Below are 56,605 nucleotides of genomic sequence, written 5' to 3' on the forward strand. Positions count from 1 at the left end.
GTTCATGTCCTTGCCAAGGGCGCGGATGGTGTCGGCGTGGCGGCGCGGCAGCCAGCTGTCGATGGTCGTGACCATCTGCTCCCAGTCGACGAGCAGGTAGAAGGCGACCACCGGCGTGACCACCAGCAGCGCGAACACGCCGATCACCGCCTGCCCGCCCGACCAGACGGACGACGCGAACGTCGCCAGCCATCGCGCCGCCTGGCCGACGAAATCGCTCAGCGACCGCTCGACGTTCGCCAGCGCCTCCGCGCCCCCGATATGCTCGATGAACGGCCCGCCGTACTCTTTCGCCAGCCCCTGCAGATACTGCGCCGTGCCCGGCAGGTTCTGGATCAGCGCGGCGAACTGGTTGACGACCACGGGCAGCAGCAGCACCAGCACCAGAATGAACGCCAGCACGAACAGCAGCAGAATGAGCACGGACGCCGCCAGCCGCCCCATGCCCAGGCGCTCCAGCCGGCTGGCAACGGGATCGAGGATATAGGCGAGCGCCATGCCGGCCACGAAGGGCAGCAGGATTCCGCGCAGCAGATAGAGCGCGACGAGAAGCACCACGAGCGCCACGAGCCAGAAGCGCAACTGCCGTTCGACGGGAGCGAAATCACCCATGTGCGACACCTCAAACAAAGCCCACGGCCACCCGCCAGGGTGCCGCAGTCTCAAGCGAAAGCCCAGAGCGGGTTGCGTAATTGCTGAATCGAGATCTGTTGCGCAACCCGCTCTAATTTCTATAGTTTCCCGCAACTTGCGTTTAATTTGATGCTCAAACGCAAACTGCTTTGGAGCCTGTCAGCCTCTATCCCGGCCCGCGTCCGGATCGTTCCACCGGTGCCATTCTATCGGCACCGCTCCATAGGCGCCATTCTATCAGTCAGCCATATGACGAAGCCACAACGCGAGATAGGCGCCGGCGGAGGCGAGCGTCAGCAGAACCACGGCGATGATCGCCGCCTCGAACACCCAGGGCGCGGACATGGCAAGGCTTCTCCCGAAGCCCGCGCCCTCGACGGCGCAATTGGCCAGCACCAGCGCCGCCAGCCCGATCTGCGCGCCGGTGTTGAGCTTGCTGATCCTGAGGGGGTGGATATCCACAGGCCGTGCCATCAGCCACGAAATCATGATCGCCATCAGGATCAGCACATCGCGCGAGACGACCAGAATCGCCAGCCAGCCGGGCAGCACCCCGGCAATCGAGAGCGAGACGTAGATGGAGACGAGCAACGCCTTGTCGGCGAAGGCGTCGAGATAGGCGCCCAGTTCGCTGCGCATGTTGTAGCGGCGAGCGATGAAGCCGTCGAGACCGTCCGACAGGCCGGCCGTCAGAAACAGCAGAAAGGCGCCGACCCAGGCCTCGGCGTTGATCATCACCACGATCGCCGGCACCAGCAGCAGGCGCAGAATGGTGATGAGGTTGGGAATCGTCATGCGGCGACTTTGCGGCGGCGACTTTGTGAAATGCGTTGGCGAAATGAGTTGACGGAATAGCTTGAATGAACCGGAGACCCCGCACCGGCGGGAAACGACGGCGGCCGCGCCGTCGTGGGTCGATACGCGGCCGCGTCGCACCAGCTATACCAGTTCGCGAGGCCCCGACAAGCGGTATCGCAGCCGGAAGGAGAGCGGAAGCCGGCGCCGCTGCCACCCTGCATGCGGGCTCTGTCGCGCCATCCGGCAAATGTGCTATCGCCCGCGTGCGTTATCCCCGGATGTATGATATCCGCGTTGAACCGGCCCATGCTGAACAGGCCCGTGCTGAACAGGCCCCTTGCAGGAACCTTGATTGATGTCGCGAACCGGACCCGAAGGACCGAACCGTAACGGACTGACCTATGCCGAGGCCGGCGTGGATATCGACGCCGGCAATGCCATGGTGGAGGCGATCAAGCCGCTCGTGCGCGCCACCCGCCGGCCGGGGGCGGACGGCCTGATCGGCGGATTCGGCGGCCTGTTCGACCTCAAGGCCGCCGGCTACACCGATCCCATCCTCGTCGCCGCCAACGACGGGGTAGGCACCAAGGTCAAGATCGCCATCGAGACCCGCCGCCACGACACCATCGGCATCGACCTCGTCGCCATGTGCGTCAACGACCTCGTGGTGCAGGGCGCGGAGCCGCTGTTCTTCCTCGATTATTACGCCACCGGCAAGCTTGATCCCAAGGAGGGCGCGCTCGTGGTGCAGGGCATCGTCGACGGCTGCCGCCAGGCGGGCTGCGCGCTGCTCGGCGGCGAGACGGCGGAGATGCCCGGCCTCTACGCCACCGGCGACTACGACCTCGCGGGTTTCGCCGTCGGCGCGGCCGAGCGCGGCAAGCTGCTGCCACGCGCGGACATCGCGCCGGGCGACGTCATCCTCGGGCTGCCGTCGTCCGGCTTGCATTCCAACGGCTTCTCGCTGGTGCGCCGCATCGTCGCGCTCTCCGGGCTCGACTGGAACGCCACCGCCCCCTTCGCCCCGGACAGGCCGCTCGGCGCGGCGCTGCTCGAACCCACCCGCATCTACGTGCGCCAGCTCATCGGCGCGCTGCGGCGCACGGACGCCGTCAAGGGCCTCGCCCACATCACCGGCGGCGGCTTCATCGACAACATCCCGCGCGTGCTGCCCGAGGGCACGGCGGCGCGGCTCGACCTTTCCGCCATCGTGCCGCCACCCGTGTTCGGCTGGCTGTCGCGCGTCGCCGGCGTGGAGGAGGCCGAGATGCTGCGCACCTTCAACTGCGGCATCGGCATGGTGGTCATCGTCGCCCCCGGTGACGTCGACACCGTCACCGGCGCGCTGATCGCCGAGGGCGAGACGCCGGTGACGATCGGCGAGGTCGTCGCCGCGCAAGAGGGCCCCCAGGCGGGAGCGCGCGTCGTCACCACCGGCAGGCTGCCGCTGTGAGCGGGCCGGCCGTGACGGCCGCCTCCGGCCGCCGCCGCACGGCGGTGCTGATTTCCGGGCGCGGCTCCAACATGGAAGTGCTGCTCGCCGCCGCGGCGCAGGCGGATTTCCCGGCCGAGATCGTGCTCGTCGCCGCCAACAGGCCGGATGCGGCGGGGCTCGCGACCGCCCGCGCGGCCGGCATAGCGACCGAGTTCGTCGATCACAAGCCGTTCGGCCGCGACCGGGAGGCCTTCGAGCGCGTCCTCGACGAACGGCTCGACGCCGCGGGCGTCGAGCTCGTGTGCCTCGCCGGTTTCATGCGCATCCTGACGCCGTGGTTCGTGCAACGGTGGCTCGGGCGGCTCATCAATATTCACCCGTCGCTGCTGCCGTCGTTTCCGGGCACCCACACCCACGAGCGGGCGCTCGCGGCGGGCGTGCGGCTGCACGGCTGCACGGTGCATTTCGTCGAGCCCGAGGTCGACGCCGGCCCCATCATTGCCCAGACCGCCGTTCCGGTACTGCCGGGCGACACGCCGGACGACCTCGCCCGGCGCGTGCTTATCCAGGAGCACCTCATCTATCCCCGCGCGCTGGCGCTGGTGGCGGCCGGCGCCGTGCGCTGGCGGGAGGGCCGCGTCGAATTCGCGGCCGGCGCGGACACAACCCCCGCCGACGCGGCATTCGCGGTGCCGGCCTGAAGACCCGGGCCGCCCCGGGCCCGGGCCGTTCCCGGCCTCCCTACTGCAGCTGGCGCGGCGCGGCGCTGATGATGACAGCGCTGTTCTGGCGGATTTCGAGCACGGCGAGCGCGCGGTCGTTGGTGCCGTTGGCGTTGAAGCGGAAGACGCCGTCGGCCCCGGCGAACCCGGCCCGGTTGGTCAGCACGCCGGTGGAGAACCGCTGCGAGCCCTGCGTGCGCACCAGCGCCGCCGCCAGCGACACGGCGTCGTACGTGAGGCTTGCGATGCGCACCGGCTCGGCGCCGAACCGCGCCCGGTAGCGCTGGGCGAAGGCGTTGAAGCCCACCGAATCGGGCGCGGCGAACCAGCCGCCCTGGAGGGCCGGCGCGGAAAGCACGCCCGGATCGTTCCACAGCGAGGTGCCGATGAGCTTCACGCGCCCGGTGTCGACGTTCGCCGCGCGCAGGGATTGCGCGATCGTCGGCAACGCGTCGGCGCTGTCGGGCAGGAACAGGGCATCGGCCTGCCCCGCCTGCGCAGCGATGCGCTGCACCGCCTGCTGGAGGTTCGAGCGGTCGGCCGCATAGTTCTCGACGGCGATGACCCGGCCGCCGGCCGCGGCCACCGTCCGCTGGAACGCGTCCTGCACCACCTTGCCGTAGGCGTTGTCGGGAATGAGCGCCGCGAACGAGCGGCGGCCGCGCTGGGCGGCGAACCGGACGATGCGGTCCACCTCCGTTTCCGGCAGGAAGCTCAGCAGGTAGACCCCCGGCTGGGCGACGCTGCTGTCCGTCGAGAAGGAGATCACCGGCGTGTTGGCGGGCCGCGCCACCGCGCCTGCTGCCCGCGTCGTGGCGGAGAACAGCGGCCCCAGCACCAGCTCCGCGCCGTCGTTCAGCGCCGCCCGCGCGGCGTTGCGCGCCCCGGCTTCGGTGCCCCGGTCGTCGCGCACCAGGATCTGCACGTCGGGCTGGCTGAACTCGCTGATGGCGAGCTCGGCCGCGTTGCGCAGCGACTGCGCCGTGGTGCCGGCGGCGCCCTGCGCCGAAAGCGGCAGCAGCAGCGCGACCTTGACGGAACCCGTGCCGATCACGCTGTCGGGCGCGGCTTGTCCGGAAGCGGCCCCCTCGGAACCGCCGAGGCCGAAAAACCCGCCCGAGCCCGAACACCCGGCGAGCAGCAGGCTGGCCAGCACCGCCGCCGCGAGCCCCCGCAGCCCCCGCGCCTTTCCGCCGCCCGCGCTTCTGCCCTTCATATTTCCGCCGCCTACTTCTGCGATGTCGGACGGCGCCTCCGCTCGTCCGGGCGATAGAGAAATACTGGACGGCAGACTGGGACTGGAAGCACAAGACACGGCACTCTCCCTGAACTGATGGCGGATCGCTGAACTGATGGCGGATCGATGGCAAGATTGCCCACATGAAAGCGATTGGCAAGACACAGCAGCAAGATACTGCAACCGGACGTGGCGCGCCGCCCTTTTTCCCGCCGGGCGGCACCGGCCCGGGCCTCGATATACTCAGCGGTTATATCCATTTATAGACGAATGCCCCGTGTGTCATGATCGAGAAGGATGGCCCGGTGCGGATCGACGCCGCGGGACCCGAGAGGACGATGCAACATGAGTGACGACAGGCGCGCCCCGGCGCGCGGTACCGGCCAAGGTATCGGCCAAGATGCGGTTCCCGCCGATGCCGGGCCGCTGTCCGCGCGTTCGGGCGCGTCGCGTTTCACGGCGTTCGGTCTTGCGGCGGAGGCGGAACCCGTCGCGCCGGGGCTGCATATCGTCGCAACGCCCATCGGCAACCTCAAGGACATCACCTTCCGGGCGCTCGGCACGCTCGCCGCCGCCGACGCCATCCTCGCCGAGGACACGCGGGTCACCAAGGTGCTGCTCGCCCACTATGGCATCACCACGCCGCTGATCGGCTATCACGAGCACAACGCCGAGCAGATGCGCCCCAAGGTGCTGGCACGGCTCAAGGCGGGCGAGGCGCTGGCGCTGGTGTCGGACGCCGGCACGCCGCTCGTCTCCGATCCCGGCTACCGGCTGGTGGAGGACGCGCTCGCCAACGATATCCGGGTCACGTCGAACCCCGGCCCGTCCGCCGTGCTGACCGCGCTCGTGGTCTCGGGCCTGCCGACCGACCGCTTCTTCTTCGAGGGCTTTCTGCCGGCCAAAAGCGGCCCCCGCCGCGCGCGGCTCGCTGTGCTCGCGGACATCCCGGCGACGCTGGTGTTCTTCGAATCGCCCCGCCGGCTCGCCGGCATGCTGGCGGACGCCGCCGCAGTGCTCGGCGAGCGTGGGGCGGCAGTGGCGCGCGAGCTCACCAAGCTTTACGAGGAAGTGCGCCGCGACAGCCTGTCGGAACTCGCCGGCAGCTATGCCGAGGAGGCGCCCAAGGGCGAGATCGTGGTGCTGATCGGCCCGCCGCCGGAGGGCGCGAAGGCGCTCGCGCAGGCCGATCTCGACACCCGCATCACCCACGCGCTGGCGCAGCACAGCGTCAAGGACGCGGCCGCCATCGTCTCGGCCGAGACCGGCATTCCGAAGCGCGAGGTCTATGCCCGCGCCCTGCAGCTCGGCACGGCGCAGAAGGCCGAGGACGAAGCGGACGCGTGATGGGGGACCGGCCAAAGGAACGGCAACAGGGCATGAGACGGGTCGCCGCCCACCATGCGGGCATCCGCGGCGAGCGGCTGGCGGCGTGGCTGCTGATGGTGAAGGGCTATCGCATCCTTGCCCGGCGCTATGCCGCCGCCGGCGGCGAGATCGACATCGTCGCCCGGCGCGGGCGCACGGTCGTCTTCGTGGAAGTGAAGGCGCGCGGCGTGCTGGACGATGCGCGCATCGCCATCACCGCCACCAAGGAACGCCGGATCGTGGGCGCGATCCGCCACTGGCTGGCGCGCAACGCATGGGCCATGCCGCTGACGCTGCGCTGCGACGCCGTCTTCATCGGCCGGCGCAGCTTTCCCCGGCATGTGGCAAACGTGATGACGCTGTATCTCGACTGACTTATGGCGCCATCGGCGCCGCTCACGCGTCGCGCGGGCTTTGCCAATTTGCGATTGCGGCCAGCGCAACGCTGCCGCATAAAAACGGATCGCCTCAAACAGCGGAGCATGGTGGCCATGAGCCTTGTCGTTGCCGTCCAGATGGACCCGATCGAGCATATCAACGTCGCGGGCGATTCCACCTTCGCCCTGCTGCTCGAAGCGGCGCGGCGCGGACACCGGCTGCTGTATTACACGCCGGATTCGCTCAGCCTGCGCGACGGCCGCGTCAGCGCGCAGGCCGGTCCGCTCGCGGTGCAGGACGTCGCCGCCCCCGATCACGCCAGCGTGGGCGCGCCCGCGCGCATCGATCTCGCGACGGTCGACATCGTGCTGCTGCGCCAGGATCCGCCCTTCGATCTCGCCTATATCACCACCACGCATCTCCTGGAACGCATCCACCCGAAAACCTTGGTGGTCAACGATCCTGCCCAGGTTCGCAACGCGCCCGAGAAGGTTTTCGTGACCGCTTTTCCCGAGTTGATGCCGCCCACGCTCATCACCCGCGACAAGGACGAAATCAACGATTTCCGCAAGGAGCACGGTGCCATCGTGATGAAGCCGCTCTATGGGCACGGCGGCGCATCGGTGTTCCAGGTGAACGAGCAGGACGGCAATTTCGGCTCGCTGTTCGACCTATTCTCGGTCACCTTCCGCGAGCCTTGGGTGGTGCAGAAATTCCTGGCCGAAGTGAAGTTCGGCGACAAGCGCATCATCCTCTCCGACGGCGAATACGCGGGGGCCGTCAACCGCGTGCCGGCGGAAAACGATATACGCTCCAATATGGTACGCGGCGGCGCGGCCGAGGCGACCGAGCTGACGGCACGCGAGCGCGAGATCTGCGAGACCATCGGCCCGCACCTCAGGGAACGCGGCCTCGTGTTCGTCGGCATCGACGTCATCGACGGCTGGCTCACCGAGATCAACGTCACCTCCCCCACCGGCATCCGCGCCATCAGGAAGAACGGCGGACCGGACGTCGCCGCCATCCTGTGGGACGCCATCGAGCGCCGCTTCGCCGCCTCGCGCGCGGTGTGAGACGGTTTCCGTGACCGTGATTCCCGTTTCCGTGACCGTTGTTCCCGCGGAAGAGTCAAGCGGTTTTCGGCTCATAGCGACATAAGTCGTTGATAAGGCACCGCGGACATTCCGGCTTGCGCGCCTTGCAGACGTAGCGCCCGTGCAGGATGAGCCAGTGATGGGCGTGGCGGGCGTAGCGGGCGGGGACGATGCGCGCCAGCCCGAGCTCGACCGCCAAAGGCGTGGTGCCCGGCGCGAGCGGTATGCGGTTCGAGACGCGGAACAGGTGGGTATCGACGGCGATGGTCGGCTCGCCGAAGGCGATGTTGAGCACGACATTGGCGGTCTTGCGGCCGACGCCGGGGAGTTGCTCCAGCTCCTCGCGCGTGCCTGGCACCTGCGAATGAAACCGCTCGACCAGCATCCGGGAGAGGGCGATCACGTTCTTGGCCTTGTTGCGGTAGAGGCCGATGGTCTTGATGTACTCGCGCAGCCTGTCCTCGCCCAGCGCCAGCATCTTCTCCGGCGTATCCGCGACCGCAAACAGCGCGCGCGTGGCCTTGTTGACGCCGACATCGGTCGCCTGCGCAGAGAGCGCCACGGCGACGAGCAACGTGAACGGATTGATGTATTCGAGTTCGCCTTGCGGCTCGGGATCGGCCGCCTCGAAGCGGCGGAAGATCTCGGCGACGGTCGCGGCGTCGACGGCGGGCGGGGCGGGTAAGGCGACGGTGGCGGTCCTGTTCTCGTGGGTCACGGCTTTTCTGATTCGCTTCGGCTCATATTCATGTATAGTGTGCTATCACGATGAACGCGGCTTTACCTCCTTCGCACGCCTGCCCTCCGGCGCAAGATCCGGACGCGCCCGACGCAGTGCTGTTCGCCGCCCGCATCACGCCGCATCGCTCCATGGGACGGCAGGCCTTTCGCATTACCATGACGCTCATCTGTCTGGCGAGCGTGATTTCGAGCATCCCCTTCGTGGTGATGGGGGCCTGGCCGGTAGCGGGCTTTTTCGGCATCGACCTCCTGGCGCTCTACATCGCCTTCCGCATCAACTTCCGACGGGCGGAGTCGTTCGAGGAGGTTTGGCTGTCGCGCATCGAGCTGCTGATGCGCAAGGTCAGCCACCGCGGCGTGGGACGGGAATGGCGCTTCAACCCGCTCTGGACCCGGCTGGAACAGACGGCGCACATGGAATCCGGCGTGGAGCGCCTGGCCTTCGTCTCGCGCGGCCAGCGGGTGACGGTGGGCGACGCGCTCTCCCCCATCGAGCGCGAAAGCCTCGGCACGGCGCTGCGCGAGGCGTTGAGCGAGGCGAAGCGGTAGGCGCTACGCCGGCGGCCATTCCCGCGCGGCATGCACGATACGCAATACGGCAATGACGTCGGGTGTTTCAGTATATCAGTATAGATGACGATGTAGCTGGACCTGACAATCATCTCACGTGTACCTGCCACCCGTCCCGCGCGATAAAGCTTGGGATGCTCCGGGGGAAGGCTGAGCTTTTCCTGAATCTCGACCTTTCAGCCGTTGGGCGGCGTCGGGATTTTCGTCGGAAATATAATCGACAATCGCCAGCAAATCCTCCAGTGCGGTAGGCCGCCACTCGACCAGAACCATGATTACTCTGCCTGATTGCGGCGATCGCGGCGCTTGCGGTCGATCAGCGCCTGCACCTCGTCCATCACAACCTCATGCGGAATGGATGGGCGGGTATCGTCAAGCGCCTCCCGCACTTTCGCCCTGAACCAAGCGTCATAGGCATCCGGATCGGAGGCCAGTCCGGCGGGAAGCCCCCCTTCGCGCGTGACTCTGGTCAAAAGGATGCGCACGGCATCGGATACGGTTAGGCCGACCTTGGCAAGCGCTTCCGTCGCTTCAGCCTTGAGCCGTTCGTCCACACGAATATGCAGCATCGTTGTCTGCGTACCCATCTTTCCCTCCAAGATAGCCCCGGCAAGGCTCTTGACTGAAGGAAAAATGTATCTCAATTGAGATACAGTCAAGCCGCCAGTTCCGCAATCACCGCATTCAGCACCGGCACGCCTGAGGCAGTGGCGCGCAGGCGGCCGTTCGCCATTTCGATGAGGCCGAGATCCGCAAGATCCGCCAGTTTTCGCGCCGGCAGCGGCCGGCCGGCGAAGGCCGCGTAGCGGGCGGGGTCGATGCCCTCCACCAGCCGCAGGCCCATCAGCAGGAACTCGTCGGCCTGCATGCCGGCGTCGAGGCATTCGCGCTCGGTGATGGCATTGCCGTCGCGCTCCACGCGCTCGAGCCACGCTTCCGGGTTGCGCTCGGTCGAGAGCGCCATGCGCCCCTCGTTGGTGACGAGCCGCCCGTGGGCGCCGGGGCCGATGCCCGCATATTCGCCATAGCGCCAGTAGAGCAGGTTATGGCGGCTCTCCGCCCCCGGCCTCGCGTGATTCGACACTTCATAGGCCGGCAGCCCGTGGCGGGCGCAGACGGCCTGCGTCACATCGAAGAGATCACGGGCCGTGTCCTCGTCCGGCACCACGAGCTTGCCCGCCGCAAAGAGGCGCGCGTACCACGTGCCGGGCTCGATGGTGAGCTGGTAGAGCGACAGATGCTCGGCCGCGTGCGAGATCGCCTGCGCCAGCTCCTGCGCCCACGCGGCCGGCGTCTGGCCGGGGCGGGCGTAGATGAGATCGAAGGAATAGCGCTCGAAGCTTCGCGCCGCGAGCTTCACGGCGGCAAGCGCTTCAGCGACGTCGTGCTTGCGCCCAAGCCGCCGGAGGTCGGCATCGTCGAGCGCCTGCACGCCGAGCGACACACGGTTGACGCCGGCGAGGCGATAGCCGCGGAACCGCTCGGCCTCGACGCTGGTCGGATTGGCCTCCAGCGTGATCTCGGCATCGGGCGCGACGGACCAGCGGGCGGCGACGGCGTCGAGGATCGCTCCGATCGTCTGCGGCCGCATCAGCGAGGGCGTGCCGCCGCCGAAGAAGATCGACGTGACGGTGCGACCCGGCGCCAGGGCTGCATTGTGGCCGATCTCGCGCGCGAAAGCGGCGGCGAAGCGCGCTTCGTCCACCGGATGATGGCGCACGTGGCTGTTGAAGTCACAATACGGACATTTCGAAGCGCAAAATGGCCAATGGACGTAAACGCCAAAGCCCACATCGCGGGTCGGATGATCTGCCATGCGCCGTGTGTGAACCGATGGCGGGCAAAACGCAACCATCGAGATCGTGGGGCAGCTTTCCTAATGCGTCGCGACATGCGACAAGAAGCTGCGACAAGAACGCCGGAACCGCCGGCTTGGAATAGACAGTGGCCAGAAAGATCACCCACCGCCCGGCGCGCCCCGCCACACCCAAGGTAACATCGCCCGGGATCGCATCGCCCGGCACCGCCTCGCCGAAGTCACGCCCCGCCCGCACGGACAGGACGGCGCACGGCGCGGGAGAGGACTACCTGCCGAGCAGGGAGGACATCCTCGCCTTCATCGCCGAATCGCCCGGCAAGGTCGGCAAGCGCGAGATCGCACGGGCGTTCGGCATCGGCGGCGGCCAGCGCATCTGGTTGAAGCGCATCCTCAAGGACCTCGAGGAGGAAGGCGAGATCGACCGCCGCCACAAGACGCTGAGCCGCGCCGGCAGCCTGCCGCCGGTGGTGGTGGCGGACATCACCACCCGCGACCGCGACGGTGAACTCATCGCCATGCCGGCCGAATGGGACGATCCGGAGGGCGACCATCCCGCGCCGCGCATCCTCGTCACCCTGCCCAGGCGCCCCCGGCCCGGCCAGGCCGTGCCCGGCATCGGCGACCGCGTGCTGCTGCGCATCGAGGCCAACCGTGACCGGGATTCCGCCATAAGTCACGGGCCCGCCTACTATGGGCGCGTCATCAAGGTGCTGACGAAGACGCGCGCGCAGGTGCTCGGCATCTTCCGCGCCAACCCGGACGGCGAGGGCGGCCGGCTCGTGCCCGTCGACAAGAAGGCGCTCGGACGGGAGTTCCCCATCCGGCCGGGCGACAGCGGCGGGGCGGAGGACGGCGACCTCGTCACCGTGTCCGTGGTGCGCACCGGCCGCTTCGGCGGCTCGGCGGCCAAGGTGATCGAGCGGCTGGGCTCGCTGAAGACGGAACGGGCCGTGAGCCTCGTCGCGATCCACGCGCATGACATCCCGAGCGTGTTTTCGCCCGCCGCCCTGCGCGAGGCGGAGGAGGCGAGGCCCGTCACGCTGGAGGGGCGCGAGGACTGGCGCGAACTGCCGCTCATCACCATCGACCCCGCCGACGCGAAGGACCACGACGACGCGGTCCACGCCGCGCCCGACACCGACCCGAGGAACGTCGGCGGCTTCATGCTGACGGTGGCGATCGCGGACGTCGCCGCCTATGTCCGCCCCGGCACGGCGCTCGACAGGGAGGCGCTGGAGCGGGGCAACTCGGTCTATTTCCCCGACCGGGTGGTGCCGATGCTGCCCGAGCGCATCTCCAACGATCTCGGCTCGCTGCGCCCCGGCGAGGACCGGCCGGCGCTCGCCGCGCGCATCGTCATCGACATCGCCGGCCGCAAGCGCCGCCATTCCTTCCACCGCGTCATGATGCGTTCCGCCGCGAAGCTGTCGTACCAACAGGCGCAGGCCGCCATCGACGGCGCGCCCGACGAGACGACGCGCCCGCTGCTCGACACCGTGCTGCGGCCGCTGTGGGACGCCTACGCGGCGCTCACCGACGCGCGCGACGAACGCGAGCCGCTGGCGCTCGACCTGCCCGAGCGCAAGCTGATCCTGAAACCCGACGGCTCGATCGACCGGGTCATCATGCCCGAGCGCCTCGACGCCCACCGACTGATCGAGGAATGCATGATCCTCGCCAATGTCTGCGCGGCGGAAACGCTGGAGCAGGCGGAATCGCCGCTCATCTTCCGCACCCACGACGAACCCTCCGTCGAAAAGCTCAGGGCGCTCGCCGAGGTGCTGGCCTCCATCGGGTTGAAGGCGCCGAAATCGGGCGCGCTGACGCCGTCCCTGTTCAATGGCATCCTGGCGCATGTCGAGAACTCGCCCAACCGCGACTTCGTCAACGAGGTGGTGCTGCGCACCCAGGCGCAGGCGGAATATTCGGTCGACAACTACGGCCATTTCGGCCTCAACCTGCGCCGCTACGCGCATTTCACCTCACCGATCCGCCGCTATGCCGACCTCATCGTCCACCGGGCGCTCATCCGGGCGCTCAAGCTCGGGCCGGACGGCCTGCCCGCCCACACCACGCCCGGGGACCTGGCCGAGGTGGCGGCGCAGATCTCCGCCGCCGAGCGGCGCGCCATGGCGGCCGAGCGCGAGACCACGGACCGCCTGATCGCGCATTTCCTGGCCGACCGGATCGGCACGACCTTCACCGGCCGCATCGCCGGCGTGACGCGGGTCGGGCTGTTCGTGCGCCTGACCGACACGGGCGCGGACGGCTTCGTCCCGGTCTCGACGCTGGGCACGGATTTCTTCCGCTACGACGAGCGGCAGCATGCGCTCATCGGCAGCCGCACGCACAAGGTCTATCGGCTGGGCGATCCGGTGGAGGTGCGGCTGGTGGAAGCCGCGCCGATCGCGGGCGCGCTGCGCTTCGAGCTGCTGTCCGCAGGCGGCAACGGGCGCAAGGCCGCCCGCGCGTCCCGCCCCAAGATCAGCCGCGACAGGAACGGCCGCGACCGCCGGCGCGCGTGATGAACGCGCGTCGCGTCACGCGGCTTCGGGCCGCCCGGAGCGGCTCTTCGGCGACATTGAAAATCGTCAGTTTCCCGGCCATGTTGTTTACTCCTCCGCTCTCATCAGGCTAGGCCGAGAAATACGGCCAGCAATCTCGTCACTGAAAGCACGATCTCCTCGTCGACCCGACCGATCGGCGGGCCGATCTTGTCCCGCTTCACCGTCATGGCCTTGTCGATCATGATTTGCGACGCTTGCCGCAGGCCGTTCTGCTGTGTCGGCTGAACCGTCACGCGGATCAGGGGTGCATCGACCAGCGTTCCCGATATCAGCAGCACCGTGACGGTTCCTGTTTCCTCGAAACGGTCGGACTGGATCACGAGGGCGGGACCCGGCTTGCCGACGTCCCCTGACAGGGGGATTGTCACCAATTCGCCGCGCCTCATGCCTCGGACCCGTCGTCGATGAGGTCGGCAAGGGCGGCGTCGAGAATGCGCCCAACTCGTGATCGGCAGCGTCTGCCGCCGCGACCAGCAGGGACTGACGGCGGCATTCTTCCGCAAAACCCGGACGGCGCGTGTCCGGCACCCAGATTTGCACCGGGCGCAGTCCGGCCGCCCTCAAGGCAGCGCGGCGCTTCTGAACCCGTTCATTCACGGGGTGGGCATGATCAAAATCCTCAAATGTTACATGTAACATAACGATCAATGAGAAAGAAATCGAACCCGCCCCCCGGCGCTGAAGCCCCGCCTGTCCGAGCGCAGCTTTCCAACTCCCCGCCGGCCGTCCCGGCAGGAAGAGCATTTCCAGTGGCTTATTCCCTCCCGCCGGTTTGACTTCGCTGCCGGACGGCTTATGTCTGGAAGTGGAGGCGCGGTCCCGCGCCTCTGAGGCTTAGAAACCTCTCAAGCGTCGGTTGGTACCAACCGTGATGGTGCCTCCCCAGCTATATGGCCGGGGAGGCGCTGGCTATGTTCAGGGCTCGCGCCTAAAGGCCAGCGCGGCCGTGCGCTTGCGGTTTTCTAACTCTCCCGGCCACCAGCTAGGCGTTCCGCGAGGATCGCTTTTCTGGTGGCTTCATCATTCCGACGGGGAGTTATCATGACCGACAACAACCTTGGCGAAAGCCTGCTGGCGCTCTATGTTCAGCTCACACCGTGGGTGCAGGCCTTTCTGGCGCTCATCGCGTGCGTTCTCGTGCTCGGCGTGGCCTATCTTTTCAAGGAAACCGTGGCCGCCCTCACGCATCCGTTCATCCGCCCGCCGCCCGGGCGGGCACTTCGGGGCCTTCCAGGAGAGGTACCAAGGGAGATTCATGACGATTGAACCGCTCACCGGCGGCCTTGCTGCGCCGCGCACCATGCCCGACGCCGCGCCCCGCCGCGACGTCTGGCTCGCCGTGCGGCGCGGCGCGCAGTGCCGTTGCCCGGCCTGCGGGCGGGGCGCGCTGTTCTCCGGCTATCTCGGCGTCGTCGACCATTGCGCCGAATGCGGCGAGGCGCTGCACCACCACCGGGCCGACGACCTGCCGCCCTACATCACCATCACCATCGTCGGGCATATCATCATCACGCTGGTGCTCGCCGTCGAGATGTTCGCCGATTACTCGACGCTGACGCAGATGATCCTGTGGCCGCTGCTGACCCTGGCGCTGGCGCTCGTCCTGATGCGTCCCGTCAAGGGCGCGGTCGTCGGCTATCAATGGGCACTGCGCATGCACGGGTTCGGCGGCGGGGAGGAGACGACGTGAGCGAGGCCGCATCAACCGTCGACGAGACCGGCTACGCATCGGTCGTGCCGCGCGACGCGGCCTCGCTCATCATCCTCGACCACACGCTGCAAGGCCCCTATGTGCTGATGGGCAAGCGCCGCGAGGAGCTCGTGTTCATGCCAGGCAGCTACGTGTTTCCCGGCGGGCGGGTCGAGCCCTGCGACAGCGAGATGGTGGTCGCCGGCGCGCTCCACCCGGCGGCCGAGCAGAAGCTCATGCAGCAGGTCGAGGACGCCTCGCCCTTTTCCGCCCGCGCGCTGGCGCTCGCCGCCATCCGCGAGACGTTCGAGGAAACCGGCCACCTCATCGGCTCCAAGGACTACGGCCCGCCCGAGGAAACGCCGCCAGCGTGGCGGGCGTTCGCCGAGCACGGCGTGTTTCCGGAGCTCGACGCGCTGCATTTCATCGCCCGCGCCATCACGCCGGCGCGCTATCCGCGCCGTTTCGACGCACGGTTCTTCGTGGTGGACGCCTCGGCGATCGCCCACACCGTCGCGGGCGCTGGCGACGGCGAGTTCGTCGAGCTTGCCTGGGTAGCGCTCGACAAGACCGGGACGCTGGACACGCCGGCCATCACGCGACTGGTCGTGGCCGAACTCACGGCGCGGCTCGCCGCCGGCTTCCGGCAGGAGGCGCCGGTGCCGCTCTACCGCGGCCAGGAGATCCGCGAAATCTTGTAATGGCCGCGGCCCCTGAGGAAAATGTTGCATTCCGGCCCGAAATCGTGTAGCCGGAACGCTTCAATCGTTCATTGCGCGCAGGAAGAAGGAGCCCGCCATGGCTCGCGTCACCGTCGAAGACTGCATCGACAAGGTCGATAACCGTTTCGAGCTCGTGCTGCTGGCGAGCCACCGCGCCCGCATGATTTCCGCAGGTTCCCAGCTTCTGGTCGACCGCGACCGCGACAAGAACCCCGTGGTGGCGCTGCGCGAGATCGCCGAAGAGAAGTTCGCGCCCGAGGACCTGAAGGAAGAGCTCATCCACTCGCTGCAGAAGTATGTCGAGGTCGACGAGCCGGAGGAGGACGCCGTGCCGCTGATCGGCACTTCCTCGGCCGGCGCCGTCGACGACAGCGAGGTCCAGTTCGACCGCATGAGCGAGGAAGACCTGCTGCGCGGCCTGGAAGGGCTCGTGCCGCCCGCCGCGAGCGACGACGACGACTGAGCATCCCGCAGCATCATAGGAAAGGGGCCCGGAGCGATCCGGGCCTATCTGATTCCTGCGCCTGATTTTCCCGCGCCTGATCTCTTGCGTCTGATCGCTTGCGCCCGATCTCTTGCGCCCCGATTCCGGCCGCAGATTTGAATGCGCGCAAACAGCTTTGTTTTTTCGCCGTGATCTTTGTAAGATTTCCTTTCAGCCCGGCCGGACGGTTGCGGGCCGGGAAAGCGGATAGCGTTCAGTGTGGTGGAAGTTCAGGTGACGGACGGCGGCGAAATTGTGCGGGCGGTGGAACCGCCGGCAGGGGGTGAGGCGCGGGCGGGCGAGCAGGCCGTCGCTCCCCAGACGACCGCGAGAGCGGCCCATCCGCCGATGATGCGTCAGTACGAACTCGTCGAGCGCGTGAAGCGCTACGACCCGGACGCGGACGAGACGCTGCTCAACCGCGCCTATGTCTACGCCATGCGCGCCCACGGCACGCAGACGCGCGCCTCCGGCGACCTGTTCTTCTCGCATCCGCTCGAAGTGGCGGCCATCCTCACCGACCTCAAGCTCGACGACGCCACCATCGTCGCCGCCGTGCTGCACGACACCATCGAGGACACCGACGCGACGCGCGAGGAGATCGACCAGCTTTTCGGCCCCGAGATCGGCGCGCTGGTCGACGGCCTGACCAAGATCAAGAAGCTCGATTTCGTCTCGCGCAAGGCGACCCAGGGCGAGAACTTCCGCAAGCTGCTGCTCGCCGTCGCCGCCGACGTGCGGGTGCTGCTGGTGAAGCTCGCCGACCGGCTGCACAACATGCGCACGCTCGGCTTCATGGCACAGGAGAAGCGCGCCCGCATCGCCGAGGAGACGCTCGAGATCTACGCGCCGCTCGCCGGCCGCATGGGCATCCAGGAGATCCGCGACGAGCTGGAGGAGCTCGCCTTCCGCACCCTGAAGCCGGAGGCGTTCGAGACCATCGCCAAGCGCCTCGACGCCGTGACCGCGCGCAACGGCCGGCTGGTGGAGACCATCGAGCGCGACCTGACCCAGCGCCTCGCCGAGCGGGGCATAACGGCCCGCGTCAAGGGGCGGCGCAAGCGGCCCTATTCGATCTGGAAGAAGATGGAGCGCAAGTCGCTCGGCTTCGAGCAGCTGTCGGACATCTTCGCCTTCCGCATCATCGTCGACACCATCGACGAGTGCTACCGGGCGCTGGGCGTCGTACATACCGCCTGGCCGATGGTGCCCGGGCGCTACAAGGACTACATCTCGACGCCCAAGCAGAACGACTACCGTTCGATCCACACCACCGTGATCGGTCCTGGACATCAGCGCGTCGAGCTGCAGATCCGCACCGAGGATATGGACAACGTCGCGGAATACGGTATCGCCGCCCACACGCTCTACAAGGACGGGCGCACCGACCAGCCGTCGAAGCTGCTCAACGAAAGCCGCGCCTATCAATGGCTGCGGCGCACCGTGGACCTGCTGGCGGAAGGCGACAGCCCGGAAGAGTTTCTCGAACACACCCGGCTTGAGCTGTTTCACGATCAGGTGTTCTGCTTCACGCCCAAGGGGCGGCTCATCGCCCTGCCGCGCGGCGCGACGCCGATCGACTTCGCCTATGCGGTCCACACCAACATCGGCAACACTGCCGTGGGCGCGAAGATCAACGGTCAGATCGCCCCGCTGCTGTCGGAGCTGGAGAACGGCGACGAGGTCGAGATCATGCGCGCCGACGGCCAGATCCCGCCGGCGGCGTGGGAATCGCTCGTCGTCACCGGCAAGGCGCGCGCCGCCATCCGCCGCGCGACGCGCGACGCGGTGCGCCGCCAGTATGCGGGCCTCGGGCGCCAGATCCTGGAGCGCGCCTTCGAGCGCGCCGGGCGCGCCTATTCGGACGACAAGCTGCGGGCCGCCCTGCCGCGGCTCGCGCGCGCCTCTATCGACGACACGCTCGCGGCCGTCGGCCGCGGCGAGATGTTCTCGGGCGACGTGGTGAAGGCGGTCTACCCCGACTACAAGGACGAGCGCCGTCCCACCGTGGACGGGCTCTCCGGCCACGGCTGGTTCGGCCTCAAGGGCAGCGAGAGCCTGAAGTTCAAGGTGCCCGACAGCAATGCCGAGCCGGACGGCCGCGCCATTCCCGTGCGCGGCTTCAACAGCGACCTGCCGATCACCTTCGCGCCCGAGGGCGGCGCGGTGCCGGGGGATCGCATCGTCGGCATCCTGACCCCCGGCGAGGGCATCACCATCTACCCGATCCAGTCGAAGGCGCTGGCCGCGTTCGAGCACGAGCCCGAGCGCTGGCTCGACGTGCGCTGGGACGTGGACGAGGGCAACATCCAGCGCTTCCCGGCGATCATCGCGCTCAGCATCATCAACGAGCCGGGCTCGCTGGCGCAGGTCACGCAGATCATCGCCGATCACGACGCCAATATCGAAGACATCGCCATGCAGCGGCCGACGCCCGACTTCTCGAACGTCACCATCCGCCTGTCGGTGTGGGACCTCAAGCACCTGACGAGCCTCATCGCCGAACTGCGCACCACCCGCGCGGTGAGCAAGGTCGTGCGCCTCACCGATTGAGCGATGCCTGCGACCGTCCCGAGGCGGGTTGACGGCAGGCGGCAGGAAGCCGATAGTGAAGAGCATTACGCTGGTGCCCGCCTCGGTTTGCGGATGCGAAGCGCCGGAAATGCTGGAATTACATTGATCTGAACAATTGCTGGGCCGCACGGGCAGGTTTTTAGAATTTCAAAGTTCACACACATGTTAACCCGTCGCCATTATTAATTTTCCCACTACGACAGATTGAAATTTATTGAGTGTCAGGTAACATGCGCATCAGAAGATCGCGCTTGGCGATACCCTTATGGTCGACGCTCCCCTTCGCAATCCGCGCGGGCCTGGCAAACCGCCGCCCGGTAAGGGCGTTGCCGGGATCCCTGAACGGCGGTGCAAGCCTCACAACAGGCGGAGTATAGTATCGTCGTGGGAATTGTCAGTTGTGGGCATTGACTTCTGCTTGGGCAACCATCGCTTGAGCAAGACACTCGGGTGGCAAGTTTGGGTGAAAGGTTTGGGCGAAATTGGAAGCATTTGGAAACACAAGGGATATTGTCCGACTTTGCGAATAAGCGCCTGCCGCGAGCTGTGGTCCGCCTGCCCGGTGGGCCGGAAGGCCAAGGGCTGGATTCGTTTCATGAATTAAACCTAAGAGACCAACCCGATGTCTGTAACGCGCCGGGCCCTGTTCATCGACGGGGCCAACCTTTACGCTACCACCAAGACGCTCGGCTTCGACGTCGACTTCAAGCGCCTGCTGCGGTCCTACAACCATAACGGGCGTCTGGTGCGGGCGTTTTACTATACCGCCATGATTGAGGACCAGGAGTATTCGTCGATCCGCCCGCTGGTGGACTGGCTCGACTACAACGGCTATCGCGTGGTGACCAAGCCGACGAAGGAGTTCATCGACTCCGCCGGCCGGCGCAAGATCAAGGGCAACATGGACATCGAGCTCGCCATCGACGCGCTCGAGATCGCGCCCTACATCGACGAGATGATCCTGTTCTCCGGCGACGGCGACTTCCGGTCGCTGGCCGAGGCGATGCAGCGGCGCGGCGTGCGCGTGATCGTGGTCTCCACCATCCAGACCCAGCCGCCGATGATCGCCGACGAGCTGCGCCGGCAGGCGGACGAATTCGTCGATATCACCCAGCTCATCCCGCTGATCGGCCGCGAGCACGCCGAGCGCCCGGACCGCACCGTCCGCCTCCAGTCGGATCCTGACGACCGCGAGACCATCAAGGGCCGCTCGTCTCTGGTCGAACGCCGCTACGGCATCCGGAACCAGACGAGCGACGACGATGGCGTCGCATGAGGGCAGCACGTCGCAGCCCGGACGACGACGGCGCCCCGGCGGGGCCGTCGCGCAGGCGGTGCTGAGCGCCGAGCCCGACGCCGACTGCGGCCTGTGCCCCCGGCTGGCGGATTTCCGCCACGCGTGGCGCGAGCGCGAGCCCGACTGGTTCAACGCGCCGGTACCCTCCTTCGGCCTGCGGCGGGCGGCGCTCCTCGTCGTCGGCCTCGCACCGGGACTGCGGGGCGCGAACCGCACCGGCCGGCCGTTCACCGGCGATTACGCCGGCGACCTGCTGTACGAGACCCTGCTGTCGTTCGGCCTCGCGCGCGGCGTCTATGCCGCCTCTCCCGACGACGGGCTGGAACTCGTCGACAGCCGCATCACCAACGGCGTCCGCTGCGTACCGCCGGAAAACAAGCCGACAGGGGCGGAAATCGTGACCTGCCGGCAGTTCCTCGCCCGCACCATCGCCGACATGCCCGATCTCAGGGCCATCCTCGCCCTCGGGCGTATCGCGCACGACACCACGGTGCGGGCGCTGGGGCGCGTGCCGTCGCGCATCGCCTTCCGGCACGGCGGCCACCACGACATCGACGGGGTGCGGCTTTTCGACAGCTACCACTGCTCGCGTTACAACACGAGCACCCGCGTGCTGACTCCCGAGATGTTCCGGGCGGTGTTCGCCGACATCTGCGCCTATCTCGGCAACGAAAAGGCCGCCTGATCGGGCGGCCTCCGTATCACCCCTTCTGGCGCATGATCCGCGCCTTGTCGCGGTCCCAGGTGCGTTTCTTCTCGGTCTCGCGCTTGTCGTGCAGGTGCTTGCCGCGGGCGAGCGCGATCTCCACCTTGGCGCGGCCGCGGTCGTTGAAATAGACCCTGAGCGGCACCACGGTGAAGCCCTCGCGCTGGGTCGCGCCGAGAAGCCGGTTGATCTGGCGCTTGTGCAGCAGCAGACGGCGCGGGCGGCGGGTTTCGTGGTTGAAGCGGTTGGCCTGGAGATATTCCGGGATATAGGCGTTGAAGAGGAAGAACTCCTCGCCCGACGGCCCGGCATAGGCCTCGCTGATGGTGGCCTTGCCCGAGCGCAGCGACTTCACCTCGGTGCCGGTCAGCGATATCCCGGCCTCGATGGTGTCGACGATCTCGTAGTTGAAGCGCGCCTTGCGGTTGTCGGCGACAACCCGGTGCGCGCTCTTGTCCCTGGGTGCCATGGATCAGCCGTTCAGCAGGCCCGCATGCACGAGGGCGCTCCGCAGTTTCGCGCTCGTCGCCTCCGACACCGGCACCATCGGCAGGCGGACCTCGTCGCTGAGCCGCCCGGTGAGCGCCAGCGCATGCTTGACCGGCGAGGGGTTCGTCTCCAGGAACAGGCTGGTGTGCAGCGGCAGCAGGCGATCCTGCAGCGCGAGAGCGGTCGCGAAATCACCCGCGAGGGCGGCGTGCAGCAGATCCGTGCACTGGCGCGGCGCCACGTTCGACGTTACCGAGATGCAGCCGTGGCCGCCATGGGCGACGAGCGCGAGCGCGGTGATGTCCTCGCCGGAGAGCTGGATGAAATCCGGCCCCAGCACCTGGCGCTGGATGCTGACGCGGCCGATGTTGCTGGTCGCGTCCTTGACCCCGATGACGTTGGGCAGTTCGTAGAGGCGCGCCATGGTCTCCACCGACATGTCGATGACCGAGCGCGGAGGGATGTTGTAGATGATGATCGGAATGCCGATCGCGTCGTTGACAGCCTTGAAGTGCCGGTACAGCCCTTCCTGCGTCGGCTTGTTGTAATAGGGCGTGACGACGAGCACCGCGTCCGCTCCCACCTCCTCGGCATGGCGGGCGAAATCGATGGCCTCGGCGGTGCTGTTGGAGCCCGCGCCGGCGATGACCGGGACGCGGCCGCGCGCCTCCTCGACCGCCCATTTCACGACGTCCTTGTGCTCCTCGTGCGAGAGGGTGGGGCTTTCGCCCGTCGTCCCAACGGGCACGAGGCCGTCGATGCCGTTCTCGATCTGCCACGCGATGAGCGCGCGAAACGCCTCCTCATCCACGTCGCCATCGCGGAACGGTGTCACGAGGGCGGTATAGGAACCCTTGAAGCTCGGATGTGCTGCCATGATGTTTTCCCCGCGGATAGCGGGGACTCTCCCGGTGTGGCGTTATCGGCGGCAAGCCGCCAGGCGCCTGCTTGATGAATGCCGCCCTGATGAATGCCGCTGCAATACGAATATGCGAGTCGAACAACAAACGCTACTTAACCACTTGGATACGGATGCGCAAAGGCTCATATTGCGGAAGGGCGACGATTGGACACCTTTCTTTGACCGTCGTCGGGCGCTAGAACTCGGGACGTTCCGACGGAATCGGAACATGCGCTCTAGGTTCTTGATCTGCGCAGCTTTGGCGACGAAAGTGGTACTCACTTTTCTGCACGCTGCGCTAGAGACTGTGAGTGACTCGGGACGCGGCGCGGGCGACGGTGGTTAACATTTTCTTAAATGCCTCGCGGCGAATATGGGCGCAAGGACAGACCGGCCATGAATAGACCGGCACCTGGATCGACCGCTCGGGCGGTCGGCCGGTGCGCGGCCGGAAACGGTGGCAACCGGAGCCGCCGGCTGGGCCGTTGCAGGGAGACCCGTTGATGCGACTGGGAACAGGGCTGCTGCTCTCGCTGGCAGTGATCACCATCATCCTGGCGCCCGGATTGCTGGGCGGCGGCCGTGACGCGGACGACGCGGCGGTGCACACCAGCTCCATCACGCCTACACCCCCCGCCGGCGCGCCGGCAAGTATACCGGCAAGCGCGCCTGAAAATGCGCCGGCCAGCGCGGCCGACAGCGCATCGCCCGCTCAGCCCGCCTCCCCGCCCGCCGAAGCAAAGTCCCCGCAGACCGCCGCACTTCCCGACACGCCGCCGCCGGCGGAGCCCATCGAAGTCCGGTGGCCGGAGCCCGACGTCGCGGCGTTCCGCGAGGCGCTGGCCCTCTATCGCGCCGGCAAGGTGGACGAGGGTGACGCCGCCGCCGCGCGCATTGCCGATGCCGCGACGCGGGACACGCTGGAATGGATAGCGATTCGCAGCAGCGGCGCGGGCATCGATCTGACGCGCCTTGCAGCCTTCGCCCGCCGCAACCCGGACTGGCCCGGCAGCGAGGCGCTGCGGCGGCGCATCGAGGCGCAATATCTGCAGGGCAGACCCTCGGCGGCGGACGTGTTCGACACCTTCGCCGCGCGAGAGCCCGTGACGGTCGCCGGCCGGATGGCGCTGAGCCGGGCGCTCGCGGACGCCGGACAGGCGGAGCGCGGGCTCGGGATGGCGCGCGATCTGTGGCGCACGGAAGCGCTGTCGGCCTCGGCGCGCCGCTCGCTGCTCGACACCCACGGCGCCAGCCTCACGACGGCCGATCACCGGGCGCGGCTGCGCAACATGCTCTATGGCGAACGGTGGGAGGCGGCGCAGGACACGGCGCTGCGCCTCGGCCGCGACGAGCCGGCGCTGGTGGACGCCTTCGTCGCCGTCGCCAAGCGCACCCACGACGCCAAGAAGCTGATCAATGCCGTGCCCGACGCGCTGCGGACCACGCCGGAATATCTGCTAGCCCGCTCGCGGTTCGAACGGCGCGACGGCGACCTGAAAGCGGCGGCGGCAGCCCTGGTCAAGGCTGCGGAGCCGAACAAGGCAGCGATCGCGGCCCAGCGGCCGGAACCCCAGGCAGAGAACGCAGAGGCGGAGGAGGCCGCCGCGGAGGCCGACAACGACGTCGCCGAGGCGCAGAAGGCCGCATCCGAGGATGCTGCGGCGGTGGACGGGGGCGGTGCCACACCCACGCCCGACGCGGCGGGCCCGCAGATCAAGGTCATCGCTGCGCCGATTCCGCCGGCGGCCGGCGCCGATGCCGCGGCCGACAAGCAGGCGGCAGGCTCGCAGGCGGCAGGCTCGCAGGCAGTGGGCTCGCACTGGGCGCTGGAGCAGCGCCTCGTGGCGCGCGCGCTGCTCGACGCCGGCAACCCGAAGGCGGCCTACGAGGTCGCCGCGCTGCCGTTCGCGGCGAGCGACGCGGACAGGATCGACGCCGCTTTCTTCGCCGGCTGGATCGCCCTGCGGTTCCTCGACGACGCGGACGCCGCCGCCGTCCACTTCGCCGAAGCGGCGCCGCATGCGACGTTGCCGATCTCCGTGGCGCGGGTCGCGTACTGGCGCGGACGGGCGGCGCAGGCGCAAAAGGACGACGAGGCGGCACAGGCGTTCTTCAGCCGGGCGGCGGAGCACTCCACGACCTATTACGGCCAGCTCGCCCGCGCCCGGCTCGGCCTTGCCGACGTCGCGGTGCGGCCGCTGCCCGAACCCTCGGTCATCGCCCGGCGCGACCTGGCGCAGATGAAGATCGCCCAGGCGGTGCGGCTGCTGATCAAGGCGGGCGAGACCGATCTCACCCTGCCGTTCCTGTCCGCCATGGCCGCCCGCCTCGACGAGGATCACCTGGTGGCGCTGGCCGAACTCATCGAGGAAGCGCGCGACGCGCGGGCGACGCTGATCGTCGGCAAGGCCGCCGCCCACCGCGGCAAGCCGTTCGACGTCCCCGCCTTCCCGACCTTCGGCATACCCGAAATCGACGACAGCGCCGTCGAGGGGCCGATGATCTACGCCGTCACCCGGCAGGAAAGCGCCTTCGACGGCAAGGCGGTGTCGCACGCCGGCGCGCGCGGCCTGATGCAGCTCATGCCCGCCACCGCGCAGGCGACCGCGCGCGCCGCCGGGCTCCCCTACGACCTCACCCGCCTGACCAGCGACCCGGCCTACAACGCGCGCCTCGGCGCAAGCCATCTCGGCGAGCTGGTGGAGCGCTGGAACGGCTCCTACGTGCTCGCCATCGCCTCCTACAACGCCGGCCCCGGCAACGTGCGCAAGTGGATCGCGGCCTACGGCGATCCGCGCTCGCCCGGCATCGATGCGGTTGACTGGGTGGAGCGCATCCCCTTCTCCGAAACGCGCAACTACGTGCAGCGGGTGCTGGAGAACCTGCAGGTCTATCGCTCCCGGCTCAACAACGAGACGGCGCTGCTGATCGAGCAGGACCTGCAGCGCGGCCGGCGCAACGCGCCCTGAGAGGGTCATCGTTTCACGGAAATAGTGAAACCCTCTTGCTTCTTTCTTGCGAGCGAATTCTGATCGATATTCCATTTGGTCGGAAAGCGCCCGGTGCGTGCGCGCCCGCGATCTGAGAAAAATCAAGGAACTGCGGATCACGGGTAGTATTGTGGTCACACAGGTTTGTTATGGATCTGCTTTGCCGCGTCGAGGAAGACGCCGCGGGGAGCGGCGGTGAGCCGCACGCCATTCGAAGGCCGGCGCGAGATCGGCCGTCACGTCGCGAGAGGAAGACATGAACGCCCCAGAAGCCGCCAAGGCCGGAACCTCGCAGAAGCCGCGTTTCCGGGATGTGTATATCTCCGCCAAGGACGGGCTGAGGCTGCATGTGCGCGAATACGGCCCTTCGGTGAGCGACTATCCGGCGGTCGTCTGCCTGCCGGGCATGGCGCGCACGGCCGCGGACTTCCACGACCTCGCCGAGATCCTCGCCAACGACGCGCACCGGCCGCACCGCGTCATCAGCGTCGACTATCGCGGGCGCGGCCTCTCCGACTGGGACCCCGACTGGACCCACTACAATCCCTATGTCGAGATCGACGATCTGCAGCAGGTGCTGTCCGCGCTCGGCATCGCCAAGGCGATCTTCGTCGGCACCTCGCGCGGCGGCCTGCTCGTGCTCGGCCTTGTCGGCATCGCGCCGGAGCTGATCCATGCCGTGGTGTTCAACGACATCGGCCCCGTCGTCGAGCCGCAGGGCCTGGTGCGCATTCGCGGCTACCTCGGCAAGATGCCCTCGCCGGCGAGCTACGCCGAGGCGATCGACATTCTGAGATCCTATCAGGACGCGCAGTTCCCCGCGCTTGACGAACGCGACTGGGAGGCGCTGGCGCACGGCACATGGCACGAGGCCGACGGCACCCTGAAGCTCGCCTACGACCCGGCGCTGAAGAACACCCTCGAAGGCGTCGATCTGGAAAAGGCCGCCCCGCCCCTGTGGCCCATGTTCGACGGGCTGAAGAACGTGCCCGTGCTCGCCGTGCGCGGCGAGAAGTCGGACATCCTGCGCCCGGAAACATTGGCCGAGATGCAGGCGCGCCACGAGCACCTCGAAACCCTGCTCATCGCCGACCAGGGCCACACGCCGGTGATGACCCATCCCGAGGTCAGCGGCCCGATCGCAAGCTTCATCAACCGCGTCAGCACCCGCCTCACGGGCTGATGCGCAGGCCGTCATAGGCGGCAGCGACGCCCGCGGGCAGACGCGCGCTCAATTCGTCGTAATCGAGATCGGCATGCAGATCCGTGAGCACGGCGCGGCGCGGGCGCACCTCGCCGATGAACGCCAGCGCATCGTCGACGGAAAAATGCGACGGGTGCGGCATGTAGCGCAGCGCGTCGATAATCAGGAGGTCGAGACCGCGCAGGAGATCGACGCTCGCTTGCGGAATGCGTTTGACGTCGGGGACGTAGGCCGCCGCCTTTCCCTCCGCCTCGAAGCGGAAGCCGAGCCCGTCGATATCGCCGTGGTTGACCCGCACCGGCATGACGTCGATCGCGCCGCCCGCGCCGCCGAACGTCACCGGCACCGCATCCTCGAAGAGATGCGCCGACAGGATCGGGGGGTAGTTGCTGCCCGGCGGCGTGACGAAGCAATAGCCGAAACGCTCGAACAGCAGCGCCTGCGTGTGGGCGTCGGCGTAGACATCGAGCCGGCGGCGCATGGACAGCGCCAGCGCCCGCAGATCGTCGATGCCGTGGGTGTGGTCGGCGTGCTCGTGGGTGTAGAGAATCGCATCGAGATGCGCGATGTCGGCCGCGAGCAACTGCTCGCGCAGGTCGGGACCCGTGTCGACGAGGAGGCCGGTTTCACGTCCCCCCTCCCACCGGGCAACGTGGATGGAGCAGCGCAGGCGGCGGTTCTTCGGATTGGCCGGGTCGCACGCCCCCCAGCCGCCGCCGACCCTCGGCACGCCGGCCGACGAGCCGCATCCGAGGATGGTGACGGCGAGCGTCATGCCGCGAGGCTTCCCGCCAGCCTGTCCTGCCCCGCCTTGCCGAACAGGCGGCGGAAGTTCTCGGTCGTCTGCTGCGCCAGCGCCTGTTCGGAGAGGCCCCGCACCTCGGCCAGCGCCTTTGCCGTGTGCGCCACATAGGCCGGCTCGTTGCGCTTGCCGCGATAGGGCAGCGGCGCGAGATAGGGCGCGTCCGTCTCCACCAGCAGCCGGTCGACCGGCACGCTCTTGGCGATCTCGCGCAGCTCCTCGGACTTCTTGAACGTGATGATGCCCGAGAACGACACGTAGAGCCCGAGCCGCACGCCGACCTCGGCCAGCGCCGGGCCGGAGGAGAAGCAGTGCAGGACCGCCGTGAAGCGGCCCTTCGCCATCTCCTCCGACAGGATGGCGATCATGTCGTCATCGGCGTTGCGGGCGTGGATGACGAGCGGCAGGCCGGTGACGCGCGCGGCCTCGATATGGCGCAGGAACACCGCGCGCTGCACCTCGGCCGACTCGCGTTCGTAGAAATAGTCGAGCCCCGATTCGCCCACGGCGATGCAGCGCGGATGCCCCGTATGCGCCAGGATCTCCTCGATCGTCACGTCCGGCTCGTCCTTCGCCTGCATCGGGTGCGTGCCGATGGAGAAGAACACGCCGCTGTGCGCCTCCGCGATGGCGCGGTAGGTCGCGGCCTCGCGCACGCGCGTCGAGATCGTCACCACCTGCCCGACGCCGGCGGCTGCGGCGCGCGCCAGCACGGCATCGAGCTCCCGCGCGAAATAGTCGAGGTGGCAATGCGAATCGACCAGCATCACGCGCCGCTCCCCTCCGCCGGCTCGACATAGCGCGGGAAGACGCCGGCCGGCTCCGGCAGCGCGGTGCCGGGCGCAATGCGTCCGCCCGGCCCGAGCGCCGCGAAGTCACGCGCGTCCTCCGCAACGGCGAGCAGGTCGAGCAGCCTCGCCGCCGCTTCGGGCGTGGCCATCTGGGCGAAGATCGCCACCTGCCGCAGCACTTCCGCCGTCACGTAGAGGACGGTGTCGGCGCGGCCGGGATCGGTCTTGCGCAGCGCCCACGGCGCCTGGGCGGCGAAGTAACGGTTCGCGTCCGCGACCACCGACCACACGTCGCCGAGGATCGTGTGGATGGCGAAGTCCCCGATCGCCACGCGCGCCTTGGCCAGCAGCCCGTCGGCCGCCGCGAGCAGCGCCTCGTCGGCAGCATCGAGGGGACCCGGCGCGGGCAGCACGCCGCCGAGGTTCTTGGCGATCATGGACAGCGAGCGCTGGGCCAGATTGCCGAGATCGTTGGCGAGATCGGCGTTGATGCGGTTGACGATCGCCTCGTGGCTGTAGCTGCCGTCCTGCCCGAAGGGCACCTCGCGCAGCAGGAAGTAGCGCAACTGGTCGGTGCCATAGGCCCTTGCGAGCGCGATGGGGTCGATGACGTTGCCGACCGATTTCGACATCTTCTCGCCGCGGTTGAACAGGAAGCCGTGGCCGAAGACGCGCCTGGGCAGCGGCAGTCCCGCCGACATCAGGAACGCCGGCCAGTAGACCGCATGGAAGCGGGTGATGTCCTTGCCGATGATATGGACGTCCGCCGGCCAGAAGCGCCAGTCGGCGTCGTTCTCGTCCGGAAAGCCCACGCCGGTGAGGTAGTTGGTCAGCGCGTCGACCCACACGTACATGACGTGGCCGGGGGCGTCCGGCACCGGCACGCCCCACGACAGTGTGGTGCGCGAGATCGACAGGTCCTGCAAGCCGCCCCTGACGAAGTTCACCACCTCGTTGCGCCGGCTCTCCGGCCCGATGAAGTCGGGATGCGCCTCGTAATAGGCGAGCAGTCGGTCCTGATAGGCGGACAGGCGGAAGAACCAGGTCTGCTCCTGCGTCCACTCCACCGGCGTGCCCTGCGGCCCGTAGCGCACGCCGTCGCGCACTGTGGTCTCGCTCTCGTCGTAGAACGCCTCGTCGCGCACCGAATACCAGCCGGCATAGGTGTCGAGAAAGATGTCCCCGGCCACCTTCATCCGCCGCCACAGCTCCTGCGACGCGGCGTAGTGCGCGGGCTCGGTGGTGCGGATGAAACGGTCGCGCGAGATATCGAGCGCATCGGCCATGGCGACGAACTGCGCCGTGTGGCGGTCGGAGAGCTCCTTGGGGCTGATGCCTTCCTTCGCCGCCGTCTGCGCCATCTTCAGGCCGTGCTCGTCGACGCCGGTCATGAAGAAGACGTCGTACCCGTCGAGCCGCTTGAAGCGCGCGATGGCATCGGTCGCGATCGCCTCGTAGGCGTGACCGATGTGGGGCGCGCCATTCGGATAGGATATGGCGGTGGTGATATAGAAAGTCTCAGCGTCGGCCATCAGTCTCTGCCAGAAAATCAACGGTCATGCAGCGTGCGCGCGCCGGGCCGCATCCGCAAGATCGCCGAAGAGGGTGAAGACCAGCGGACGGCGATCGAGATTGAGCACCTGCGTCTCGCGCGCCGCGCGTGCGATGTTGTCCCACACCTCGACGAAACGCGCAAGGTGACCCGGCCCCCGCGCCGCCCGTTTGTGAATGAGTTCCCCGATCCAGTCATGCACCGTGGACAGGAGAACCGCGAAATCCGCCTCAGCCTCGCGCCCGGTCATGGCGTCGGCCAGTTCGTGCAGGGCGGCGGGATCGATCTCCGGCAGGCGCTCCAGCATGGCGCGGACGCGCTCCACCAGGGCGATGGTATGCGTGTCGATGAGGCCGAGCGCCGCCCGCACCGAGCCGCGCGACAACGCCGCCGCCTTTTGCAGCGTCCCCTCCTCCACGTCGCCGAGGGGCGGCGGCAGGGCGCGCACGGCGCGCGCCACCTCGTCCGCGGGCAGCGCGCGCAGCAGCAGGCGGCGGCAGCGGGAGCGGATGGTCGGCAGCGTGCGCCCCGGCGCATGGGCGACGAGCAGGAACAGCGCGCGCGGGGGCGGCTCCTCGATCACCTTGAGCAGCGCATTGGCGCTTGCGACATTGAGGTCCTCGACGGAATCGACGATGCAGATGCGATAGCCGTCGTTGCCGGCGGTGGACGTGAACAGCGCCAGCGCCCGGCGCACGGCATCGACCGGAATGACCGTCGAGGCCGCCTTCTTCTCCGTCGCCGGGGCGCGGCGCAGCGCGACGAGATTGGGATGGGAGAGCGCGGCGATTTCGGCGGCGACCTTCGCCGCCGCGCCGCTGCGCGCGTCCGCCGCGAGCGTGCGCGCGTCGCGCACCGCCTGCGCCTGCGGATCGGTATGGGTGAGCAGAAATCGCGCCGCGCGGTAGGCGAACGTTGCCTTGCCGATGCCCTGCGGCCCGCCGATCAGCCAGGCATGGTGCAGCCGCCCCGACCGGTAGGCGTCGAGGAACTCCCGCTCCGCCTCCTCCAGCCCGAAGAGCGCGTCGTGGACACGGGGATGGGGCGCGCCGGGAAACTGGTCCGGTTCGGCGTCAGTCATGGTCGGTTTCAGGCGTCCCTGCCGGCGCGGACACGGCGTCCGCCCCGTTGTTTGACGCCGAAAGCAGCCGTGCGTCAACCTCCCGCCAGATGCGTGCCTCCACCTCGTCCGCCGACGCGTCGGCGTCGATGACCGCGCATCGCTCGGGCTCGGCGCGGGCGATGGCGAGGAAACGCTCCCGCAGATCGCGGTGGAAAGCCGGCGCCTCGCCCTCGAACCGGTCCGTCGCCTCGCCGCGCTCCTGCCTGCGCACGTCCGCCCGCCCCAATCCGACTTCGGGCGGCATGTCGAGGACGAGGGTGAGGTTCGGCCGCGTATCGCCGACCACGATGCGCTCCAGCGCGCGCAGGAGCGCGGGGTCGGGCTCCCCGGTGGCGCCCTGGTAGGCCATGGTCGAATCGCTGAAGCGGTCGCAGATCACCCACGCGCCGCGCGCCAGCGCCGGCCGGATCAGCGTGTCGAGATGGTCGATGCGCGCGGCCGAGAACAGCAGCGCCTCCGCCATGGGGCCGAAATCGCGGGTGCGACCGGAGAGAATCGCCTCGCGGATGGCCTCGGCCTTCGGCGAGCCGCCGGGTTCGCGCGTCGTCACCACCGGGATGCCGCGCGCCTCGAGCCGCTGCGCGAGCCGGCGCATCTGGGTGGACTTGCCGACCCCCTCGCCCCCCTCCAGCGTGACGAACTTTCCCGGCGGGACCGGAGGCACGCTCATATCAGCCGCTCGAACGCGCGGCGCACGGCGCCCGTCGCCCACTCGAAAACCGCATCGAACGCTCGCTGGTGAAGGCTGCCCCTGGGCACCGCCTCACCGGTTTCCAGCGGCACCTCCAGCATGCGCAGCGACCCGCGCTGCACCTCCAGGCGGCCGAGCGCCACCCCCTTCTCCACCGGCGCGACCACGGGGCCATTGTAGACGATGCGCGCCGACAGGCGCTCGTCCGATCCGCGCTGCACCAGCACCTCGACCGGCACGGGCGAGACGAGCGCGACGGTCCCCTTCTCGCCGCCGAACACAGATGCCTCGCCGATCACCTCGCCGGCCGTGAACAGCCGCCGCAGCTCGAACGAACGCAGGCCCCAGTCCAGCAGCTTGCGCGCTTCCTGATCGCGCTCGCGCGCCGTCTTCGCGCCCGACACCACGACGATCAGCCGCTGGCCGTCGAGCACGGCGGAACCGACGATGCCGAATCCGGCGCGCTCGGTATAGCCGGTCAGGAACCCGTCCGCGCCGATGTTGAGCGCCAGCAGCGGATTGCGGTTGCGCTGGGTGATCTTGTTCCAGGTGAATTCGGGCTCGGCGAACGCCTTGTAGAGATCGGGATAGGTCTCGATGACGTGTTCCGCCAGGCGGGCGAGATCGCGCGCCGTGGTCCGCTGGCCCTCGGCCTCCAGGCCGGACGCGTTGACGAAGTTGGAGTTCTTGAGGCCGATGGCCTCCGCGCGGCGGTTCATGATCCGCGTGAAGGCCGTCTCGGTGCCCGAAATGCCCTCGGCGATGATGATCGCCGCGTCGTTGCCGGAGGGCACGGCAAGGCCGCGCAGCAGGTCGGACACCGCGATATGGCTGTTGACGGAAGCGAACATCGCCGTGGTGCGCGACGGCGCGCCACCGGTGCGCCAGGCGTATTCGGAAACGTGGAATTCTCGCTCAAGCGACAGCCGCCCCTCGCTGATCTCGTGGAACAGCACCTCGGCGGTCATGATCTTGACGAGGCTTGCGGGCTCGAACGGCTCATCGGCGCCCTTCTCGAAGAGCACCGTACCGGTGCCGACATCGATGAGCAGGGCGCGCGGCAGCTCGGTCTGGAAAGCCTGGGCGTGGGCGCGGCCGGACAGTATCGCGGCGACGGCGAGCACCGGCAGCAGCGACACCAGCCTCAGCACGAAATTCCCGTCAATGCGCATCACGTCCACCATCCGCAGCCCGACGCGCCGGCGCGCTCGCGCGCGCCCTGCCACCACTCAGCGACCGCTGTTCCGGCTATCCGGGCCATTGCCGAAGGCGACGAAACGCTGCGGTGTGAGCTGCGACAGCGGCATCGGCTCGAAATAGACGCCCGCCCGATCCTTGCCCGTGCGGTCGGTCGGGGCGCCATCGGCCAGATTCGCCACCAGCGCCCTGCGGCCGGAAGGTGCGGCGGGCTCTCCCTGCAGCGCTTCCGTCGCCCCCGGCACGGCCAGCAGCGTGCGCCGGCGCGCGAGCTCGGCGGGGCGGGACGGCGGCAGCGGCACGGCGGCCTGCGGCGCACCGACTTCACGCACGAGCTCCGTCAGGGGGGAGTTCTGGGGCGCGTCGGCGAAAGCCAGGGTCTGCGACGTCGCAACCAGCGTGCGCGAAGGCGCCGCCGCCGGCTGCGGCAGCGCCGCGACCTCCGTCGGGGCGGCCGATGCGGGCGCCGGAGACTCGGCCGCATGCGCCACGAGCGTGCGCGCCGTCGGCCGCGCCGACGCCGCATCCGCCACCTGCTGCTCCGCCGGCGCCGGGACCGGCGCAGCGGCAGGCGCTTCGGCAACCGGCGTTTCGGCGGCCGGCGCCGCGCTCGCCATCATCACCGGGGCCGGCGTCACGACAGGTGCGGGTGCGGGCGTCGGGGTGGGCAGGGGCGCAGCCGGAGCAGGCTGCGGCGCGAGCGTCGGAACGGCGGCCGGCGCAACGTTGTTGAGGGTCGCGAGCAGCTTGCGGTCGTCGCTGCCGCCGAGCGAGGCGCGCCCGACGTATTCGACCTTGACCCGGGCGGTGCCCTGGCGATGGAAATCGAGCGCCTCGGCAGCGTTCCTCGACAGGTCGATCAGGCGGTTGCCATGGAACGGCCCGCGATCGTTGACGCGGACGATCATCGAGCGCTGGTTGCTGAGGTTGGTGACGCGCACGTAGCTCGGCAGCGGCAGGGTCGGGTGGGCGGCGGCGAAGGAATATTTGTCGAACACCTCGCCGTTGGCCGTCTTGCGGCCATGGAAGGCGGAGCCGTACCACGAGGCCGTGCCGACGGCCACGTAGTTGTCGTTCTCCCGCGGGGTAAAGCGCTTGCCGGCAACCACATAGGGCTTGCCGACCATGGCGCGCCCGCCGCCCTTGGGCACCTTGCTGCCGCTGGCGACGACGCGCGGACTGGGCTTGACGCCGTATTTGGGATCGACCTTGGCGGAAGCGGCGGGAGAAGCGGCCCCGGTGGTGCGCGGTGCGGAGCTGCAATTGGCGAGCCCCAGCGCCAGCAGCGAAACGGCCAGCAGCCTGAGCGGGGTCAGAGCGGGAAATCTTGCGTCGGTGCGGTATCGCGGTTCGTCGACAGGCGAGGCATCGGTGGCATCCGGACTGTCCGGACGATTCGTGATGTTGGCCCGTTTCGTCAACCGCATAGGTCCGTCCCGCATAATAGCCCTCATCGCCTGCATACATATGCCTGCTGGCCGCGACGCACGTTCGCACCACAGCTCATGCAACGATAAGGGACCAACTTCGTTGACGGAACGTTAACAGTACTATTCCGCCCATGACAAGGGGGAATGGGCGTTTCCCCACTCCCCGTTTTGTAGAATGGTTACCGGCGCGTTGTCCGCGCCGGCGAAACCCTTACGCCAGCCAGTCGCCGCCGACCAGGCTGTTGCCGTTGAGCTGGAATTCGTCGCTGCGGACGAAGGCCTGCCCGACGAGCGCGACATCGACGCCCTCGTCATCGATCTGGCCGATCCAGAACGCCTTGCCCGCTTCGTCCGCATCGCGGTTGAGCACCTCGCTGTAAAGGCGATCCACCAGGTCCTCGGTGGACTTGCCTTCGTTCGCGGTCTGCGCCTCGTCGGAGTCGGCGATCGCGGCGGCGATCGCGGCGAAGTCGTCGCCCTCGGCGCTGCGGCCGACCCAGTAGCCGAATCCGTCGGCATCGCCCTCGGCGTTGCGGCCGAGAAGCGCCCGGTAGAGGCCGGCGATCTCGGTCTGGTCGGTGGCGAACAGGCCGACGAGCTCGTCGCTGAACGAGATGCCCTGGATGTTGACGGCGCGGGTCTGCGAGCCGCTCTCGCTGTCGGTGATGACGGCCCCGTGGCCTTCGATCGCCACCGAGTAGCGGGATGCCGGGCCCTGGAGAAGGAGCACGTCGAAGCCGGTGGCGCCGTCGACGAAGTCGTTGCCGCGTCCGGCGAAGATGCGGTTGTCGCCGGCGTTGCCATGGATCTCGTTGTCGAGAACGCTGTCAACCACCGAGGCGTTGCCCGTGCCGGACAGGAAGATGTTCTCGACGTTCTCCGGCAGCACGATGAGGTCGTTGCCGGCGTAGAAGACATTGTCGATGCCGTCGGTACCGTGGGCGACGCCGAGCTTCGACGCATCATTCACGTTGATGTCGTTGCCGCCCTCGTCGTTGCCCAGGACGCCGACGGGAAGCTCGCGGAAGTTGATCACGCGGCTGTCCTCGGAGGCCGGCGTGTCGGCCACGTCGTAGGGCGTATCCCAGTAGTTGGCCTTGAGGTATTCCGCGAAGGCGTCCTGCTCGGTGCCGGGAGCGGCAAAGGTGGCCTCGCCGTCCTGACCCGCGAGCGCATCGGTCAGCAGCACGACTTCGGAGCCCGGAACCCGATCGTTCACGAATGCGGTGTAGCCGTCGCCGCCCTCGGCGAGGAAGGTCAGCGTCACGATCTTGATGGCGCGGGCGGCGTCGCCCTGCAGTTCGCCGTTGGAGACGATGGTGTCGATCACCGTGCCGTCCTCGCCGACGACCTTCAGCGACAGCACGCGGCTGCCGGGAGGCAGATCCCGATCGAACACGACCTCGATGCCGCTGACCTGCGGGAAGGGGCCCGGCGTCGCGCCCGGACCAACGCCCGAGAAGCCCTGCTCGAACGCGTTGAGCAGCCCCTGCGCCGTCAGCGTGACGATGGCGAGATCGTTGTTGAAGCGCAGCGAGTTGACGATGTCGAGCTGGGAGATATCGCCCTCGAGCTTGCCCGCGCCGGGGTTGGCGGCGGGCGGCAGCAGCTCGACCTGGTCGCCGACGGCGAAGACGGAACCGATGGCATCGCGGATGCCGCCGCCGTTCTTGATCGACACGAGCACTTCCGCGTCGACCTTCTTCGCCTCGGCGAGGTTGGCGTCGGCGGTCAGGCTGCCGAAGTTCGTCTCCTCGGTGCGCACGGCGGTGCGGCGGCCTTCCAGGAACACGTCGGTGCGGCCGAAGATCTCGCCGTCCTGCTCCTGAATGATGGTGCCGATGCCCTTGGTGACGCGATCGCCGTTCCCGTCCTTCGCGCCCCAGATGATCTGGTCGACCAGATAGCCCTTGCTGCCCTCGGCGAAGGGATCGGCCCCGTCCCACAGCTCCGCGACCTTCTCGTCCGTGGTCACGTAGGCGCCGTTGATCGTGTCGTCGAGGCTGTCGAGGATGATCTTGCCGTCGGCGTCGAACTCGACCACGAGGCGGCCGACGTAGGAGAATTCGCTGTTGGTGTTGACGATCAGCAGCGGATCGCCGTTCTTGTTCTGCGAGACGATCGGATACTCGCCGGCGGCGACGTCGCCGTCGCGCAGCGCGTCGTTCTCGTCGGCGAGCAGCGTGTGCGAGCCGCCGGCGATGATGATGTCGACGTTCTCCAGCAGCGGCGCGAGCTGCTGCTCGAACTGGAGCTGCTGCAGGTGGCTCGACACGATGACCTTGTTGATGGTCGGGTCAGCGGCCAGGATGCGCGCCACCTCGGCGTTGATCTGCTCGGCGAGCAGCGGGATGTTATCGCCGTTCGCGCCGATGACCTTCGTATCGCCCGGCGAGGAGATGGAGGCGAGCGCCTGCGTCGTGGCGGCGACGACGGCGATCTTCTCGCCGCCCTTGGTGATCACCGTGGAGGGCGCGATCTTCTTGGCCGTGTCCAGCGCAAACGAGGACGCCTCGCGGATTTCGTTGGTGAACAGGCTGCTCAGGCTGGCGTCGTTGGAGAAGTCGAGGTTGGCCGACAGATAGGGGAACAGCGTGCCGATATTCACGTCGTCGGCCGTGCCCACGATGCCGTCCGCGCCGGCGGAAGCAGCGATGATGTCGCGGATGGCGGCCGTGCCGAGGTCGAACTCGTGGTTGCCGAAGGTGGCGGCCTCGACGCCGATGATGTTCTGGATGGCGACGTCGGGCCGGCCGGAGGCCGCGGCGAGCGCGGTGAAGATGACCTCGGCCTCCTCCGTGGAGAAGAACTGGCTGTACACGGCCCGCAAGGTGGCAGCGAGGGCGCTGTCGGAGCCGGTCGCATAGAACGGGCCGGGGATCCAGCCGTCGCCCGAGGAAAGAATCAGCGTATTCTCATACTCGTCCTCAAGGATATCGATGATCGCGGCGAAATTGGCCGCCCGCTCCACCGCCCTGAGGCCGGCCTCCCAGTCCGAGGCGTGCAGAAGTTGCAAAACGAAATTCGTCGACGAAGTTTCAGGTGACGTATCGGACATGGAAAGGCTCCTTGAGGGGCAGGTCGGCGGCAACGATGCAGGGCGCCTGCGGAGAAGCCCCGCATCAGCGCCTCAAGATCGATAACCATATGGCACAAAACACAAAAAAACTTTCAACCAACATACACTTATCTAGATTACCATAAGCATCTGACAAATTTATGTAGATTGATTCAAACACCAGAAAGAGGATGTATAGTTACCGACTATATTTATATATGCCGACACAAGCGTGACGGCGGCCACATGGCGCGCCGTCACTGTTCCGATGTTCTGAAGTGATCATGAGCCGGGCCGGCGCTGGCGCGCCGCTGCGGGTTCGCGCTGCGGCGGCGGTGCGCCGCAGCCGTTACAGGTCGCCGGCCTTGAAGCGTTCCCACATATGCGCGGTGCCGAAGAAGGCGTTGCGGTCCACCGGCCCGTTGATGCCGGGGATGGTCCCCTTGGCGGTGTACTGCCAGAAGTACCAGCGCCGCCCGTCGAAACGCGGGGTCGGATAGCGCGGTATGCTGCGCACCCACAGCGGATAGCGCTCGAACCCGCCCTTGATGACATCCTCGAAGAAGGTGATGTCGGTGTAGATCACCGGGCGCTTGCCGTAGTGGCGTTCCATGGCGTCCAGCATGATCTGCATCTTCTCGATGGCACGGGCGCGCGGAATCTTGTGCGGGCAGGTCTTGGAATGGCCGTTCCATTCCACGTCGAGCACCGGCGGCAGCGCGTCCTCGTCGACGGGCACGTTGGCGATGAACCACGCCACCTGCTCCGCGGCCGACCGGCACCAGTAGGTGAAGTGATAGGCGCCGCGCGGCACGTGTGCGGCCTTGGCCGCGTACCAGTTCTCGAGAAAAAGCCTGTCGGAGTGATCGCCGCCCTCCGTCGCCTTGATCCAGGCGAAGGCGACGCCGCTGCGCCGCACGCTCACCCAGTCGATCTCGCCCTGCCATTTCGACACGTCGATGCCGTGGATCGGGTAATCCGACGGCACCGGCTCGCGGCGCTTGGAGGCGCAGGAGGCGACCGCGAACGCCAGCAGCAGAACCGCCAGGGGCTTCAGGAACCGACCGGAACAGGATGCAAGCATGGCGACGCGACCCGTTTCAAGAAAACCAGGGAGATGCGGTTCACGAACAGAAACGAAGCGCGCCTTCCGGCGACCGGATGGTTCCACCCGACCGGAAAACGCGCCGAAGGCGAACGACCCCGGAATGCCCCGATCACCGCCCCGTTCATGTGTCGATACATGATTTTTGCCGAAAAGCGGAATCCGCATTCAGCAATCATGCCGCATGCCGGCACCATTGCCCGCTTCCGGTTAAAACCATGTGAATGCCGCCGTCCGCCTTGCGCGCAGGAACAGGGCGGCCTTTCACCATTCCGCGATCAGTTCACCGCGGCACGATGAGCACAATGTATTCGATTTTTGTATTCAGAAATACGATCGTCTTGTAAACTTATGGTTGTAGGTATTCGCGTGGCATGTCGCATTCGCTGCTGTATTCATAGGAAATCAGGAGCTTAATGATGAGCAATGGCACTTCGGACACGATCATAAATTTGAAAAAGCCTCTCGCGGCCGAATTTCTCGGCACGTTCTGGCTGGTGCTTGGCGGCGCGGGCAGCGCGGTTCTGGCCGCGGCCGTGCCCGATCTCGGCATCGGATACGCGGGTGTGGCGCTCGCCTTCGGCCTGACGGTGCTCACCGGCGCCTACGCGCTGGGGCATATTTCCGGCGGCCATTTCAACCCGGCCGTCACCGTCGGCCTCGTCGCGGGCGGGCGGTTCCCGGCCACGAACGCCGGTCCCTATATCATCGCGCAGGTCGTGGGCGCCATCGCCGCCGGCCTGGTGCTGTTCCTGATCGCCTCCGGCAAGGCGGACTTCTCGGCCGCCGCCAGCGGCTTCGCGTCGAACGGCTACGGCGCGCATTCGCCGGGCGGCTACTCCATCCTGTCCGCGATCCTGGTCGAATTCGTCCTGACCGCCTTCTTCCTCATCGTGATCTTCGGCGCGACCGATGCGCGTGCGCCGGCGGGGTTCGCGCCGCTCGCCATCGGCCTGGCGCTCACCCTCATTCACCTCATCAGCATCCCGGTGACCAACACGTCGGTGAACCCGGCGCGCAGCACCGGCGTGGCGCTGTTCCAGGGCGGCTGGGCCATTGCCCAGTTGTGGCTGTTCTGGGTCGTGCCGCTGCTCGGCGGCGCCGTCGGCGGGCTGATCTACAAGCACCTGCTGTCGTCCGACGACCACGTGTGAGGCGTCACGCCCATGGCGGTATGAGGGTGCTGCCCTCGTACCGCAAGCCGCCGTCGCGATCGCGCGCCAGCAGCAGCGGACCGTCGAGATCGACCCAGTCCGCGCCCTCGGCGACGATGAGCGCCGGCGTCATGCCGAGCGACGTTCCCACCATGCAGCCGACCATGATCCCGAGGTCGCGCGCCGACGCTTCCCGCAGCAGCACCAGCGCGTCCGTCAGGCCGCCGGTCTTGTCGAGCTTGATGTTGATGGCCGTGTACCACGGCGGCAGATCGTCGAGCGAGGCGGCGTCGTGGATGCTCTCGTCGGCGCAGATGGCGATCGGCGTTTCGATATGCGCGAGCGCCTCGTCGTCCCCCGCCGGCAGCGGCTGCTCGATGAGTTCCACGCCCGCCCGCTCGCAGGCGGCGAGGTTGTCGGCGAGATTGTCGCGCCGCCAGCCTTCGTTGGCGTCGACGATGAGACGCGCCGCCGGCGCCCCCTCGCGCACGGCGGCAAGACGCTCCGGGTCGCCGTCGGCTCCGAGCTTGATCTTGAGCAGGGGCCGGTCCGCCGCGCGCCGTGCCGCTTCGGCCATGGCCGCGGGCACACCGAGGCTGATCGTATAGGCGGTGAGCATCGGCCCCGGCCTCGGCGTGCCGGCGATCTCGTAGAGCGGCCGGCCGCTGCGGCGCGCTTCCAGATCCCACAGGGCGCAATCGAGGGCGTTGCGCGCCGCGCCCGGCGGCAGCGCGTGCGCCAGCTCCTCGCGCGTCAGACCCTCCGCCACGGCCTCACCGAGGCCGCGCAACTGCGCCGCGACGCTGTCGACGCTCTCCCCGTAGCGCGCATAGGGCACGCATTCGGCCGCCCCCGCGTGCGCGTCGTCATGCACCGTCGCCACCACGACGACCGCCTCCGTGCGGCTGCCGCGCGCGATGGTGAAGGTGCCGGCGATCGGCCAGCGTTCTATGGTGACCTCAAGGCAACGCATGGTGTCTCCGCTCCGCAATGGGACGGGGCTTGGAGCGCTTTCCGATCAGATGGGATCATCTGGTCGATCAGAATTCGCTCAAAATCAGAAACTTAGAGGACTTCACCGTTTCACGGAAACGGTGAAGTCCTCTACGTCCGGGGCGGGCATGCCGTCAAGGGGCGTCGAGCGGCTTGCGGAAATACACCACCCGCTCCGTCTCCGCGAAGCCCAGCGCCCGGTGCGCGGCGTGGGACGGCGTGTTGGCGATGTCGGCGTCGGAGGCCAGTTCCCGGCAGCCGAGCTGCCGCGCCCATGCCTCGGCCGCCCCGAACAGCAGCCGCGCACCGCCCTTGCGGCGCCATGCCTCGCGGACGAGCACCCCCTCGACGAAAGCGACCGGCGACGTCTCGCAGCCGTTGACGTAGTCGTGCCTCAGCATGGCTTCGATGAAGCCGACGGCCGCATCGTCCCCCGTGCGCAGCAGCGCCGCGAACGCCGCCGGCGCGCGCGCCAGGATCGCCCGCATGTCCGACAGGTGGGAGAGATCGGACCCGCCCGGCCACAGCGCATGGCGCAGGGCGAGCCAATCCGCGGTGTCCGCATCGGTACAGGGGACGATCCGCCAATCGCCGCCCATATCACCCCGCCTGCACGCGCACCGGATCGGGCAGCGGGATGAACTCGTCGTGATCGTGCACGGGCAGGTCGAACAGGCCCCGGCCCCATGCCTGCGCTTTCCACGCCTCCTTCGCGGCGGCGATGCGCTCGCGGGAGGAGGCCACGAAGTTCCACCATATATAGCGGGGACCGTTCAGGGTCGCGCCGCCGAGAATCATCAGCCGCGCGCCCGCCTCGCCTGCCCCCACCGTGATGGCGTCGCCGGGGCGGAACACCATCATGCGCCCGGCCTCGAACGACTGGCCGGCGACGTCGATGGCGCCTTCCAGCACGTAGATGGCGCGGTCCTCATGATTGTCCGGCATCGGGAAGCGCGCACCGGCGCGCAAGGCCACGTCGGCGTAGAAGGTTTCCGAATAGAGCATCGCCGGCGCCGTCTCGCCATAGGCGTTGCCGAGGATGAGCCTGAGCTTCACGCCGTCGCCCTCGATGACGGGCAGGCCCTTGGCCCCGTGGTGCTCGAAGCGCGGCGCGACGTCCTCCGCCTCCTCCGGCAGGGCGACCCAGGTCTGGATGCCGAAAAGGCTGTGGGGGCCGGAACGCCCGCGCGCGCTGGTGCGCTCGGAATGGGTGACGCCGCGCCCCGCCACCATCCAGTTGAGCTCCCCGGGCAGGATGGTCTGGTCGCTGCCGATGCTGTCGCGGTGATGGAAATCGCCGCGAAAGAGGTAGGTGACGGTGCCGAGACCGATGTGCGGATGCGGGCGCACGTCGACGCCTGCGCCGGTGAGGAACTCGGCCGGTCCCATCTGGTCGAAGAAGATGAACGGCCCCACCATCTGCCGCTGCGGCGCGGGCAGGGCGCGGCGGACCTCGAAGCCGCCGAGATCGCGCGAGCGCGGGATGATCAGGGTCTCGATGACGTCCGCGCCCGTGTCGGCGGGACATCCAGGCTCCAGCGCAGGGTTCCAGCTCATGATGCGTCCTCCCGCCGCAGTGCCGCGGCGCATTTCTGGAGCCGCTATAATAACGCAGCGGCCGGAAAATCTGGAATCCTTGCACCCGCGCCTCATTTTTCGTTTAGCATCAAACCGATCCGGAAAGCGGCGGCCGTTTTTCGGCCTGGCCGCCCGGCGGCGGCGCCCGCAGGACGACGGGTGCGAATGCGCACGGCACCCAGCCACGTGCGTCGATATGCCTATTCCTGTATCATCCGATGTCTTAAAAGCTATTGGCGAAATGCCTATTGTACCGGCCGCTCATACCGGCACCGGAAGAGCTTCGATACGCTGGAGCAGGAAGTGTCCTCCAACCCCGCTAACACCCCTACCAAACCTCAGGGCCACCACCCGGACAGCGACAACCCGGCCACGCAGACGTTCGGCACGGAGGGAATCGCTCCCCTCTCGCGACCGAGCCTCGTGACACGCACGCTGATGGCGATCGTGGCATGGGCGGAGCGGCTGAACCTGCGCTATTCGCGCGTCGGCAATCCGGCGGTCTACGACAACAGCGTGTTTCCGTGGGTGGCGGAGATCGAGCGGGAATGGCCGCTGATCCGGCGCGAGCTCGAGCAGGTGCTGACGCGCCAGCAGGACCTGCCGAGCTTTCAGGACATCTCGTCCGATGTGAAGACCATCTCCACCGACACCCACTGGAAGACCTTCTTCCTCGCCGGTTACGGTCTCGAATCGGAACGCAACATCGCCGCCTGTCCGGAAACGTGGCGAATCGTGCGCCAGATTCCGGGGCTCAAGACCGCGATGTTCTCGATCTTCGAGCCCGGCAAGCACCTGCCCGCCCATCGCGGCCCCTACAACGGCGTGCTGCGCCTGCATATGGGCCTGATCGTCCCGGAGCCGCGCGACAAGCTCGCCATCCGCGTCGACGAGCAGATCCTGCATTGGGAGGAGGGCAAGGCCATCGTCTTCGACGACGCCTATAACCACGAGGCCTGGAACTACACCGACAAGACGCGGGTCGTGCTGTTCGTCGATTTCGTCAAGCCTTTGAAATTCCCGGCGAACGTCGTCAACTGGCTGCTGCTCAACATCGCCGCCTTCACCCCCTTCATCCGCGAGGGGCTGGACAACCACAAGGAATGGGAAAAGCGCTTCTACGCCGAGGCCGAGGCGCTGCGCAACAAACAGGGCTGAAAGCTACGTCTGACGACATATTTGTCTCTTGACAGCGCAGAATAACGACATATGGTTCACATCGATGTCGCACACGCGCTATCGTCACACCCTCGGCATGTAAAGACGAGGTTGAGGAAGACTGAGAACGCTAGGAAGGCGCATTTATATTTGCATACGCATTGTTTAGTTGAATACGATGACGCTCTTTATAGAATTTTTATTATCTTCAAGGAGAGATATTATCTACATTCTGGCAACTTACTAATCCTGTAAAAATTTTACAGCTATTCTCCCAGGCATATCTCCCAAGCATAAACTCCCGAATTCATCGCCGGCAGACGACGCGCCGCGGACCCCGCTCGAACGGCGCGAGGCGCTCGTCATCGCCAGCTCATCCGACAGCGACAGCGAGGGGACGCAGGACGTCCCGAATTCTGCTCGCGTGCTGTCTTTCACCCCGAAGAAAGGAAACGCCAATGTCAGTCGGCCACACCCGCACCTCCCCATATGTTCCTCCCGCCTATCCTGAAGGACCGGATGGCCGCCCCCTCGTGCCGCCAACCCCCACTCATAGGGGGACGGAGGCCATGCTCGCGGCGAACAGGCTATCCCTTGAGGAGCGCAATGTCTCCGTCCATACCATCCGGGAGGAGACCGAGGTCGAGGTCGAAATCGAGCTCGAAACCGTCGACGGCGAGGGAGCCAGCCCTGTCACGTCGACGATTCGCCACGTCACCGACCAGATCACGGACGGAATCGACCACGCCCGGCGCACCATCGAGGACGGCACGAAAAAATTCGATGAATTCGGCAATGAGATCGGCAACGCCGCCGAGCAGACCGGCGATGCGATCGACCAGCGCGGCCAGACGGTCGAGCAGACCGTGGACCGGGTGCAGGACGTGGCCGACAGGATCCAGAAGCGGTCCTTGTTCCAGAGACTCTTCAGCTGCATCTGCGGGACGGCGGATGCGATCCAGGACGACGCCGGACAGCGTCAGGTAACCCATGTCAGGAACGGCACCCCCGCCGCAACCGGCACGCTGTCGCCGCGGGCCGCCTGATCCGGCCGCGTCCGGGCGGGTGCCCGCTCACCGGCGGCGGCCATCTCGCCGCGCCGTTGCCGAGAATGCGGTCGTCCGACCGGCGCCTCCACGGCAGGGAAAGATCTCGTGTCATGTCATCCCCCCTCAACAACGCACCGGCAACGTCGCTCCTCACCTGGGTCGCGCCCGGATTCCCGGCCGCGGTGCTGAGCCGCCCGCCTTCCGTCGCCGGCAGCATGTCCGACACACTCTCGGATCGGGAGGTGGTGTTCGTGCCGGTGATGCCGATCATGGTCACGCCGGAAATGCTCGAAAGAGGACTGTCGAGCCCGGTGCCCCGGTCGCCGCGCTTGTCGATATCCGAGAGGCAATCTCCAAGCCTGACGGCGATCGGCGTGCAGAACGCGGCCAACCGGGTCGGGACCATGATCGACGTCACAGCCGCCTCCATCGACACCGTGGGCACAGCCGTCGAGACGGTCGTCGACCACACCCGGATGGCCATCGAGGCAATCCGCAACCGCCCCTGGTATCAGAGACTGTCGGCATGGCTCGACAACCTGCCGTGCTGCGCCAGTGATTCCGCCACGCCGGACACCGATCCGCAGCGCGGGTCGCGCAACGGAACGCGACCTGACGGAGCACGGCCGGGCTGAGACTTGTCCGATCGGTCCGGGTCGGAGAGCGGAACGGGACAACCCCCGTCTCCGGCGCATGGCTGCCTTCGGTCATGGATATTGACTTACAAGGCGCATGGGCACATAGCCTTCCGGCACGGAACGTGAGAAGGCACGTCAATGGAATATAAGTATAATAATTATAAACTTAAATCATTGGATTGTTGTGCCCGTGCTTATGCGAGCATTCTGGTTTCCGCGGCTTTTGCTTATTTTATAATTATTCTTATTATTCTCGCTCTCACCCCTTCGGCTTCTTTCGGCGGCGAACCGGCGCGCACCGCCCCCCTGACGGTCGAGGACATCACCGGCCGCACGATCACGTTGCCGCGACCGGCGGAGCGCCTGCTCATCGATGACGGCCGCTATCTCATCGCGCTGTCGCTCATGGTGGACGACCCCGTCGCCCTCGTCGCCGCGTGGCCGCATGACGTGCACCGCCTCGGCGATGCCGCCTATGCGGCATACCGCGCGCGCTTCCCCGACATCGCCACGAAGACGCGGATCGCGGGATCGGCGGAATCGCTGTCGATCGAGCAGATCCTCGACGTCGCGCCCGACGTCGCGATCTTTCGCGCCGGGATGGGGCCGACTCCCGAGCAGGTGCGCCAGATCGAGGCCGCCGGCATTCAGGTCGTGTTCATCGATTTCTTCTCGCAGCCGCTGGAGAATCTGGCGCCGAGCCTCGCCATTCTGGGCCAGCTCGTCGGTGCGCAGCAGCGCGCCCGGGCCTTCATCGATTTTCGCGCCGAACACCTCGCGCGCATCACCGACCGCGTCAAATCGACGCCCGACCTCGCGCGCCCGCGTGTGTTCCTGGAAGTGCACGCCGGCCTGACCGAATGCTGCAACGCGCCGGGGCGCGGCAATATCGGCAATTACGTGGAGCTCGCCGGCGGGCACAACATCGCGGCCGACGTGCTGCCGGGCGCCGTCGGCAAGCTCGGCATCGAGTTCATCATCGACAGCGAGCCCGAGATCTACATCGCCACCGGCGGCCCGCAGACGGCGAAGGCGGGCGGGTTCGTCATCGGGCCGCAGTTCGGCATCGAGGAGACGCGCGCCTCGCTGGCGCGGATGGCGGCCCGGCCCGGCATTGCCTCGCTCGCGCCGGTGGAGCGCGGCGAAGTGCACGGGCTCGCGCACCAGTTGCTCAACTCGCCGCTCGACATTCTGGTGGCCGAGCGCCTCGCCAAGTGGATCCATCCCGACCTGTTCGCGGATGTCGATCCCGACGCGACGCTGGCCGAGCTCAACGCCCGTTTCCTCGCCGTCCCACTCGCGGGGCCCAACTGGATCGATCTGCGATAGCGGGCCGCTAACGCGGTCCGAAGCGTCCATTCCGAAGAGGCTGTCCGATGGCTGTTGCTGCGATGCGCGCATTTTCTCAAGACGACCATGCCGAGAGGCAGGAAAGCGAAGATGCCGGCCTTGAGGCCGCAACACCCTTCATCCTCAGCGGCGCGGACGAGACGCGTGTCGGCCTCGGCGTCGGGGCCTCGCTCCCGCCGACGCCGGCCGCGGGGCTGAAGGACGCCGTCAATGCCTTCTGGGCGGCGCAGGCGCACGCGCGGCCGCACGCGCCGATGCTCGTCGGCGTTCTGCCGTTCGACCGCACCGCCCCCGCCCATCTCTATGCCCCGCAGACGGTGGCGGATGTCTGGCCGGCGCGCGCCGCCGCCGCAACGGCGGAGCCGGCGCAGGGGCAGTGGTCGAGCGCCGCCGAACCGGCCCCGGCCGCCTATGCCGAAGCCGTCGAGCGGGCGCTCGCGTTGCTGTCCGGCCCCTCGGGCCTGCGCAAGGTGGTGCTGGCGCGCAGCCTGATGGTGACGGCGCCGGCGGAGATCGATACCGACACCGTGCTGTCGCGGCTCGCCCGCGACCCGAGCATCGCCACCTATGCCGTGCCGTTGCCCACCGCCGCAGGCGCGCCGGCGCGCACGCTCATCGGCGCCACCCCCGAACTGCTCGTGGACAAGCGCGGTCTTGCCGTCCGCTCGGCGCCGCTCGCCGGATCGGCGCGCCGGCACGCGGACCGGGACGCGGACGAGGCGTCCGCCGCCGGCCTCCTGAATTCGCAAAAGGACCGGCGCGAGCACGCCTTCGTCGTCGAGGCGATCCTCGACACGCTCGCGCCCTATTGCCGCGATCTGAAAGCGCCATCCGGCCCATCGCTGGTGTCCACGGCCTCGATGTGGCATCTGGGCACGCTCATCGACGGCACGTTGAAGGACAAGGACGTATCCGCGGTCGAACTCGCGGCGGCGCTCCACCCTACCCCCGCCGTCTGCGGCCTGCCGCGCGAGGCGGCGCGGCAGGCGATCGCCGCGCTGGAAAATATCGAGCGAGGCTATTATGCAGGCGCGGTCGGGTGGGCGGATCGCAACGGCGACGGCCGCTGGATGGTTGCGATCCGCTGCGCGGAATTTTCGGGACGCACCGCCCGGGTCTATGCCGGGGCCGGCATCGTGCCCGGTTCCGATCCGTGGTCGGAGGTGGCGGAGACGTCGGCGAAGTTCACCGCGCTGCTGGCGGCGCTGGGCATCGACGAAGCCGGCGGCGCCGGACGGACGGACGCGGAGCAGGAAACGGGGCAAGAGGGAACAGGGGACAGGACGTGATTCCAGCCATCCAGCAATGGCCCGAGGCGTTTGCGGCGCGCTACCGCGCCGCCGGCTACTGGCGCGGCGAGACGTTCGGCACGGTGCTCCGGGACCGCGCCGCGCGCCGGCCCGGGCATCCCGCCATCGTGGAAGGCGGGACGCGCTGGACCTATGCCGAACTCGACGCCCGGGTCGACGCGCTGGCGCGCGGCTTCACGGCGCTCGGCCTCAAGCCCGGCGAGCGCGTCATCGTGCAATTGCCGAACGTCGCCCCCTTCTTCAGCGTCGTGTTCGGCCTGTTTCGCGCCGGCATCCTGCCGGTGTTCGCGCTGCCCGCCCACCGCGCGACGGAGATCGTGCACTTCGGCAACCGCGCGCAAGCGCGGGGCTACGTGATCATCGATTCGTTCGACGGCTTCGACTATCGCGCGCTCGCCGTCGAGGTGAAGGAAAAGATCCCGACGCTCGACCACGTCATCGTCGCCTCGGACGATGCCGGGCCTTTCAGGACGCTTGCCGGCATCGAGCGGCACGACGGCCCGCTGCCGCCGGAGCCGAACCCCTCGGACGTGGCGTTCCTCCAGATCTCCGGCGGCTCGACCGGCCTGTCGAAGCTCATTCCGCGCACCCATGACGACTACATCTACAGCCTGCGCGGCAGCAACGAGATCTGCGGGCTCGACGAAAACGGCGTGTATCTGGGCGTGCTGCCGATCGCGCACAACTTCCCCATGAGCTCGCCCGGCACCTTCGGCGCGCTCCATGCCGGGGCAACGGTGGTGCTGAGCCCCTCGCCGGCGCCCGATGCCGCCTTTCCGCTGATCGAGCGGGAGAAGGTCACCATCACCGGCATGGTGCCGCCGGTGGCGCTGGTGTGGACGGAGGCGGCGCGCACCACCGCGCACGATCTCTCCAGCCTGAAGCTGCTGCAGGTCGGTGGCGCGAAGCTCACGCCCGAGGTGGCGCGGCGCGTGGTCGACGCCTTCGGCCCCGTTCTGCAGCAGGTGTTCGGCATGGCCGAGGGGCTCGTCAACTACACCCGCCCCGGCGACGGCGAGGACATCGTCATCAACACGCAAGGCCGCCCCATCAGCCCCGACGACGAATTGCTCATCCTCGACGACGACGGCAACCCCGTGCCGCCCGGCACGCCGGGCCACCTGCTGACGCGCGGCCCCTACACCATCCGCCAGTATTTCAACGAACCCGAGGCGAACGCCGCCGCCTTCACGGAGGACGGCTTCTACCGCACCGGCGACATCGTGCTGCTGCGCCCCGACGGCAACCTCGTGGTGCAGGGCCGGGCCAAGGACCAGATCAACCGCGGCGGCGAGAAGGTCTCCGCCGAGGAGATCGAGGACCACCTGCTCGCCCACCGCCAGGTGTTCGACGCGGCGGTGGTGTCGATCCCCGATGACTATCTCGGCGAGCGCTCCTGCGCCTTCATCATCGCGCGCCACCCCGCCCCCAAGGCGCTCGAGCTGAAGAAGTGGGTGCGGGAGCGGGGGCTCGCCGCCTTCAAGGTGCCGGACCGCATCGTATTCGTCGACAGCTTTCACACCACGGCGGTCGGCAAGGTGAGCCGCAAGGACCTGCGCGCCGCGCTGCGCCAGAAGCTGCTCGACGCCGAGGCCCAAGAAAAGAGTGCCCAAGAAAAGATTGTCGAGGAAAAGAAGGGCGCATGATGGGATTGCCGTCGATCGAATCCTATCCCCTGCCGACGGATGCCGACCTGCCGCGCCCACGTGTGGGCTGGCAGGCGCGCCGCGATCGGGCGGCGCTGCTCATCCATGACATGCAGAACTATTTTCTCGCTCCCTTCCTGCCTGATTCCCCGCCGATCGATGCGGTGATCGCCCACATCGACGCGCTGCGCCGCCATGCGCACGAGCTCGGCATCCCCGTGTTCTACACCGCCCAGGAGGGCGATCAGGACCCGCGCGACCGGGGCCTGCAGCGCGATTTCTGGGGACCTGGCATGAGCACGCGACCCGAACACCAGGACATCCACCCGCGACTTGCCCCGCTCGATGGTGACTTCGTGCTCCACAAATGGCGCTACAGCGCCTTCCAGCGCTCGAACCTGGAGCCGCTGATGCGCGCGCGCGGACGCGACCAGCTCATCGTCACCGGCATCTACGCCCATATCGGCTGCCTCATGACGACGGCGGAAGCCTTCCAGCGCGACATCGAGCCGTTCTTCGTCGCCGACGCGGTGGCCGATTTCTCACGCGCGAGTCACGATCTCGCCGTCACCTATGCCGCCGGCCGCTGCGCCGTCGTCACCACCACGCAAAAGTTGCTCGAAAGCCTCTGATCCATGACCGCATCCGCCCTCACCCTCGACACCATGCGCGCCGACATCGCCCGCATCATCGGCGAGGATCCCGCCGAGATCGGCGACGAGGACAGCCTGATCGATCTCGGGCTCGATTCCATCCGCGTGATGACGCTCATCCAGCGCTGGGGCGAGCGGGGCGCAAAACTCGATTTCGCGCAACTGGCGGAGAAGCCGACGCTGGCGCACTGGTGGGCCGTCGCCAGCCGGCATCAGGCGGGATGACCATGGCCGGGCGCGCACGCAGACTGACGCAGGCGCAGGAAGGGTTGTGGTTCGCGCAGAGGCTCGACCCCGACAACCCCATCCTCAACACCGGCCAGATCGTCACGCTGAAAGGCCCGCTCGACCGCACCGCGTTCAAGGCCGCCGTGGAGCAGGCGCTCCGGGAAGCGCCGGCGCTCGCGGTGCGCTTCGTCGACGGGCCGGTGGGGCCGGAGCAGATCGTCGACGATCCCGCCTTCGCCACGCTCGACATCGTTGATCTGACGGCGGAGCCCGACCCGCTGCAGGCAGCCTATGACTACATCGACCGCGACATGGCGCGCCCGCGCGATCCGCTGCGCGAGGCGCTCGTCACCGAGGATCTGCTCATCGCGGGACCGGACCTGCATGTCTGGAACCAGAACATCCACCACCTCGTCATCGACGGCTACGGCACCTCGCTGCTCAACCGCCGCATCGCCGCGCTCTACAACGAAATCGTGACCGGCGTTCCCGAGCCGGACACCGCCTTCGGATCGTTTGCCGACTGGCTGGCCGAGGACGACGCCTATCGGGGAAGCGACCGCGAGGCGAAGGAGCGCGCCTATTGGAACGAGCTCTTCACTGAGCGGCCGCAAGTCGTCGGCATCGCGCCGGGCGAGGCGGTGAGCGCATACACCTTCCACCGCTTCACGCTCGACATCGGACCCGAGGTGACACGGGCGATCACGGAGCGTGCCCGCCGTGCCGGACTGGCATGGCCCGACCTCGTCACCACGATCGCCGGCGCCTTCATCGCCCGCCATACCGGGACAGACGAAACCGTTGTCGGCGTGCCGCACATGGGCCGGTTCGGATCGGTCGCCGCGCGCGTTCCGGCCATGGTCATGAACGTGCTGCCGCTGCGGCTCTCCATCGACGAGGATGCGCCGCTCGATGCGCTCGCCGCCGACGTCGCCCGCCAACTGGCAAAGGGCCGCCGCTTCGGGCGCTACCGCAGCGAACAGTTGCGCCGCGATCTCGGGCTCGTCGGCGGCGAGCGGAGGCTCTACGGCCCACTCGTCAACATCATGCCCTTCGACATGCCGTTCCACCTCCATGGTATCGAGGCCGATCTCAGGGTGCCCGGCGCGGGCGCGGTGGACGACATCACCTTCACCCTGCGCGCCGACGCGGCAGGCGAGACGATGCGGCTCGAACTCGACACCAATCCGGCGCTCTACCCGCTGGAACGGACGCAGCAGCTCGGGCGCCGGTTCGTCGCCTTCCTGCAGGCGGCGAGCCGCAACGAGCGGCTGGTGGACACGCCGACGCTCTCGCCCGAGGAGGAACGCCGCTGGCGCGCCGTCCAGACCGCCACCGTCCGTGAGGTGGAAGACACGACGCTGGCGGAGTTGCTCGCCCGCCGCGCGCAAGCGCAGCCGGACGCGCGGGCGCTCATCGACGGTGAGGTATGTTTCACCTATGCCGAGCTCGAAAGCGAGACCGCGCGCTTCGCACACCGGCTTCGTTTAGCCGGCGTCAAGAAGGGCGACATCGTCGCCGTGGCGCTGCCGCGCTCGCGCCATCTGGTGCTGGCGCTGCTGGCGAGCGTGCGCATCGGCGCGGCTTACCTGCCGCTCGACGCCGGACATCCGCGCGAGCGGCTGGCGCGTATCCTCGCTTCCGCAACGCCGCGCGTCATCGTCACCGGCTCGGCGCAAGCCGCCCTGCCGGAGGATGCGCCGCTGCTGCTGGTCGAGCACGATGACAGCACACCGATCCCGGCCGAAAGCCCATTCGTCGCCCCCTCCCCCACGGATGCCGCCTATATCATCTTCACGTCCGGCTCCACGGGCGCGCCCAAGGGCGTGGTGATCGAGCACCGGGCCATCGTCAACCGCCTGTTGTGGATGGAGGAACATTACGGCATCGGCCCCGGCGACCGCATCCTGCAAAAGACGCCCGCGACCTTCGACGTGTCCGTGTGGGAGTTCTTCCTTCCCTTCATCACCGGCGCGACGCTCGTCGTCGCCCCGCCGGATGCGCACAAGGACCCGCAGGCGCTGGCGCGCCTTGTGCGCGAGCACGCCGTCACCACGATGCATTTCGTGCCCTCGATGCTGGCGCTCTTTCTCGACGAGCCGCGGGTGCACGGCCTTGCGATCCGCCGCGTGTTCGTGAGCGGCGAGGAATTGCCCGCCGACCTGCGCAACCGCTTCCACCAATTGGTTGCCGGCGAACTGCATAATCTCTACGGCCCGACCGAGGCAGCGGTCGACGTGAGCTACTGGCCCGCCTCGCGCGATGACACGAGCCGGCCGGTGCCCATCGGCCACCCCGTCTGGAACACCCGTCTCTACGTGCTCGACGCGCGCCTGCGCCCCGTGCCGGCGGGCATTGTCGGCGAGCTTTATCTGGCCGGACGGCAACTGGCGCGCGGCTATCTCGGCCAGCCAGAACTCACCGGCGAGCGCTTCGTCACCGACGCCTTTTTTGCCGGCGAAAGAATGTATCGCACCGGTGACCTGGCGCGGTTGCGCGACGACGGCACGGTGGAGTTTCTGGGGCGCACTGACCATCAGGTGAAGCTGCGCGGCCTGCGCATCGAACTGGGCGAGATCGAGGCGGTGCTCCTCTCCGACAACGACCTGGCGCAAGCCGTGGTCGATGCGCGCGACGACGGCACGGGAGGCAGGCGCCTCGTCGCCTACGTCGTGGCGAAACCCGGCCGGTCCATCGATGTCGGGGCCCTGCGCGCCCATGCGGCCGCACATGTGCCCGATTACATGGTACCCTCCGCCTTCGTGACGCTCGACCGCCTGCCGCTGTCCGCCAACGGCAAGCTCGACCGCAAGGCGTTGCCGGAGCCAGCCTTTGCCGCCGTGGCGGGACGCCCTCCCGCCACCGGTACCGAGCGGCGCCTTGCCGCGCGCTTCGCCGACTGCCTGCGGCTCGACGCGGCGACGATATCGGCTGATGACGATTTTTTCGAACTCGGCGGGCATTCGCTGCTGGCGGCGAAGCTGCTCAGGCTGGTGCGCGACGAATGGGGCGCCTCGCTCGCCGGCAACGCGCCGGGCCAGAATCTGCTTGGTCTCGGCATCATCTTCACCGATCCCACCGTCGCCCGCCTCGCCGCCCGGATCGATGCCGCGTTCGCGGCTGCGGGGCCACTCTCCGTCACGGATAGCGAAGGACTGGCTCCGCTCGTTCGTCTCAACCGCGGCAACGAGATCTCGGCGCTGTTCTGCATCCACCCGGCCGGCGGCATTTCGTGGTGCTATGCCGAACTGGCGCGGGCGCTGGCACCCGGTCATGCGGTCTACGGCATCCAGGCGCGCGGCCTCGACACAACCGCCCCCGCGCCGGAGAGCATCGACGCCATCGCCGCCGACTATGTCGGGCTGATCCGCGCGGTACATCCGGAAGGGCCTGTCCACCTTGCGGGATGGTCCGTCGGCGGCATCATCGCCCATGCCATGGCGGTGCAACTGGCGCAGGCCGGCGCGCCGATCGGCCTGCTCGCCCTGCTCGACGCCTATCCGAGCGACAGCTGGCGCGAACAGGCCGACCCGTCAGAGGATGTGGCGCTCAAGGCGCTGGTGCAGATCGCCGGCAGCGACGTTTCCGAACTCGGTGAAGGCGAACTGACACGCGAACGGGTCATGCGGTTCCTGCGCGACATCGGCAATCCGCTCGGCCTGCTGTCCGATGTGGCGTTGGCGGGCGTGCTGCAGGTGGTCGCTGCCAACAACCGGCTGGTGCGCCAGCACCGGCATGGTTTCTTTCCCGGCAAGGCGCATTACTTCCGCGCCGCGCTCGACCACGCGGGCACGCCCCTCACGCCACAGTTGTGGGCGCCCTATGTCGGGGGGCTCGATATCCACGACGTGCCGTCGCTGCATGCGCATCTCACCGGCGGCGAGGCAACGGCCCGCATCGCGCCGGTCATTGCGGACGCGCTGCGCCGACGCGCGACAATATGACAAGGACATGCGATATGCGCGATAACGGCATCAGCGGACGGATCGCTCTCGTCACCGGCGCATCGGGCGGCATCGGCGCTGCCGTCGTCGCGGCGCTGCTCGACGAGGGCGCGACGGTGGTCGCGACGGACCTGAGCACCGAGGCGCTGACGACGCTTCGGGACAGGCACGGCTCGCCCCGTCTCGTGACTGCGCCGCTCGACGTGACGGATGCGCAGGCCGTCGGTGCGCTCGTCAACGGGATCGAGGCCGATACCGGCCCCGTCGACATTCTCACCAATGTCGCCGGCGTGCTGTCGACGACGCTTGTCGCCGATACCGATCTCGCCGAGTGGCAGCGCGTCTTCGCCGTCAATGCCACCGGCGTGTTCCTCGTGTCGCAGGCGGTCGCCGCACCGATGCGGGCGCGGCGGCGGGGCGCGATCGTCACCGTCAGCTCCAACGCTGCCGGCATTCCGCGCCATGGCATGGCGGCCTATGCGGCGTCCAAGGCGGCGTCGACCATGTTCACCCGCTGTCTCGGGCTGGAACTCGCGTCATACGGGATCCGCTGCAACATCGTCGCGCCCGGCTCCACCCTGACGCCCATGCAGGAGGCGATGTGGACCGACGACAACGGGCCGGCGCGGGTGATCGCCGGCTCGCCGGAAACCTTCCGCTCAGGGATTCCGCTGGGGCGTATCGCCACGCCGGAGGACATCGCGGACGCCGTCGTGTTTCTGGCCTCCAGCCGCGCGCGCCATGTCACCATGGCTGATCTCTATGTCGATGGCGGCGCGACCTTGCGCGGGTGAATGATTAAAATTTTCAACCAGCGGTAAGGAACCAACATAGCAGCCAATTGTTCTTTGCATGTGATCAACCCGAAAGGAGATGACCATGCGTAACATTATGATGGGCTCGCTCATGCTTTCCGCTGTCGCCCTCGCCGCGCCCGCCTTCGCGCAGGAAGCGGCGCCGACTCCGGAAACGCCTGCGGCCCCTGAAACGCCCACGGCCCCCGAAACCCCCGCGGCCCCTGCGGCTCCCGAAACCCCCGTGACGCCCCCCACGGCCGAACCGCCCGCGGCTGGCGAGACGCCCGCGACCCCGGCGAATCCTCCTGCGGTCGTGTCCATCAGCGACACGAACGTGCTGAGCTCCAATCTCGTCGGCCTCAACGTGTCCAATGCCGGCAACGAAACCGTGGGCTCGATCAGGGATCTCGTGCTTGACAGCGATAACTCCCTGACCGGGATCATCGTCTCGGTCGGCGGCTTCCTGGGGCTTGGCGAGCACTACGTCGTCCTTGAGCCGGAAAGCGTGACGGTGACCTACAATGAAACCGACAGGCGGTGGGACGCGCGCGTCAACGCCACGGCCGAGGACCTGAAAGCTGCGCCTGCCTTCAAATATGAGGGCAAGTTCGGCAACTGATGCATCAAGCCGGAAAACGGGTACCGCTTTCTGAAAGATGTGATGCATGAGCAAATGGTTAGAGCAAAATAGCGATTCAGCTTCAATGCATTTTGCTCTAGTACCGGCGCTCCCCGGGGAGGGGGACCGCTTCCGTGCATGCCTTGGTCGAGCGCCGCAGGGGCCCGGCCGCTGACCCGTGACTTGCGGTCGTCAGGCGTCGGTATCATGCCTCGCCGCATTCCCGATCCCGCAACGCGCCGCCTTCCCGCGGCGCGTTGTTTTTTGCTGCCACTTGCCGCCGGCCAGCGTGGACGGCCCGGGCTTTGTTTCGCGCATCCGAATAGTCTGATACTGAATGAGCCCGGCAGAACCGCCGCAGGCCGCCCTTTCACCCGCGACCTGTCCGACAGGGGCATTCCCAGGGATATTCCAATGACGAGACCGCTCACGTTCCTGCGCGCCAACGGTGTCGTGCAGCATTATACCCTGCACGCCGGACCCGATACGCCCGCCGACGCGCCCGTCATCGTATTCGTCAACGCGCTGGGCACCGATTTTCGCATCTGGAACGCCGTCGCTGCGGCACTGGACGACAAGGCAAGAGTGCTGCTCTACGACAAGCGCGGACACGGCCTCTCCGACACGCCGCCGGCCCCCTTCGGCATCGACGATTACGTCGACGATCTCCTCGGCCTGCTCGATGGTCTCGCCATTGCCGAGGTCGCCCTTGTCGGCCTTTCCATGGGCGGACTGATCGCCCAGCGGCTCGCCGTCCGCGCTCCCGCACGGCTGAGGGCGCTTGTGCTGAGCGGCACCGCCGCCAGGATCGGCACGGACGAAGCGTGGGCGACGCGCATCGCGGCCGTCGAGACGGACGGCATCGAGGCCATCGCCGACGCCGTTCTGGAACGCTGGTTCACGCCGCCCTACCGGGCCGGCAACGCCGTCGATCTCGCGGGCTGGCGCAACATGCTCACGCGCACGCCCGTTGACGGCTACCTCGGCGCCTGCATCGCGATCCGCAACGCCGATTTCCGCGCCGACGCCGCCCGTATCGGCACGCCGACACTATGCATCGTCGGTGACGGCGACGGCTCGACCCCGCCCGACGTCGTGCGCGAAACAGCCGTGCTCATGCCCGGCGCACGCTTTGCCGTCATCGAGGGAGCCGGCCATATCCCCGGCATCGAACAGCCGGCCGCACTGCTGGCGCTCATCGGGCAGCATTTTCGCGGCGCGGGAATTTTTTGATCCCTTTCCATCTCGGGATCGCTCATGACGCCCCGGCATCAGGGAACAGCGGTCACGGAAACGCCGATAGCAGACCTTTTCCCCACC

General features: G+C 67.8%; 52 protein-coding genes and 1 pseudogene (1 of these 53 only partly in view). 30 read left to right on the forward strand and 23 right to left on the reverse strand.

All coding sequences use genetic code 11. The features are described from left to right. Both ACUSIJ_RS07160 and ACUSIJ_RS07165 read right to left on the reverse strand, forming a co-directional pair. Positions 1-612 carry the 5' portion of an AI-2E family transporter gene (locus tag ACUSIJ_RS07160; protein ID WP_449307696.1) on the reverse strand. Its footprint begins 498 nt before the window's first position, so only the first 612 of its 1,110 coding nucleotides appear in the window; the start codon lies at positions 610-612; its stop codon lies beyond the left edge, outside the window. 258 nt (positions 613-870) lie between these two features. Further along, a complete protein-coding gene (locus ACUSIJ_RS07165; protein WP_449307697.1) occupies positions 871-1,428 on the reverse strand; it encodes a CDP-alcohol phosphatidyltransferase family protein in 558 nt (185 codons plus the stop codon). Between the two features lie 358 nt (positions 1,429-1,786). Here ACUSIJ_RS07165 and purM point away from each other — a divergent pair, with 358 nt between their 5' ends. Further along, positions 1,787-2,884, forward strand: coding sequence for a phosphoribosylformylglycinamidine cyclo-ligase (gene purM / locus ACUSIJ_RS07170; RefSeq protein WP_449307698.1), 1,098 nt, complete (start codon positions 1,787-1,789; stop codon positions 2,882-2,884). A gap of 71 nt (positions 2,885-2,955) precedes the next feature. Further along, on the forward strand, positions 2,956-3,567 hold the full coding sequence (gene purN / locus ACUSIJ_RS07175) for a phosphoribosylglycinamide formyltransferase (protein WP_449307805.1): 612 nt from the start codon (positions 2,956-2,958) through the stop codon (positions 3,565-3,567). Positions 3,568-3,607: 40 nt separating this feature from the next. Here purN and ACUSIJ_RS07180 read toward each other — a convergent pair whose 3' ends face one another. Further along, the gene (locus tag ACUSIJ_RS07180) at positions 3,608-4,804 is read right to left on the reverse strand and encodes a penicillin-binding protein activator (protein WP_449307699.1); all 1,197 of its coding nucleotides are present in this window, start codon (positions 4,802-4,804) and stop codon (positions 3,608-3,610) included. A 366-nt stretch (positions 4,805-5,170) separates the two neighbouring features. Between ACUSIJ_RS07180 and rsmI the strand changes: the two genes are divergently transcribed. The 3 genes from rsmI (at position 5,171) to gshB (ending at position 7,644) form a co-directional block, all read left to right on the forward strand. Beyond that, on the forward strand, positions 5,171-6,172 hold the full coding sequence (gene rsmI, locus ACUSIJ_RS07185; RefSeq protein ID WP_449307700.1) for a 16S rRNA (cytidine(1402)-2'-O)-methyltransferase: 1,002 nt from the start codon (positions 5,171-5,173) through the stop codon (positions 6,170-6,172). Positions 6,173-6,204: 32 nt separating this feature from the next. Continuing rightward, positions 6,205-6,567 carry a YraN family protein gene (locus ACUSIJ_RS07190; protein ID WP_449307701.1) on the forward strand — a complete coding sequence of 121 codons (363 nt, stop codon included), beginning with the start codon at positions 6,205-6,207 and terminating at the stop codon, positions 6,565-6,567. A 117-nt stretch (positions 6,568-6,684) separates the two neighbouring features. Further along, a complete protein-coding gene (gene gshB / locus ACUSIJ_RS07195) occupies positions 6,685-7,644 on the forward strand; it encodes a glutathione synthase (protein ID WP_449307702.1) in 960 nt (319 codons plus the stop codon). A gap of 55 nt (positions 7,645-7,699) precedes the next feature. Here gshB and nth read toward each other — a convergent pair whose 3' ends face one another. Beyond that, a complete protein-coding gene (gene nth, locus ACUSIJ_RS07200) occupies positions 7,700-8,383 on the reverse strand; it encodes an endonuclease III (protein WP_449307703.1) in 684 nt (227 codons plus the stop codon). 50 nt (positions 8,384-8,433) lie between these two features. Here nth and ACUSIJ_RS07205 point away from each other — a divergent pair, with 50 nt between their 5' ends. Then, complete coding sequence (locus ACUSIJ_RS07205) at positions 8,434-8,955, forward strand: DUF2244 domain-containing protein (RefSeq protein WP_449307704.1); 522 nt, start codon at positions 8,434-8,436, stop codon at positions 8,953-8,955. 114 nt (positions 8,956-9,069) lie between these two features. Here ACUSIJ_RS07205 and ACUSIJ_RS07210 read toward each other — a convergent pair whose 3' ends face one another. The 3 genes from ACUSIJ_RS07210 to hemW form a co-directional block, all read right to left on the reverse strand. Further along, the gene (locus ACUSIJ_RS07210; protein WP_449307705.1) at positions 9,070-9,249 is read right to left on the reverse strand and encodes a type II toxin-antitoxin system RelE/ParE family toxin; all 180 of its coding nucleotides are present in this window, start codon (positions 9,247-9,249) and stop codon (positions 9,070-9,072) included. Between the two features lie 2 nt (positions 9,250-9,251). After that, positions 9,252-9,563, reverse strand: a complete 312-nt coding sequence (relB, locus tag ACUSIJ_RS07215; RefSeq protein WP_449307706.1) for a type II toxin-antitoxin system RelB family antitoxin — start codon at positions 9,561-9,563, stop codon at positions 9,252-9,254. 68 nt (positions 9,564-9,631) lie between these two features. Further along, positions 9,632-10,792 carry a radical SAM family heme chaperone HemW gene (gene hemW / locus ACUSIJ_RS07220; RefSeq protein WP_449307707.1) on the reverse strand — a complete coding sequence of 387 codons (1,161 nt, stop codon included), beginning with the start codon at positions 10,790-10,792 and terminating at the stop codon, positions 9,632-9,634. A 272-nt stretch (positions 10,793-11,064) separates the two neighbouring features. Between hemW and rnr the strand changes: the two genes are divergently transcribed. After that, complete coding sequence (gene rnr, locus ACUSIJ_RS07225) at positions 11,065-13,320, forward strand: ribonuclease R (protein WP_449307806.1); 2,256 nt, start codon at positions 11,065-11,067, stop codon at positions 13,318-13,320. Positions 13,321-13,424: 104 nt separating this feature from the next. On the opposite strand, the gene ACUSIJ_RS07230 is transcribed toward rnr, so the two are convergent. Next, positions 13,425-13,748, reverse strand: a complete 324-nt coding sequence (locus tag ACUSIJ_RS07230) for a type II toxin-antitoxin system PemK/MazF family toxin (protein ID WP_449307708.1) — start codon at positions 13,746-13,748, stop codon at positions 13,425-13,427. Then, a pseudogene (locus ACUSIJ_RS07235) lies at positions 13,745-14,001 on the reverse strand (antitoxin MazE family protein). The gene ACUSIJ_RS07230 and the pseudogene ACUSIJ_RS07235 overlap by 4 nt, the downstream one beginning before the upstream one ends. A gap of 402 nt (positions 14,002-14,403) precedes the next feature. Here ACUSIJ_RS07235 and ACUSIJ_RS07240 point away from each other — a divergent pair. The 7 genes from ACUSIJ_RS07240 (at position 14,404) to ACUSIJ_RS07270 (ending at position 20,814) form a co-directional block, all read left to right on the forward strand. Next, positions 14,404-14,628 carry a hypothetical protein gene (locus tag ACUSIJ_RS07240; RefSeq protein WP_449307709.1) on the forward strand — a complete coding sequence of 75 codons (225 nt, stop codon included), beginning with the start codon at positions 14,404-14,406 and terminating at the stop codon, positions 14,626-14,628. Next, entirely contained in the window at positions 14,618-15,052 is a 435-nt protein-coding gene (locus ACUSIJ_RS07245; RefSeq protein ID WP_449307710.1) for a DUF983 domain-containing protein, read from the forward strand. Before ACUSIJ_RS07240 ends, ACUSIJ_RS07245 begins: the two co-directional genes overlap by 11 nt. Next, the gene (locus tag ACUSIJ_RS07250) at positions 15,049-15,753 is read left to right on the forward strand and encodes an NUDIX hydrolase (RefSeq protein WP_449307711.1); all 705 of its coding nucleotides are present in this window, start codon (positions 15,049-15,051) and stop codon (positions 15,751-15,753) included. Before ACUSIJ_RS07245 ends, ACUSIJ_RS07250 begins: the two co-directional genes overlap by 4 nt. A 97-nt stretch (positions 15,754-15,850) precedes the next feature. Continuing rightward, a complete protein-coding gene (rpoZ, locus tag ACUSIJ_RS07255) occupies positions 15,851-16,237 on the forward strand; it encodes a DNA-directed RNA polymerase subunit omega (protein ID WP_449307712.1) in 387 nt (128 codons plus the stop codon). Between the two features lie 369 nt (positions 16,238-16,606). Continuing rightward, entirely contained in the window at positions 16,607-18,811 is a 2,205-nt protein-coding gene (locus ACUSIJ_RS07260; RefSeq protein ID WP_449307807.1) for a RelA/SpoT family protein, read from the forward strand. A gap of 643 nt (positions 18,812-19,454) precedes the next feature. Next, entirely contained in the window at positions 19,455-20,108 is a 654-nt protein-coding gene (locus tag ACUSIJ_RS07265) for a LabA-like NYN domain-containing protein (protein WP_449307713.1), read from the forward strand. Next, the gene (locus ACUSIJ_RS07270; protein ID WP_449307714.1) at positions 20,095-20,814 is read left to right on the forward strand and encodes a uracil-DNA glycosylase; all 720 of its coding nucleotides are present in this window, start codon (positions 20,095-20,097) and stop codon (positions 20,812-20,814) included. The genes ACUSIJ_RS07265 and ACUSIJ_RS07270 overlap by 14 nt, the downstream gene beginning before the upstream one ends. 16 nt (positions 20,815-20,830) lie before the next feature. On the opposite strand, the gene smpB is transcribed toward ACUSIJ_RS07270, so the two are convergent. After that, a complete protein-coding gene (gene smpB / locus ACUSIJ_RS07275; protein WP_449307715.1) occupies positions 20,831-21,304 on the reverse strand; it encodes an SsrA-binding protein SmpB in 474 nt (157 codons plus the stop codon). A 3-nt stretch (positions 21,305-21,307) separates the two neighbouring features. Further along, positions 21,308-22,201: a 4-hydroxy-tetrahydrodipicolinate synthase gene (gene dapA / locus ACUSIJ_RS07280; protein ID WP_449307716.1), complete on the reverse strand. Its 894-nt coding sequence runs from the start codon at positions 22,199-22,201 to the stop codon at positions 21,308-21,310. Between the two features lie 527 nt (positions 22,202-22,728). Between dapA and ACUSIJ_RS07285 the strand changes: the two genes are divergently transcribed. Both ACUSIJ_RS07285 and ACUSIJ_RS07290 read left to right on the forward strand, forming a co-directional pair. After that, entirely contained in the window at positions 22,729-25,194 is a 2,466-nt protein-coding gene (locus ACUSIJ_RS07285; protein ID WP_449307717.1) for a transglycosylase SLT domain-containing protein, read from the forward strand. Between the two features lie 277 nt (positions 25,195-25,471). After that, positions 25,472-26,398 (forward strand): alpha/beta fold hydrolase, encoded by a 927-nt coding sequence (locus ACUSIJ_RS07290; protein WP_449307718.1) that lies wholly within the window; start codon positions 25,472-25,474, stop codon positions 26,396-26,398. Here the strand turns inward: ACUSIJ_RS07290 and ACUSIJ_RS07295 are convergent. From ACUSIJ_RS07295 to ACUSIJ_RS07335, 9 genes are all read right to left on the reverse strand, one after another. Beyond that, positions 26,388-27,194: an MBL fold metallo-hydrolase gene (locus tag ACUSIJ_RS07295; RefSeq protein ID WP_449307719.1), complete on the reverse strand. Its 807-nt coding sequence runs from the start codon at positions 27,192-27,194 to the stop codon at positions 26,388-26,390. The genes ACUSIJ_RS07290 and ACUSIJ_RS07295 overlap by 11 nt on opposite strands. Then, on the reverse strand, positions 27,191-27,988 hold the full coding sequence (locus ACUSIJ_RS07300) for a TatD family hydrolase (protein WP_449307808.1): 798 nt from the start codon (positions 27,986-27,988) through the stop codon (positions 27,191-27,193). Before ACUSIJ_RS07300 ends, ACUSIJ_RS07295 begins: the two co-directional genes overlap by 4 nt. Continuing rightward, positions 27,988-29,544: a methionine--tRNA ligase gene (gene metG, locus ACUSIJ_RS07305; RefSeq protein WP_449307720.1), complete on the reverse strand. Its 1,557-nt coding sequence runs from the start codon at positions 29,542-29,544 to the stop codon at positions 27,988-27,990. The genes ACUSIJ_RS07300 and metG overlap by 1 nt, the downstream gene beginning before the upstream one ends. A 24-nt stretch (positions 29,545-29,568) precedes the next feature. Then, positions 29,569-30,645, reverse strand: a complete 1,077-nt coding sequence (locus ACUSIJ_RS07310; RefSeq protein ID WP_449307721.1) for a DNA polymerase III subunit delta' — start codon at positions 30,643-30,645, stop codon at positions 29,569-29,571. Then, entirely contained in the window at positions 30,638-31,357 is a 720-nt protein-coding gene (gene tmk, locus ACUSIJ_RS07315; protein WP_449307722.1) for a dTMP kinase, read from the reverse strand. Before tmk ends, ACUSIJ_RS07310 begins: the two co-directional genes overlap by 8 nt. Further along, the gene (locus ACUSIJ_RS07320; RefSeq protein ID WP_449307809.1) at positions 31,354-32,550 is read right to left on the reverse strand and encodes a D-alanyl-D-alanine carboxypeptidase family protein; all 1,197 of its coding nucleotides are present in this window, start codon (positions 32,548-32,550) and stop codon (positions 31,354-31,356) included. The genes tmk and ACUSIJ_RS07320 overlap by 4 nt, the downstream gene beginning before the upstream one ends. Before the next feature lie 57 nt (positions 32,551-32,607). Then, a complete protein-coding gene (locus ACUSIJ_RS07325) occupies positions 32,608-34,002 on the reverse strand; it encodes a septal ring lytic transglycosylase RlpA family protein (RefSeq protein ID WP_449307723.1) in 1,395 nt (464 codons plus the stop codon). A gap of 214 nt (positions 34,003-34,216) precedes the next feature. Beyond that, the gene (locus ACUSIJ_RS07330) at positions 34,217-37,063 is read right to left on the reverse strand and encodes a 5'-nucleotidase C-terminal domain-containing protein (RefSeq protein ID WP_449307724.1); all 2,847 of its coding nucleotides are present in this window, start codon (positions 37,061-37,063) and stop codon (positions 34,217-34,219) included. Positions 37,064-37,412: 349 nt separating this feature from the next. Continuing rightward, positions 37,413-38,147: a glycoside hydrolase family 25 protein gene (locus tag ACUSIJ_RS07335; RefSeq protein WP_449307725.1), complete on the reverse strand. Its 735-nt coding sequence runs from the start codon at positions 38,145-38,147 to the stop codon at positions 37,413-37,415. Between the two features lie 33 nt (positions 38,148-38,180). On the opposite strand from ACUSIJ_RS07335, the gene ACUSIJ_RS07340 reads away from it, so the two are divergent. Both ACUSIJ_RS07340 and aqpZ read left to right on the forward strand, forming a co-directional pair. Then, a complete protein-coding gene (locus tag ACUSIJ_RS07340) occupies positions 38,181-38,468 on the forward strand; it encodes a hypothetical protein (RefSeq protein ID WP_449307726.1) in 288 nt (95 codons plus the stop codon). Positions 38,469-38,620: 152 nt separating this feature from the next. Then, entirely contained in the window at positions 38,621-39,322 is a 702-nt protein-coding gene (gene aqpZ / locus ACUSIJ_RS07345; RefSeq protein ID WP_449307727.1) for an aquaporin Z, read from the forward strand. Between the two features lie 4 nt (positions 39,323-39,326). Here aqpZ and dgcA read toward each other — a convergent pair whose 3' ends face one another. The 3 genes from dgcA to ACUSIJ_RS07360 form a co-directional block, all read right to left on the reverse strand. After that, positions 39,327-40,295 (reverse strand): N-acetyl-D-Glu racemase DgcA, encoded by a 969-nt coding sequence (gene dgcA / locus ACUSIJ_RS07350; RefSeq protein ID WP_449307728.1) that lies wholly within the window; start codon positions 40,293-40,295, stop codon positions 39,327-39,329. 154 nt (positions 40,296-40,449) lie between these two features. Then, entirely contained in the window at positions 40,450-40,914 is a 465-nt protein-coding gene (gene aac(6'), locus ACUSIJ_RS07355) for an aminoglycoside 6'-N-acetyltransferase (RefSeq protein WP_449307729.1), read from the reverse strand. Between the two features lies 1 nt (position 40,915). After that, a complete protein-coding gene (locus ACUSIJ_RS07360) occupies positions 40,916-41,872 on the reverse strand; it encodes a pirin family protein (RefSeq protein ID WP_449307730.1) in 957 nt (318 codons plus the stop codon). A gap of 324 nt (positions 41,873-42,196) precedes the next feature. Between ACUSIJ_RS07360 and ACUSIJ_RS07365 the strand changes: the two genes are divergently transcribed. From ACUSIJ_RS07365 to pcaD, 12 genes are all read left to right on the forward strand, one after another. Further along, positions 42,197-43,051, forward strand: a complete 855-nt coding sequence (locus ACUSIJ_RS07365; protein WP_449307731.1) for an aspartyl/asparaginyl beta-hydroxylase domain-containing protein — start codon at positions 42,197-42,199, stop codon at positions 43,049-43,051. Between the two features lie 458 nt (positions 43,052-43,509). Next, on the forward strand, positions 43,510-44,097 hold the full coding sequence (locus tag ACUSIJ_RS07370) for a hypothetical protein (protein ID WP_449307732.1): 588 nt from the start codon (positions 43,510-43,512) through the stop codon (positions 44,095-44,097). A gap of 113 nt (positions 44,098-44,210) precedes the next feature. Continuing rightward, positions 44,211-44,735: a hypothetical protein gene (locus tag ACUSIJ_RS07375; RefSeq protein WP_449307733.1), complete on the forward strand. Its 525-nt coding sequence runs from the start codon at positions 44,211-44,213 to the stop codon at positions 44,733-44,735. A 345-nt stretch (positions 44,736-45,080) separates the two neighbouring features. After that, positions 45,081-46,067 carry an ABC transporter substrate-binding protein gene (locus ACUSIJ_RS07380; protein WP_449307734.1) on the forward strand — a complete coding sequence of 329 codons (987 nt, stop codon included), beginning with the start codon at positions 45,081-45,083 and terminating at the stop codon, positions 46,065-46,067. Between the two features lie 47 nt (positions 46,068-46,114). Further along, positions 46,115-47,377 (forward strand): isochorismate synthase, encoded by a 1,263-nt coding sequence (locus ACUSIJ_RS07385; protein ID WP_449307735.1) that lies wholly within the window; start codon positions 46,115-46,117, stop codon positions 47,375-47,377. Next, on the forward strand, positions 47,374-49,044 hold the full coding sequence (locus ACUSIJ_RS07390; RefSeq protein WP_449307736.1) for a (2,3-dihydroxybenzoyl)adenylate synthase: 1,671 nt from the start codon (positions 47,374-47,376) through the stop codon (positions 49,042-49,044). Before ACUSIJ_RS07385 ends, ACUSIJ_RS07390 begins: the two co-directional genes overlap by 4 nt. Next, entirely contained in the window at positions 49,041-49,676 is a 636-nt protein-coding gene (locus tag ACUSIJ_RS07395) for an isochorismatase family protein (RefSeq protein ID WP_449307737.1), read from the forward strand. Before ACUSIJ_RS07390 ends, ACUSIJ_RS07395 begins: the two co-directional genes overlap by 4 nt. A 3-nt stretch (positions 49,677-49,679) precedes the next feature. Next, on the forward strand, positions 49,680-49,922 hold the full coding sequence (locus ACUSIJ_RS07400; protein WP_449307738.1) for a phosphopantetheine-binding protein: 243 nt from the start codon (positions 49,680-49,682) through the stop codon (positions 49,920-49,922). Positions 49,923-49,924: 2 nt separating this feature from the next. Beyond that, on the forward strand, positions 49,925-53,869 hold the full coding sequence (locus ACUSIJ_RS07405) for an amino acid adenylation domain-containing protein (protein WP_449307739.1): 3,945 nt from the start codon (positions 49,925-49,927) through the stop codon (positions 53,867-53,869). A 14-nt stretch (positions 53,870-53,883) separates the two neighbouring features. Continuing rightward, the gene (locus ACUSIJ_RS07410; RefSeq protein WP_449307740.1) at positions 53,884-54,663 is read left to right on the forward strand and encodes a 2,3-dihydro-2,3-dihydroxybenzoate dehydrogenase; all 780 of its coding nucleotides are present in this window, start codon (positions 53,884-53,886) and stop codon (positions 54,661-54,663) included. An 85-nt stretch (positions 54,664-54,748) separates the two neighbouring features. Further along, complete coding sequence (locus tag ACUSIJ_RS07415; RefSeq protein ID WP_449307741.1) at positions 54,749-55,285, forward strand: PRC-barrel domain-containing protein; 537 nt, start codon at positions 54,749-54,751, stop codon at positions 55,283-55,285. A gap of 414 nt (positions 55,286-55,699) precedes the next feature. Further along, entirely contained in the window at positions 55,700-56,518 is an 819-nt protein-coding gene (gene pcaD / locus ACUSIJ_RS07420) for a 3-oxoadipate enol-lactonase (protein WP_449307742.1), read from the forward strand. Positions 56,519-56,605: the final 87 nt, after the last annotated feature.

The sequence above is a fragment of the Pseudochelatococcus sp. B33 genome (assembly GCF_053570585.1).

Bases quoted from the DNA above. Each gene is read 5' to 3' on its own strand.
- ACUSIJ_RS07165 (WP_449307697.1), bottom strand. From the start codon at position 1,428: ATGACGATTCCCAACCTCATCACCATTCTGCGCCTGCTGCTGGTGCCG.
- purM (WP_449307698.1), top strand. From the start codon at position 1,787: ATGTCGCGAACCGGACCCGAAGGACCGAACCGTAACGGACTGACCTAT.
- purN (WP_449307805.1), top strand. From the start codon at position 2,956: ATGGAAGTGCTGCTCGCCGCCGCGGCGCAGGCGGATTTCCCGGCCGAG.
- ACUSIJ_RS07180 (WP_449307699.1), bottom strand. From the start codon at position 4,804: ATGAAGGGCAGAAGCGCGGGCGGCGGAAAGGCGCGGGGGCTGCGGGGG.
- rsmI (WP_449307700.1), top strand. From the start codon at position 5,171: ATGAGTGACGACAGGCGCGCCCCGGCGCGCGGTACCGGCCAAGGTATC.
- ACUSIJ_RS07190 (WP_449307701.1), top strand. From the start codon at position 6,205: ATGAGACGGGTCGCCGCCCACCATGCGGGCATCCGCGGCGAGCGGCTG.
- gshB (WP_449307702.1), top strand. From the start codon at position 6,685: ATGAGCCTTGTCGTTGCCGTCCAGATGGACCCGATCGAGCATATCAAC.
- ACUSIJ_RS07205 (WP_449307704.1), top strand. From the start codon at position 8,434: ATGAACGCGGCTTTACCTCCTTCGCACGCCTGCCCTCCGGCGCAAGAT.
- ACUSIJ_RS07210 (WP_449307705.1), bottom strand. From the start codon at position 9,249: ATGGTTCTGGTCGAGTGGCGGCCTACCGCACTGGAGGATTTGCTGGCG.
- relB (WP_449307706.1), bottom strand. From the start codon at position 9,563: ATGGGTACGCAGACAACGATGCTGCATATTCGTGTGGACGAACGGCTC.
- hemW (WP_449307707.1), bottom strand. From the start codon at position 10,792: ATGGCAGATCATCCGACCCGCGATGTGGGCTTTGGCGTTTACGTCCAT.
- ACUSIJ_RS07230 (WP_449307708.1), bottom strand. From the start codon at position 13,748: ATGAGGCGCGGCGAATTGGTGACAATCCCCCTGTCAGGGGACGTCGGC.
- ACUSIJ_RS07240 (WP_449307709.1), top strand. From the start codon at position 14,404: ATGACCGACAACAACCTTGGCGAAAGCCTGCTGGCGCTCTATGTTCAG.
- ACUSIJ_RS07245 (WP_449307710.1), top strand. From the start codon at position 14,618: ATGACGATTGAACCGCTCACCGGCGGCCTTGCTGCGCCGCGCACCATG.
- rpoZ (WP_449307712.1), top strand. From the start codon at position 15,851: ATGGCTCGCGTCACCGTCGAAGACTGCATCGACAAGGTCGATAACCGT.
- ACUSIJ_RS07260 (WP_449307807.1), top strand. From the start codon at position 16,607: ATGATGCGTCAGTACGAACTCGTCGAGCGCGTGAAGCGCTACGACCCG.
- ACUSIJ_RS07265 (WP_449307713.1), top strand. From the start codon at position 19,455: ATGTCTGTAACGCGCCGGGCCCTGTTCATCGACGGGGCCAACCTTTAC.
- ACUSIJ_RS07270 (WP_449307714.1), top strand. From the start codon at position 20,095: ATGGCGTCGCATGAGGGCAGCACGTCGCAGCCCGGACGACGACGGCGC.
- smpB (WP_449307715.1), bottom strand. From the start codon at position 21,304: ATGGCACCCAGGGACAAGAGCGCGCACCGGGTTGTCGCCGACAACCGC.
- dapA (WP_449307716.1), bottom strand. From the start codon at position 22,201: ATGGCAGCACATCCGAGCTTCAAGGGTTCCTATACCGCCCTCGTGACA.
- ACUSIJ_RS07285 (WP_449307717.1), top strand. From the start codon at position 22,729: ATGCGACTGGGAACAGGGCTGCTGCTCTCGCTGGCAGTGATCACCATC.
- ACUSIJ_RS07290 (WP_449307718.1), top strand. From the start codon at position 25,472: ATGAACGCCCCAGAAGCCGCCAAGGCCGGAACCTCGCAGAAGCCGCGT.
- ACUSIJ_RS07295 (WP_449307719.1), bottom strand. From the start codon at position 27,194: ATGACGCTCGCCGTCACCATCCTCGGATGCGGCTCGTCGGCCGGCGTG.
- ACUSIJ_RS07300 (WP_449307808.1), bottom strand. From the start codon at position 27,988: ATGCTGGTCGATTCGCATTGCCACCTCGACTATTTCGCGCGGGAGCTC.
- metG (WP_449307720.1), bottom strand. From the start codon at position 29,544: ATGGCCGACGCTGAGACTTTCTATATCACCACCGCCATATCCTATCCG.
- ACUSIJ_RS07310 (WP_449307721.1), bottom strand. From the start codon at position 30,645: ATGACTGACGCCGAACCGGACCAGTTTCCCGGCGCGCCCCATCCCCGT.
- tmk (WP_449307722.1), bottom strand. From the start codon at position 31,357: ATGAGCGTGCCTCCGGTCCCGCCGGGAAAGTTCGTCACGCTGGAGGGG.
- ACUSIJ_RS07320 (WP_449307809.1), bottom strand. From the start codon at position 32,550: ATGCGCATTGACGGGAATTTCGTGCTGAGGCTGGTGTCGCTGCTGCCG.
- ACUSIJ_RS07325 (WP_449307723.1), bottom strand. From the start codon at position 34,002: ATGCGGTTGACGAAACGGGCCAACATCACGAATCGTCCGGACAGTCCG.
- ACUSIJ_RS07330 (WP_449307724.1), bottom strand. From the start codon at position 37,063: ATGTCCGATACGTCACCTGAAACTTCGTCGACGAATTTCGTTTTGCAA.
- ACUSIJ_RS07335 (WP_449307725.1), bottom strand. From the start codon at position 38,147: ATGCTTGCATCCTGTTCCGGTCGGTTCCTGAAGCCCCTGGCGGTTCTG.
- ACUSIJ_RS07340 (WP_449307726.1), top strand. From the start codon at position 38,181: ATGCGGTTCACGAACAGAAACGAAGCGCGCCTTCCGGCGACCGGATGG.
- dgcA (WP_449307728.1), bottom strand. From the start codon at position 40,295: ATGCGTTGCCTTGAGGTCACCATAGAACGCTGGCCGATCGCCGGCACC.
- ACUSIJ_RS07360 (WP_449307730.1), bottom strand. From the start codon at position 41,872: ATGAGCTGGAACCCTGCGCTGGAGCCTGGATGTCCCGCCGACACGGGC.
- ACUSIJ_RS07370 (WP_449307732.1), top strand. From the start codon at position 43,510: ATGTCAGTCGGCCACACCCGCACCTCCCCATATGTTCCTCCCGCCTAT.
- ACUSIJ_RS07375 (WP_449307733.1), top strand. From the start codon at position 44,211: ATGTCATCCCCCCTCAACAACGCACCGGCAACGTCGCTCCTCACCTGG.
- ACUSIJ_RS07385 (WP_449307735.1), top strand. From the start codon at position 46,115: ATGGCTGTTGCTGCGATGCGCGCATTTTCTCAAGACGACCATGCCGAG.
- ACUSIJ_RS07395 (WP_449307737.1), top strand. From the start codon at position 49,041: ATGATGGGATTGCCGTCGATCGAATCCTATCCCCTGCCGACGGATGCC.
- ACUSIJ_RS07400 (WP_449307738.1), top strand. From the start codon at position 49,680: ATGACCGCATCCGCCCTCACCCTCGACACCATGCGCGCCGACATCGCC.
- ACUSIJ_RS07405 (WP_449307739.1), top strand. From the start codon at position 49,925: ATGGCCGGGCGCGCACGCAGACTGACGCAGGCGCAGGAAGGGTTGTGG.
- ACUSIJ_RS07410 (WP_449307740.1), top strand. From the start codon at position 53,884: ATGCGCGATAACGGCATCAGCGGACGGATCGCTCTCGTCACCGGCGCA.
- ACUSIJ_RS07415 (WP_449307741.1), top strand. From the start codon at position 54,749: ATGCGTAACATTATGATGGGCTCGCTCATGCTTTCCGCTGTCGCCCTC.
- pcaD (WP_449307742.1), top strand. From the start codon at position 55,700: ATGACGAGACCGCTCACGTTCCTGCGCGCCAACGGTGTCGTGCAGCAT.